At 66.3% G+C, this 56,759-nt stretch carries 54 protein-coding genes, 1 tRNA gene and 1 pseudogene (2 of these 56 running past the window's edge); 34 read left to right on the forward strand and 22 right to left on the reverse strand.

Translation table 11 applies throughout. The features are described 5' to 3' along the window. The 3 genes in view from PGN27_RS22455 to PGN27_RS22465 are tightly spaced (at most 55 nt apart) and all read right to left on the reverse strand, a layout consistent with a single transcriptional unit that may run on beyond the window. On the reverse strand, window positions 1-524 hold the 5' portion of the coding sequence (locus tag PGN27_RS22455) for an SDR family oxidoreductase (protein WP_335328090.1). Its footprint begins 226 nt before the window's first position; the window shows 524 of its 750 coding nt (coding positions 1-524); it begins with the start codon at window positions 522-524; its stop codon lies off the left edge, out of view. A 55-nt stretch (window positions 525-579) separates the two neighbouring features. Next, window positions 580-951: a nuclear transport factor 2 family protein gene (locus PGN27_RS22460; protein WP_335328091.1), complete on the reverse strand. Its 372-nt coding sequence runs from the start codon at window positions 949-951 to the stop codon at window positions 580-582. Between the two features lie 33 nt (window positions 952-984). After that, window positions 985-1,491 carry a MarR family winged helix-turn-helix transcriptional regulator gene (locus tag PGN27_RS22465; RefSeq protein ID WP_335328092.1) on the reverse strand — a complete coding sequence of 169 codons (507 nt, stop codon included), beginning with the start codon at window positions 1,489-1,491 and terminating at the stop codon, window positions 985-987. Between the two features lie 103 nt (window positions 1,492-1,594). Between PGN27_RS22465 and PGN27_RS22470 the strand changes: the two genes are divergently transcribed. Together PGN27_RS22470 and PGN27_RS22475 are read left to right on the forward strand one after the other, a co-directional pair. Further along, window positions 1,595-2,500, forward strand: coding sequence for a metal-dependent hydrolase (locus PGN27_RS22470; RefSeq protein WP_335328093.1), 906 nt, complete (start codon window positions 1,595-1,597; stop codon window positions 2,498-2,500). After that, window positions 2,497-3,612, forward strand: coding sequence for a PDR/VanB family oxidoreductase (locus PGN27_RS22475; RefSeq protein WP_335328094.1), 1,116 nt, complete (start codon window positions 2,497-2,499; stop codon window positions 3,610-3,612). Before PGN27_RS22470 ends, PGN27_RS22475 begins: the two co-directional genes overlap by 4 nt. On the opposite strand, the gene PGN27_RS22480 is transcribed toward PGN27_RS22475, so the two are convergent. Beyond that, window positions 3,613-3,864 carry a hypothetical protein gene (locus tag PGN27_RS22480; RefSeq protein ID WP_335328095.1) on the reverse strand — a complete coding sequence of 84 codons (252 nt, stop codon included), beginning with the start codon at window positions 3,862-3,864 and terminating at the stop codon, window positions 3,613-3,615. 186 nt (window positions 3,865-4,050) lie between these two features. Between PGN27_RS22480 and PGN27_RS22485 the strand changes: the two genes are divergently transcribed. From PGN27_RS22485 to PGN27_RS22515, 7 genes are all read left to right on the forward strand, one after another. Continuing rightward, on the forward strand, window positions 4,051-4,686 hold the full coding sequence (locus tag PGN27_RS22485; protein ID WP_036463102.1) for a TetR/AcrR family transcriptional regulator: 636 nt from the start codon (window positions 4,051-4,053) through the stop codon (window positions 4,684-4,686). Window positions 4,687-4,938: 252 nt separating this feature from the next. Next, a complete protein-coding gene (locus PGN27_RS22490; RefSeq protein WP_335328096.1) occupies window positions 4,939-5,223 on the forward strand; it encodes a WXG100 family type VII secretion target in 285 nt (94 codons plus the stop codon). Window positions 5,224-5,288: 65 nt separating this feature from the next. Further along, complete coding sequence (locus PGN27_RS22495) at window positions 5,289-6,596, forward strand: hypothetical protein (protein ID WP_335328097.1); 1,308 nt, start codon at window positions 5,289-5,291, stop codon at window positions 6,594-6,596. Continuing rightward, a complete protein-coding gene (locus PGN27_RS22500) occupies window positions 6,584-7,366 on the forward strand; it encodes a hypothetical protein (RefSeq protein WP_335328098.1) in 783 nt (260 codons plus the stop codon). Before PGN27_RS22495 ends, PGN27_RS22500 begins: the two co-directional genes overlap by 13 nt. Before the next feature lie 273 nt (window positions 7,367-7,639). Next, window positions 7,640-8,731: a fatty acid desaturase family protein gene (locus PGN27_RS22505; protein WP_335328099.1), complete on the forward strand. Its 1,092-nt coding sequence runs from the start codon at window positions 7,640-7,642 to the stop codon at window positions 8,729-8,731. 585 nt (window positions 8,732-9,316) lie between these two features. Further along, the gene (locus PGN27_RS22510; protein ID WP_335328100.1) at window positions 9,317-10,078 is read left to right on the forward strand and encodes a hypothetical protein; all 762 of its coding nucleotides are present in this window, start codon (window positions 9,317-9,319) and stop codon (window positions 10,076-10,078) included. Window positions 10,079-10,135: 57 nt separating this feature from the next. Then, window positions 10,136-10,330, forward strand: coding sequence for a hypothetical protein (locus PGN27_RS22515; RefSeq protein ID WP_335328101.1), 195 nt, complete (start codon window positions 10,136-10,138; stop codon window positions 10,328-10,330). 368 nt (window positions 10,331-10,698) lie between these two features. On the opposite strand, the pseudogene PGN27_RS22520 reads toward PGN27_RS22515, so the two are convergent. The 3 genes and pseudogenes from PGN27_RS22520 to PGN27_RS22530 form a co-directional block, all read right to left on the reverse strand. After that, window positions 10,699-11,880: pseudogene (locus PGN27_RS22520) on the reverse strand (IS3 family transposase). Between the two features lie 217 nt (window positions 11,881-12,097). Continuing rightward, complete coding sequence (locus PGN27_RS22525) at window positions 12,098-12,670, reverse strand: hypothetical protein (protein ID WP_335328102.1); 573 nt, start codon at window positions 12,668-12,670, stop codon at window positions 12,098-12,100. Next, window positions 12,667-13,830, reverse strand: coding sequence for an AAA family ATPase (locus PGN27_RS22530; RefSeq protein ID WP_335328103.1), 1,164 nt, complete (start codon window positions 13,828-13,830; stop codon window positions 12,667-12,669). Before PGN27_RS22530 ends, PGN27_RS22525 begins: the two co-directional genes overlap by 4 nt. Before the next feature lie 1,413 nt (window positions 13,831-15,243). On the opposite strand from PGN27_RS22530, the gene PGN27_RS22535 reads away from it, so the two are divergent. Genes PGN27_RS22535 through PGN27_RS22555 form a run of 5 tightly spaced genes read left to right on the forward strand, consistent with a single transcriptional unit; the run spans window position 15,244 to window position 21,438 of the window. Further along, window positions 15,244-16,206: a DUF7159 family protein gene (locus PGN27_RS22535; protein WP_335328104.1), complete on the forward strand. Its 963-nt coding sequence runs from the start codon at window positions 15,244-15,246 to the stop codon at window positions 16,204-16,206. Window positions 16,207-16,245: 39 nt separating this feature from the next. Then, window positions 16,246-16,857 (forward strand): hypothetical protein, encoded by a 612-nt coding sequence (locus PGN27_RS22540; protein ID WP_335328105.1) that lies wholly within the window; start codon window positions 16,246-16,248, stop codon window positions 16,855-16,857. Further along, a complete protein-coding gene (locus tag PGN27_RS22545) occupies window positions 16,857-19,958 on the forward strand; it encodes a helicase HerA domain-containing protein (protein WP_335328106.1) in 3,102 nt (1,033 codons plus the stop codon). The genes PGN27_RS22540 and PGN27_RS22545 overlap by 1 nt, the downstream gene beginning before the upstream one ends. Window positions 19,959-19,965: 7 nt before the next feature. Continuing rightward, on the forward strand, window positions 19,966-20,463 hold the full coding sequence (locus PGN27_RS22550; protein ID WP_335328107.1) for an O-acetyl-ADP-ribose deacetylase: 498 nt from the start codon (window positions 19,966-19,968) through the stop codon (window positions 20,461-20,463). A 30-nt stretch (window positions 20,464-20,493) separates the two neighbouring features. Further along, window positions 20,494-21,438: a mechanosensitive ion channel family protein gene (locus PGN27_RS22555; protein ID WP_335328108.1), complete on the forward strand. Its 945-nt coding sequence runs from the start codon at window positions 20,494-20,496 to the stop codon at window positions 21,436-21,438. On the opposite strand, the gene PGN27_RS22560 is transcribed toward PGN27_RS22555, so the two are convergent. Genes PGN27_RS22560 through PGN27_RS22570 form a run of 3 tightly spaced genes read right to left on the reverse strand, consistent with a single transcriptional unit; the run spans window position 21,439 to window position 23,678 of the window. Then, on the reverse strand, window positions 21,439-21,813 hold the full coding sequence (locus PGN27_RS22560) for a type II toxin-antitoxin system death-on-curing family toxin (protein ID WP_335328109.1): 375 nt from the start codon (window positions 21,811-21,813) through the stop codon (window positions 21,439-21,441). After that, a complete protein-coding gene (locus PGN27_RS22565) occupies window positions 21,810-22,016 on the reverse strand; it encodes a CopG family transcriptional regulator (RefSeq protein ID WP_335328110.1) in 207 nt (68 codons plus the stop codon). The genes PGN27_RS22560 and PGN27_RS22565 overlap by 4 nt, the downstream gene beginning before the upstream one ends. 42 nt (window positions 22,017-22,058) lie before the next feature. Then, window positions 22,059-23,678, reverse strand: coding sequence for a peptide chain release factor 3 (locus PGN27_RS22570; protein ID WP_030135895.1), 1,620 nt, complete (start codon window positions 23,676-23,678; stop codon window positions 22,059-22,061). A gap of 157 nt (window positions 23,679-23,835) precedes the next feature. Between PGN27_RS22570 and PGN27_RS22575 the strand changes: the two genes are divergently transcribed. Beyond that, window positions 23,836-24,519 carry a YceI family protein gene (locus tag PGN27_RS22575; protein WP_335328112.1) on the forward strand — a complete coding sequence of 228 codons (684 nt, stop codon included), beginning with the start codon at window positions 23,836-23,838 and terminating at the stop codon, window positions 24,517-24,519. A gap of 18 nt (window positions 24,520-24,537) precedes the next feature. On the opposite strand, the gene PGN27_RS22580 is transcribed toward PGN27_RS22575, so the two are convergent. Beyond that, a complete protein-coding gene (locus PGN27_RS22580) occupies window positions 24,538-26,304 on the reverse strand; it encodes a sulfatase-like hydrolase/transferase (protein WP_335328113.1) in 1,767 nt (588 codons plus the stop codon). A 106-nt stretch (window positions 26,305-26,410) separates the two neighbouring features. Between PGN27_RS22580 and PGN27_RS22585 the strand changes: the two genes are divergently transcribed. Further along, window positions 26,411-26,689, forward strand: coding sequence for a hypothetical protein (locus PGN27_RS22585; RefSeq protein ID WP_335328114.1), 279 nt, complete (start codon window positions 26,411-26,413; stop codon window positions 26,687-26,689). A gap of 78 nt (window positions 26,690-26,767) precedes the next feature. Continuing rightward, entirely contained in the window at window positions 26,768-27,763 is a 996-nt protein-coding gene (locus PGN27_RS22590; protein ID WP_335328115.1) for an LmeA family phospholipid-binding protein, read from the forward strand. A 2-nt stretch (window positions 27,764-27,765) separates the two neighbouring features. Here the strand turns inward: PGN27_RS22590 and PGN27_RS22595 are convergent, their stop codons facing one another. Further along, a complete protein-coding gene (locus tag PGN27_RS22595; protein WP_335328116.1) occupies window positions 27,766-28,587 on the reverse strand; it encodes a type IV toxin-antitoxin system AbiEi family antitoxin in 822 nt (273 codons plus the stop codon). 283 nt (window positions 28,588-28,870) lie between these two features. On the opposite strand from PGN27_RS22595, the gene PGN27_RS22600 reads away from it, so the two are divergent. Together PGN27_RS22600 and PGN27_RS22605 are read left to right on the forward strand one after the other, a co-directional pair. Next, window positions 28,871-30,631, forward strand: a complete 1,761-nt coding sequence (locus PGN27_RS22600; protein ID WP_335328117.1) for an N-acyl-D-amino-acid deacylase family protein — start codon at window positions 28,871-28,873, stop codon at window positions 30,629-30,631. Further along, a complete protein-coding gene (locus tag PGN27_RS22605; protein ID WP_335328118.1) occupies window positions 30,631-31,179 on the forward strand; it encodes a chorismate mutase in 549 nt (182 codons plus the stop codon). Before PGN27_RS22600 ends, PGN27_RS22605 begins: the two co-directional genes overlap by 1 nt. A 3-nt stretch (window positions 31,180-31,182) precedes the next feature. On the opposite strand, the gene PGN27_RS22610 is transcribed toward PGN27_RS22605, so the two are convergent. Further along, window positions 31,183-32,721, reverse strand: a complete 1,539-nt coding sequence (locus tag PGN27_RS22610; RefSeq protein WP_335328119.1) for a PTS transporter subunit EIIC — start codon at window positions 32,719-32,721, stop codon at window positions 31,183-31,185. A gap of 82 nt (window positions 32,722-32,803) precedes the next feature. Between PGN27_RS22610 and PGN27_RS22615 the strand changes: the two genes are divergently transcribed. Genes PGN27_RS22615 through PGN27_RS22630 form a run of 4 tightly spaced genes read left to right on the forward strand, consistent with a single transcriptional unit; the run spans window position 32,804 to window position 35,608 of the window. Beyond that, window positions 32,804-33,265, forward strand: a complete 462-nt coding sequence (locus PGN27_RS22615) for a PTS sugar transporter subunit IIA (RefSeq protein ID WP_335328120.1) — start codon at window positions 32,804-32,806, stop codon at window positions 33,263-33,265. Further along, window positions 33,265-34,050 carry a glucosamine-6-phosphate deaminase gene (gene nagB, locus PGN27_RS22620; protein WP_335328121.1) on the forward strand — a complete coding sequence of 262 codons (786 nt, stop codon included), beginning with the start codon at window positions 33,265-33,267 and terminating at the stop codon, window positions 34,048-34,050. Before PGN27_RS22615 ends, nagB begins: the two co-directional genes overlap by 1 nt. Next, complete coding sequence (nagA, locus tag PGN27_RS22625) at window positions 34,051-35,205, forward strand: N-acetylglucosamine-6-phosphate deacetylase (protein ID WP_335328122.1); 1,155 nt, start codon at window positions 34,051-34,053, stop codon at window positions 35,203-35,205. Between the two features lie 7 nt (window positions 35,206-35,212). Next, window positions 35,213-35,608, forward strand: a complete 396-nt coding sequence (locus tag PGN27_RS22630) for a DUF2237 family protein (RefSeq protein ID WP_019514492.1) — start codon at window positions 35,213-35,215, stop codon at window positions 35,606-35,608. Here PGN27_RS22630 and PGN27_RS22635 read toward each other — a convergent pair. Continuing rightward, the gene (locus tag PGN27_RS22635) at window positions 35,605-37,275 is read right to left on the reverse strand and encodes a patatin-like phospholipase family protein (RefSeq protein WP_418888634.1); all 1,671 of its coding nucleotides are present in this window, start codon (window positions 37,273-37,275) and stop codon (window positions 35,605-35,607) included. The genes PGN27_RS22630 and PGN27_RS22635 overlap by 4 nt on opposite strands. A 179-nt stretch (window positions 37,276-37,454) precedes the next feature. Here PGN27_RS22635 and PGN27_RS22640 point away from each other — a divergent pair, with 179 nt between their 5' ends. Further along, entirely contained in the window at window positions 37,455-38,084 is a 630-nt protein-coding gene (locus PGN27_RS22640; RefSeq protein WP_335328123.1) for a GNAT family N-acetyltransferase, read from the forward strand. A 16-nt stretch (window positions 38,085-38,100) separates the two neighbouring features. On the opposite strand, the gene mbtN is transcribed toward PGN27_RS22640, so the two are convergent. The 5 genes from mbtN to PGN27_RS22665 all read right to left on the reverse strand — a co-directional run bounded on the left by mbtN (window position 38,101) and on the right by PGN27_RS22665 (window position 42,084). Next, complete coding sequence (gene mbtN, locus PGN27_RS22645; RefSeq protein WP_335328124.1) at window positions 38,101-39,285, reverse strand: mycobactin biosynthesis acyl-ACP dehydrogenase MbtN; 1,185 nt, start codon at window positions 39,283-39,285, stop codon at window positions 38,101-38,103. Continuing rightward, the gene (gene mbtM / locus PGN27_RS22650) at window positions 39,282-40,856 is read right to left on the reverse strand and encodes a long-chain-fatty acid--ACP ligase MbtM (RefSeq protein WP_335328827.1); all 1,575 of its coding nucleotides are present in this window, start codon (window positions 40,854-40,856) and stop codon (window positions 39,282-39,284) included. The genes mbtN and mbtM overlap by 4 nt, the downstream gene beginning before the upstream one ends. Before the next feature lie 17 nt (window positions 40,857-40,873). Then, window positions 40,874-41,143: an acyl carrier protein gene (locus PGN27_RS22655; protein ID WP_335328125.1), complete on the reverse strand. Its 270-nt coding sequence runs from the start codon at window positions 41,141-41,143 to the stop codon at window positions 40,874-40,876. Between the two features lie 87 nt (window positions 41,144-41,230). Further along, entirely contained in the window at window positions 41,231-41,596 is a 366-nt protein-coding gene (crcB, locus tag PGN27_RS22660) for a fluoride efflux transporter CrcB (protein ID WP_335328126.1), read from the reverse strand. Beyond that, window positions 41,593-42,084: a fluoride efflux transporter FluC gene (locus tag PGN27_RS22665; protein WP_335328127.1), complete on the reverse strand. Its 492-nt coding sequence runs from the start codon at window positions 42,082-42,084 to the stop codon at window positions 41,593-41,595. Before PGN27_RS22665 ends, crcB begins: the two co-directional genes overlap by 4 nt. A 222-nt stretch (window positions 42,085-42,306) precedes the next feature. Here PGN27_RS22665 and PGN27_RS22670 point away from each other — a divergent pair, with 222 nt between their 5' ends. After that, complete coding sequence (locus PGN27_RS22670) at window positions 42,307-45,564, forward strand: ATP-binding protein (RefSeq protein ID WP_335328128.1); 3,258 nt, start codon at window positions 42,307-42,309, stop codon at window positions 45,562-45,564. A gap of 81 nt (window positions 45,565-45,645) precedes the next feature. Here the strand turns inward: PGN27_RS22670 and PGN27_RS22675 are convergent, their stop codons facing one another. Then, on the reverse strand, window positions 45,646-46,317 hold the full coding sequence (locus tag PGN27_RS22675; RefSeq protein WP_335328129.1) for a hemerythrin domain-containing protein: 672 nt from the start codon (window positions 46,315-46,317) through the stop codon (window positions 45,646-45,648). A gap of 95 nt (window positions 46,318-46,412) precedes the next feature. On the opposite strand from PGN27_RS22675, the gene pgm reads away from it, so the two are divergent. The 3 genes from pgm to PGN27_RS22690 all read left to right on the forward strand — a co-directional run bounded on the left by pgm (window position 46,413) and on the right by PGN27_RS22690 (window position 49,441). After that, the gene (gene pgm / locus PGN27_RS22680) at window positions 46,413-48,047 is read left to right on the forward strand and encodes a phosphoglucomutase (alpha-D-glucose-1,6-bisphosphate-dependent) (protein WP_335328130.1); all 1,635 of its coding nucleotides are present in this window, start codon (window positions 46,413-46,415) and stop codon (window positions 48,045-48,047) included. Beyond that, complete coding sequence (locus PGN27_RS22685) at window positions 48,044-49,312, forward strand: MFS transporter (protein ID WP_335328131.1); 1,269 nt, start codon at window positions 48,044-48,046, stop codon at window positions 49,310-49,312. The genes pgm and PGN27_RS22685 overlap by 4 nt, the downstream gene beginning before the upstream one ends. A gap of 56 nt (window positions 49,313-49,368) precedes the next feature. Then, window positions 49,369-49,441: transfer RNA gene (locus PGN27_RS22690), tRNA-Ala, on the forward strand. A gap of 118 nt (window positions 49,442-49,559) precedes the next feature. Here PGN27_RS22690 and PGN27_RS22695 read toward each other — a convergent pair. Then, a complete protein-coding gene (locus PGN27_RS22695; RefSeq protein WP_335328132.1) occupies window positions 49,560-50,213 on the reverse strand; it encodes a TetR/AcrR family transcriptional regulator in 654 nt (217 codons plus the stop codon). Between the two features lie 203 nt (window positions 50,214-50,416). On the opposite strand from PGN27_RS22695, the gene PGN27_RS22700 reads away from it, so the two are divergent. From PGN27_RS22700 to PGN27_RS22715, 4 genes are read left to right on the forward strand one after another with little or no spacing between them, the layout of a single operon-like run. Further along, window positions 50,417-50,839, forward strand: a complete 423-nt coding sequence (locus PGN27_RS22700; RefSeq protein ID WP_030135870.1) for an MmpS family transport accessory protein — start codon at window positions 50,417-50,419, stop codon at window positions 50,837-50,839. Then, entirely contained in the window at window positions 50,836-53,739 is a 2,904-nt protein-coding gene (locus tag PGN27_RS22705) for an MMPL/RND family transporter (protein WP_335328133.1), read from the forward strand. Before PGN27_RS22700 ends, PGN27_RS22705 begins: the two co-directional genes overlap by 4 nt. Further along, window positions 53,736-54,074: a DUF732 domain-containing protein gene (locus PGN27_RS22710; protein WP_335328134.1), complete on the forward strand. Its 339-nt coding sequence runs from the start codon at window positions 53,736-53,738 to the stop codon at window positions 54,072-54,074. The genes PGN27_RS22705 and PGN27_RS22710 overlap by 4 nt, the downstream gene beginning before the upstream one ends. 38 nt (window positions 54,075-54,112) lie before the next feature. Further along, window positions 54,113-54,547 carry a DUF5078 domain-containing protein gene (locus tag PGN27_RS22715; RefSeq protein WP_418888664.1) on the forward strand — a complete coding sequence of 145 codons (435 nt, stop codon included), beginning with the start codon at window positions 54,113-54,115 and terminating at the stop codon, window positions 54,545-54,547. A gap of 54 nt (window positions 54,548-54,601) precedes the next feature. Here PGN27_RS22715 and PGN27_RS22720 read toward each other — a convergent pair whose 3' ends face one another. Next, on the reverse strand, window positions 54,602-55,243 hold the full coding sequence (locus PGN27_RS22720; protein WP_335328136.1) for a TetR/AcrR family transcriptional regulator: 642 nt from the start codon (window positions 55,241-55,243) through the stop codon (window positions 54,602-54,604). Window positions 55,244-55,313: 70 nt separating this feature from the next. On the opposite strand from PGN27_RS22720, the gene PGN27_RS22725 reads away from it, so the two are divergent. Both PGN27_RS22725 and panD read left to right on the forward strand, forming a co-directional pair. After that, window positions 55,314-56,528: an oxygenase MpaB family protein gene (locus tag PGN27_RS22725; RefSeq protein WP_335328137.1), complete on the forward strand. Its 1,215-nt coding sequence runs from the start codon at window positions 55,314-55,316 to the stop codon at window positions 56,526-56,528. 211 nt (window positions 56,529-56,739) lie between these two features. Beyond that, window positions 56,740-56,759: the 5' end (the start) of an aspartate 1-decarboxylase gene (panD, locus tag PGN27_RS22730; protein ID WP_335328138.1), read on the forward strand. It continues 388 nt past the right edge of the window; 20 of the gene's 408 nt are visible here — the first part of the coding sequence; its start codon is at window positions 56,740-56,742; the stop codon falls past the right edge of the window.

The following is a 56,759-nucleotide window of genomic DNA, read 5'->3' on the forward strand; positions in this document are numbered from 1 at the left end:
ACCCGGATGTTGCGGTCGGCCAGTTCGGCGGCCCAGGTGCGTCCCAGTGAGCGGATGGCCGCCTTGGACGCCGCGTAGAGGCCGAAGCTGGGGGTTGCTTCGGTGGCGGCCGTCGATCCGGTCAGGATGACCGATGCGCCGTCGTTGAGCAGAGGCAGCATCTTTTGGACGGTGAACACCGTGCCGGCGACGTTGCGATCGAAGTTGTCGCGGTAGTGCTGTTCGGTCACCTCGGCCAGCGTCGCGAAGTCACCACCACCGGCGTTGGCGTAGAGCACGTCCAGCCCATGGCCGGCCGCGGTGATGGCATCGGCGAGAACGTCGAGGTCGGCGATGTTGCTGATATCGCCCTGCACCGCGTGGGCGCGTGGGCCGATGGCGGCGACGGCCTCGTCGAGACGGGTGCGGTCGCGTCCGGTGATGAACACTTCGGCGCCCTCGGCGGCGAATCGCTTGGCGCCGGCCAGGCCGATGCCGGAGGTGCCGCCGGTCACCAGGGCTGTCTTGCCGTCGAGCTGTCCCATGATCGTTCCTTTCGTCGAAGTGCTACGACGACTGGAACGTTAAGTGATGTATCACCTATTCCGCGGGTGGTCCTGTCAACACCGTCCACAGGTCGGTGATGCGCTCGTCGGCGATCAGGGCGACGTCGAATCCGGTCATCACGGCGACATCGTCCTCATCGCGGCGCACCTCCCAGGCCAGGAAGCCGAAGCCGCGGGTCTGTCGGACCGGACCGGCCGCGGCGAAGTGCATACCGGCCAGACCCGCTTGCAATTGGGCCGCTTTGTCATTCAGGGCATCGTGGCCGGTGACCACACCCTCGTCATCGGTCCAGCGGACTTCGTCGGCGTAGGTGGCGGCGATGGCGTCGGTGCGCGCCTGTGGGTCACGCTGGTTGAAGACGGCGAGCAGGTTCGCCTGCATCAGGTCGCTGACGGTATCGCTCATCGGGGCCTCCTCATTGGGTGATCAATCACCATCTTATTGCGGTGATGGGGGCAGCGAGCTGTTCAGATTGAGATTGACGTGGATATGTTCCAAAGCGGTGGTGAACGGCGCCAGCAGGGGAGCGGGCAGCGCATCGAAGAACAATTGGCGCACCAGGTCGACATGCGCGGGTGCGGCCGCCTCGATGGCCGCGCGGCCTTGGGCGGTCAGCACCACGTTCGTGGTGCGGGCATCTTCGGCGCCGGTTTCGCGGCGGGTCAATCCGCGTTGCTCCATCCGCCGCAACTGATGAGACACCCGGCTGCGCTCCCAGCCGATATGGGCGGCCAGATCGCCCACCCGCATGCCGTCCTCGGCGCCGCTGAGAGCCACCAGCACGTGGTAGTCCGACAGCGACAGCCCGGAGTCGGCCTGCAGCTGCCGGTTCATCTCGTAGTCCATCCGCAGCTGGACGCGCATGAAGGCGACCCAGGCGCGCTGCTGTTCCGGGGTCAGCCATGCCGGACGGCCGTTTCGTGAGGTGTCCCGCTTCGTCGCCACGCCGCAGAGTATGCCGCCCCAGGTCACGGCTCGGGAGTATCCGGTACGCGCAGCGTTTGCTCGCTGATGTTTCAGTTACAAGATCAACGGGCAGCATGGTGTGATGCCTGAAATCCGCGCCAACCTGAGCGCGGCCGATGCGTTTGCCCCGGATGAGATCGCGTTGCGTCCGCGAAATGTCCAGTTCGATTGGTCGACGCCTCCGCTGCACTGGATACCCGGCGATCCGTACGCCTCGCACTCGGCCACCGCCCTCAACCTGCTGTTGCCGGTCGCCGAGCGCTGGTTCAGCAAACTGTTGGCCGATGCGCTGGAGTATGTCCGCGATGATCACCTGCGTGAGGAGATCATCGGCTTCATTGGGCAGGAGGCCGTGCACGCCAAGACCCACGACGAGGTGCTCGTCGAATATCTGCGCCGGCACGGGATCGATCCCGAACCATTCCTGGTCCAGCTGGAGTGGGTGGTCTCGCAGTACGACCAGCGGTTGGCGCGCGCCAGTGCGGCCGATCGGCGCAAGGCGATCGCCTCGGGCACGCACGCCCTGAGCGCGGCCGAACACTTCACCGGTGTGCTCGGGTCGTGGGCGCTGAACAACAACTGGGATGAGCTCGATGTCGATCCGATCCTGTCGGATCTCTACCGCTGGCACGGTGCCGAAGAGGTCGAGCACCGCCATGTGTCCTACAACGTGGCCAAGTACTTCGGTATGGACTACATCGCCCAGGCCGCGGCCGGACTGATGGTCAGTGCGGCGCTGCCGATCGTATTGTTGCGCGGTCTGAAGTTCATCGTCCGTGCCGACCCGTCGCTGCCGAATCTCGGCTATGCACGCATCATCTGGAAGCTGCGTAAGTCGGCGAAGTCCGGGGCCGTCCCCGGTCTCGGTTTCTGGGTCCGTTCGGGTTTGACCTTGCTCAAGCGCGAATACAACCCGGCCGATGAGGGCAGCACGGCGCAAGCCGTGGCGTATCTGGCCAGTTCCCCGGCAGCGCGCGCCTTTTCATGAGTCGAGTGTCGCGGTTGCTGCGACCGTACAGCGGTGAGCCGCCGCCCGGGTTGTATCGATCGACCTCGGACTGGCTGATCCGCATCGCCGGTGCAGCGGTACCGCACTTCCTCTCGGTGGTCATGCGGCTGACCGCCGATGAGGATCTGCCCGAGCTGCCCGCGGCGGTGAACCGCCGGACCATGCGGGTGCTCGCGCGCGATATCGTCGCCCGCGACCCCGAGGTGGTGGCGTTGACGTTGGCTGCCGCCGACGGTGAGCCGTTGCGGGGGTGGCATGCCGGCGCGCATATCGACGTGTACCTGCCGTCGGGACGGACGAGGCAATACTCGCTGTGCGGCGACCCTGACAAGGTGGACGAATACCGGATCGCGGTGCGGCACAACGCCGACGGTCTCGGAGGATCGGTCGAGATACATCAGCTGGCGGTGGGGCAGGAGCTCGAGGTCAGCGTACCGCGCAACGCCTTCCTGATGCCGCTGCCCGGCTCCGGATCGCGTGCCGCGCGACTGCGCTTCATTGCCGGCGGCATCGGCATCACCCCGATCCTGCCGATGGTCCGGTTGGCCGAGCAGCAGGGGGTGCCGTGGACGCTGCGCTACACCGGGCGGTCGCTGGACAGTCTGCCGTTCCTCGATGAGCTGGCAGCCTTCGGCGACAAGGTGACCGTGCGCACCGATGATGCCGGATTGCCCACCGCAGCTGATCTTCTCGACGGCGTGGACGGGTCCACCGCCGTCTACGCCTGCGGGCCGCCTCCGATGATGGAGATGGTCGGGCTCGCGTTGCCGATCGGCACCGAACTGCATGTCGAACGATTCTCCCCGCTACCTGTGGTGGACGGGGCGCCCTTCGAGCTGGCGCTGTGCAGCGGCGAAATCGTTGCGGTGCCGGCGAACCAGAGCACGCTGGCGGCGCTGCGGCAGAGCCGGCCGGATGTCAGTTACTCGTGCCAGCAAGGTTTCTGCGGGACCTGTGTGCAGCGGGTGACGTCCGGCGAGGTGGAGCACCGCGACGTTGTTCTCACCGACGCTCAGCGGGCGGCCGGCGATATGCTGGTCTGTGTGTCGCGGGCACGGTTTCCTGGCGAGCGGCTGACGCTGGACCTGTAGTTACGGCGTCAGTTCCGTGCCCGCGGTCAGCAGCACCAGCAGGAGATCGCGGGCGTCAGCGTTATCCGGCTCGTCGAAGAGCCGATCGCAGGCCTTCTGCACCATTCGCTGCCAATTGTCATGGGCCACAACGCGGTGATGGTCGACGATACCGAGAGTCGTGCGAAGCTGATCGAACGCCTCCGCATTGTGCGGATCGCGGTACAGGAGATCGCATATCGACTGGATCTGCTCCCGCAGAGCGGAATTCATGTCCAACTCTGGATTAGATTTGCCGAGACGCGCCCGGCGCGAGCAATTGCCTGCTGATGAACCATGTCTTCGGATACGTCCGAATCGCCCCCGCGATGAACCATATGTGCATATTGCAGTACCCCACGCTGATATTGCAAGGCTGGACACTTGTATGGTTTAGCCGCATTGCTGTATTGTCAGCCGGTGGCAGGCACCGTCTTCCTTCGTCCGTCCGCCCCGGTCGAGCCATCCACCCGGGAGCGCATCATTGGTGCTGCCGTGAAATCCTTTGCCCAGCATGGTGTTTCGCATACACCGCTTCGGACTGTCGCCGATTCGGCGGGTGTGAGCGTCGGGCTGGTCCAGCACTATTTCGGCAACAAGGCGGGCTTGATCTCGGCGGTGGACGAACATGTCCTGCGGATTTTCGGTGAGGTTCTCGAGGCCGATCCGCTGCCAGAGCCGCCCGGTGAGCAATCCGAGGCGCTGCGCGGACGGTTTGCGGAGCTTTTTCACAAGTATCCCGACGTCACCGACTACGTCGCGCACGCGCTGAGCCAGGGCGACGAGATCGGCAATGTCATCTTCGACGGGCTGCTGCAGATCAGCATTGCGCAGGGTGAGGGATTCTCCGCCCAGGGTCTCGTCCGGCCCGACCTCGACTCCATCTGGGGTGCCATCAACCCGCTGATCCTGCGGGTCGGCGCCATGATCCTGCGCAACCACATCGAGCGGCACATCCCGGCACCGTTCTATACGCCCGAGCAGCTGCTGCGCTGGGACACCGCGGTCGCCTCGCTGATTCGCCGGGGACAGTTCATTCCGGGCGCGTCGGACTAGATGCGGCCGGGCCGGTCAGCGTTCGAGGGGTACGCACGGGCCGGCATTCGGCGCGATCCGCGGAGCACTCGGGGGATGTGCTTCGCGGATCGTGGTCGGGGGTGATGCACCGCCGTAATTCTCTCGGTAGGCCTGTGCCGGGTGGATTCGGCGTTCCGACGTTCTATACACGCGCTATGTGGAACTGGCGTCGGTGCAGCTCGCACAGTGTCGCATAATGAATGACGGCGACAAATGAGTTGAGGGGGCTCGATGTTTGTTGATCCGCAAGTTTTGCGTGCCTTTGCCGCGCAGGTTGACGGCGTAGCCACGACCATCACAGAAGCGGCAGTTGGCAAGGCGATGACGGCGGCCGCCGACGGGTTGCCGGGGTCGACAACCCAATGGGCGGCAAGGGGTGTCGGGGAACATTTCAGCCAGCTCGCGGACACGCTAGCTCAGAACGTGACCAAGATGGGTACGGCCGTGCGAGGCGCCGGTGATACCTACGAAGTGGCCGACGACGTCTTGGCGGGTACCTTCGACGGGTTGTTCTGACTGTGCTGCCATCGCGAACAACACTGCGCGGATGGAACCCTGATTCTCTGGCGACGACCGCATCAATGATCCGCGCAAAAGCACAAGCCGTCGCAGCGGCAGTAACAGGCATCGATGCAGAATGCGGCCGCATGCCGGCCACAAAAGATTGGTCCGGGCGGTCCCACGACGCAGCGAAGGCGATGTTCGCACGTGCTGAACGGGACGCCAACAGAATCTCGGGGTATGCCGCCGACGTGGCTGCGGCGTTGAGCAGCGGAGCTGAGTCGCTTGGTGCATCACGGCGGACTTTGTTGGACAAAGCCGATGAGATTGATGCCGGACCACTGAACGTCACCGATCAATGGGTCGTTCTGGTCGACGCGGCTTACATGTCCGCCGAACAGCTCGCCAAGCTTCAGGCGTTGGCGCTAGATGAGCAGTCAAGGGTTAACGCGTTGCTGACAGCTGTAGGCGATGCAGATGACAGGACCGCCGACGCAGTCGTCGCTGCGGGTGCCCAATTCGGATTCAGTGAGTCGCGACCTCCCGCCGATCTCGGTCGGCTCATGCTGCCCACTGCTCAGAGACCAGCTGACGAGGTCCCTGACCCCCGCAACCCGATGGGCATGATCACGCAGGAGGCAATCCGGGCGGCTGATGAGCAACAAAACGTGAGAGCGGTCGTCGAATCGGTCAACAAGCATGGTGAGGAGGTGACTACGGTAATCAAGCAGGATGGCAGTAAAGCCGTCACCACGCGCAAGGACCCGCACGAATGGCCGAGTAAGTACAACTTCATCGAGCTTGAAGAGTTCGACAAGAACGGTGACTTTGTCGCGCGTACTAGTTCTTGGCACGATCTGTCCAGTGACTGTGACTACACGTCGATAACCTATGCGGGCGGAGCAAATTGGACCATGTCCATGGATCCGACCGGTCATCGCACAGCTGGATTTACAACTGCAGATGGCCGGCATAACGCCGTGCCGGTGGATTTGATTGACAAGCTCTCGATGACGACCGGCGGAGCCATGTCCGGCCTCGAAAAGCACATTGCTCGCGGTGGTTCCCTGCCCATGCTCACGACCGAGTCGATCGAGAATATGGGAAAGACGATGAAGTTCGGCGGCCCCGCGTTGAGTGCTGCTACCACTGTTTTCGACATGGCGATGGCCGACTCTGATAAGGACAGGTGCGTGGCGCTGGTGGCGGGCGCGGTGGGCGGTGGTGGGGGATGGGGCGGAGCGGAAGTCGGTGCAGCGTTGGGCGCGGTCACAGGACCCGGGGCATTCATTGCGGTACCGTCCCTTGCCTTTGTGTTCGGCGTGGGTGGCGCGTTTGGCGGAGCGGAATTGGGAAAGGTAATCGGGGAGGTCGTGTGTCCGTATTGAACCTTCCGGAACCGGCTAATTGGGCTGAGGCCGGCAAGATGAAAATGTGGGTGAAGATCTTCAGCGCCGCCGTACTTTTGTACCTATTCCTTCGTGCTGTGTTGGCTGCCACACGCGGAAACTATCTGACGTCAGTCTTGATAACTGGATTCGCCGCACTTCCAATTCTGACGATCGCAGCGCTGTTTCTGGTCCGCAAGGGCCGCGTGACAGTTTCCACCAGGAGCGACGTGACCGGTTTTACCGTGCTTGCCGACAAAAGGTTTGCGGCGTTACTGATTACAGGACTCGCGGTCCTCGCGCCGTCAGCCGCAGCCTTGGCTTTCCTGATCCCCAGAGGCGCAATTGACATCCCTATGTCGAGAGGGATGCAGGTTTTCTCGCCTGTGGTGTTGATGGCAGGTGCGATGTTTGCTGTTGGGGGTTTGGTGGCCATAGCGCGACGCGGCGGGCTGGGTTACCTCAAGTTCACGCCGGCGATGATCGAGTATGCCGACGCTGTCAAAATACGACGCTACGAGTGGGACGACATCGTTGACATCAAAGACCACGCAGACGCGAAAAACGGTGCATCGGCGGGAAGGTCGGTCGTGTTGTGCTTGCGCGATGGCAGCGAGCAAGTGATCGGCGGTCTGAACGTTTACGTGCCGACTGGGGTGGCGCTCTATTGGTTGTTTCGTCACTATTGGAAGCATCCCGATGATCGACTCGAACTCGTTGACGCTCGTTCGGCCGAGCGTCTCCGGAATGGATGCTTTGCATTGGACTGAGTTCCATAGCTCGCGTCGACGCGTGTCTTCTAGGGCCACCACGAGCGCTAGGACGAGCCGGCGGTCGGGGCAGTCGAGATCGGCCCGCTGCAGTTCGCCCGTGGTGACACGGAGAACCTCTTCAGCTGATCTTCCGCAGGTCAGGGGCAAAGTTTGCTGAGGTGGCGGATGTCGATTACCTCCCGTTCAGGCTGACGCCCTAAACTGCCGTCTGACCCTGACAAGTGGCCCGGTATGTGCCGCTCACGCCGCACTCACCCGAGGACACCTTCCATGGCGATCGCCGACGTGCCTGCCTACCTGCATCTGACAAGTGCGGATGTCGAGGAGATCGCCTTCGAACTCGACGTCATCCGCCGCGATATCGAGGACTCGCTCGGGGCCAAAGACGCCGCCTACATCCGGCGCGTGATCCACTTCCAACGGGCACTCGATGTCGCCGCGCGGCTGGTGATCGCCTGTAGCAAGTCCAAGACCGGCTGGGTGCTCGGTACGGGCGCGTTGGCGTATGCGAAGTCCATCGAGAACATGGAGCTCGGCCACAACATCTCCCATGGCCAGTGGGACTGGATGAACGACCCCGAGATCCACTCCAACACCTGGGAGTGGGACATGGTCGGGGCGTCGGCGCAGTGGCGGTATTCGCACAACTACCGGCACCACGTGTACAGCAATGTGCTAGGCATGGACGAGGACATCGGCTACCGGCTGCTGCGGGTGACCGAGGATCAGCCGTGGCGGTTGTGGTACTTGGCGACGCCGGTGCGAAACTTTGTGCTGGCGGCCATGTTCGAGTGGGGCATCGCTCTGCACGGCCTGCATTCGGAGAAACTGCGCGACGACCCCGCGGTGATGGCGGGGGAGAGGCGCAAGTTCTTCGGCAAGGTCGCCCGGCAGTTGGGCAAGGACTACGTGTTCGTGCCGGCACTGAGCGGGCGGCGGTGGCGTCGGACGTTCGCGGCCAACTTCACCGCGAACACCATCCGTAACCTGTGGGTCTACGTCAACATCATCTGCGGGCATATCCCTGATGGCGCCGAGACATTCGATCCCGCCGTGGTCAAGGACGAAACCCAGGGCGAGTGGTACCTGCGGCAGCTACTCGGGACCGCGAACTTCAAAGCCGGTCGCGTGCTGGCGATCTCGGGCGGGCATCTGTGTTATCAGATCGAGCATCACCTGTTCCCTGATCTGCCGAGTGTCCGGCTGCCTGAGGTGAGTGAGCGGGTGCGGCTGCTGTGTGAGAAGTACGACCTGCCGTACAACTCGGCGTCGTTGCCGCGGCAGCTGTTCCGGACGCAGCGGATCATTCACGGGTTGGCGGTGCCGGACTGGGTGATGCGGCTGGGGCGGCGTCGCGCGTGACCGGCGCGGAAGCGAGTAGGTCGCTGGCCGCCTGGTAGCGAGAAACGAGCAACAGCGCGGTCGGCGCTACGAATCGTCAGTGCACTACGACCGTTACGATCACCTGTATCGGCCGGCCAATCGAGCGTCAGCCCGGTGCGCGAAAGTAGGCGGCGACCCGGGAATTGTGAACCGCAGCTTGCCTCTGGCAGCGTTGCAGGGTGCGTACGAGTTCGCTCCATAGGCGCACCACTTCGGGAGGGGTTCGGTATAGGTCGCCCGCATGTATACGGATCTATACGAACAAGCCGGCAAGAAATGTCGACTTGATTCGACCATGCCACCCAAGTGCTACTGCGGTAGCTGGCGGTAGCTACCGTCGTCTGAAGGCGTTGTAGTTATCCGCAGCCCCGGCCCCGGCGGACCGTTTTGTGGCGCCGGTCTGTCGGGGCGCGGGAGTAGCTTCCGCCGCATGAACGAAGGACGGAAACGGCGACAGGCCAAGCAGGCCCGCCGGAACGCGCGGCGGCGGGCTGTGCACCCGATAACGGAACCGAACGAGATCAACCGTGTGCGGAACTCATCGAATGCTACGCATCCGCGAACATGCTGCTCGTTGTGGGCAACTTGATCGAAGTGCTTCTACCACCAGAGTTTTCGTACCTGGCGATCCTCAGTAAAGAGCGCTTCGATCCGGTGCAACTTATCGACGGGTCCGCCGTGGCGCGGCCACCGGACTACACCGCAGTGGTCGCGTTGCTCGGCGAGATGGCGGTCGGGGACGAGCACTTCCAGCAATGGTGCCGCGACGAGGTCGCGGCGTGTACCGATGCGGTGCCGCGCTGGATCACCGATCTGCCGGAGCTGACGGTCGGTCGAGCGATCCGGTTGATCGATGCGTTCGGGGATCTTGATGAGGTCCTCTTCGAGGTGCGGTTGGCCGACGGTCGTGCGATCACCTGCGGGGTGCTGATCGATCATCTGGAGTACTCGACGGTCAAGGACGTCGCGATCTGGGACAAGCCGCTGAATGCGGTGCTTGTCCCACTGGAGTCCTGGGAATGGGTGAGCCACCCGATGGGTATGACGACGGCCGATGCGCGTGCCTGGATCGAGCAGGCGTTCGGCAAATGCATCGCCCGCCCGGTCAGGGGAAGGCGTCCGAGGTTCTCGGCCGTGGTCAAGTGGCTGGCTGCTCGACTACCCGAAGGCGGGCGGCAATACCAGGGCGGTGACGCCGATCAGAGCGCGGCGGACGTGGTTGAGGCGTTCTTTGCTTCTCTGGAAGGCCGGCGCTTCGGCTTTGACGAATTTGGTGAGGTGCTGGAGGGACTGATCAGCATGCGTAGCGGGGACCCGCAGCACTAGAGCGCGTTCCGGGTCATCTACGCAATAGGGGACCTGCCGAACGGCAGAAACGAACCAGTGGAGACGGTGCTTCGCCTGCCCGCCCTGCTGCGCGCCTTTGTCCCTTTTGCCCACGGACGCAGCGGCATTGGCGTGGAGCTGACAGCCCAGACGTTGGCGATGATCGACGAGGTGCAGAAGGGCCTCGAGGAACGGATTCGCGCCGGGTTGCAGGCGTATTGGGATGCGGCGGGGGATATGCAGGAGGAGTAGTCGAGGGAGTTTTCAGGCTGTCGGGCAGCGGCCTTCGTATCGGGTGCGTCGAGCATTGCGACGGTTCGAAGCCTGGCTGTTGTTTCACCGCAGCTGGGTGTAACGCCAACACGGTCGAGAAGTCGGCGTCGGCGCCGGTGTCGGCCGACGCGCGGACCTGCCTGCCTCGCTCACCCGCAGCGGTAAATTCCTCGTCTTCGAGGCTGTAGCCGAAGAACTTGAGATCTATTGTCGGCATGAGCTTTTCGACAACAGAGAGGACGGATCGCAATGGCCGGATTCCGGGCGCGCATAGTCGCCGGTGGTCAGCACAATGCTCCCGGGCCGGTGGGGTCTGCTGCACGGTCAGGTGACAGTTTTGACCTGCCCTACCTGTTGGGTTCCATTCGTGGTGGCTGACCGACGGCAGTGGGGGTGTCGTTGGTGAAGGATAGTTCGTACTCGATTTGAGTGCGGTATCCGAGCGAGGAATGCCGCCGCTGGCGGTTGTGGAAGGTCTCAAGGTAGTCAAGAGTCGCGTTGGTCAGCTCGACGCGAGTTTTCCACGTCTGGCGGTCGAGTAGTTCGATCTGCAATCGATGACCAGGAGCTTTCCATCATGGCGTTATCCAGTGCGTCGCCGACGGTCTTGGACGACGGGAACAGTCCGGCAGAGCGGATCTTCTCGCCGAAAAGCCAGGAGGTGAACTGGGTTCCGTGGTCGGCGTGAACGATTCCGCCGTCTGCCGGCCGGCGGATACGGATGGCCGTATACAACGCGTTGACCACCAACGTGGCATCGGCCTTCGAGTCCACCGACCAGTCCACGATCCGGCGACTGAACGCATCGAGCACTGCGCAGAGTACAGCCATCCTTCACGAGCACAATACTGCGTGATGTCATTGATTCACAGTACATTTGGTGACAGTCGATGAACTTCTCGATTGACCAGATCATCGGCAGTGACGACCCCACGTAGCCGTTTCATTCGTACTGGCCCGGGTAGGAGGTAGGTGCCGGCCAGTCTCATCAGGACCGACACGGTGCGCGGGCACACTTACTATGCCGAGGGTCAGTTCGGCATGGACACGGCGATAGCTGTAGGTGCTCCGGGCGGCGACGTGGATCTCGCGGATCAGTCCGGTCAGCCATTGGCGGCGCAACTGGGTGGCTATGGTCGGTTTTCGTTTGTGCTTGTAGTAGTTCTGGCGTGCGATGCCAAGCGTTTTGCAGCAGCGATCTACAGGTGCTCCAGTATCGATGAGTCGGTCGATCACCGGGTAGATCCTTTTGGGCGGGCTTGTCCTCCCCGAGGAACGTGGCGGCCTGGCGCACGATGGTCAGCTCGGTTTCCAGCTCCCGGATTCGTCGCCGCGCCGAGCGGAACTCTGTTGATTCGCTCGTCGGGGCACCCTCACGCATCCTGCGGTCGATGACGTGCTGTTGGATCCATTTCGAGAGCGTGACCGGAATCATGCCGAGGTCGTCAGCGGTTTTGTTTCTGCGGCTTGCCGGCGCGCACGAGCGCGATCGCGCGGGCACGGAACTGGGCCGGATAGGGGCGGGGCATGGTGGTCAGCCTTTCGTACAGGCCGTCACTTAGTCACCCAATCTGGAACCCGAACGGTAGGGCAGTCCAAACTGTCCCCTGATCGTGCAGCAGCCCTGATGGCCATAGTCGCTTGTCCAGTGCGCACCTCTCCTTCGCGATCGACGCGTGCACGGCTCGTTGCGCTCTTATTTGAGGTCCGAGAGCCTGCAGTAGCGGGCACACGTGCAACGCCCTGTTATGGTAGAGCCTGTATTTGGCGGATGGCACGAGCCAAAGAGCCGCTCGTCGCTGCAGCCTCGTCCACGTTCCACTTTTCTGCAGCGAATTCGTTGATTCGCTTCACATAGAGCGGGCCAGTCTCTCCAGAGGGCCGCACCATATCCGCCCGAATGACGCGCGAACGAGAACTTGAACACAGACGTAGGACCTCTTGCTTGGCATGCGCCACAGTTTCCGGGTTGATTGGAATTCTTGACACTCTGACCCCAAAATAATCTGCAAAAGCTGCGCGATCCGCCAAAAGCCACGCCTCGGTCATTGAATGGGCGATACGTAGGGCAAACCTGGGGCTCCATGCTTTAATGTCTGCGCTGAGGACTTCTCGAAGCTCAATCGGGCATTTTCCGTCCGAATCTCGAAAGACAACCCAGTTTGACCGACGGGCAGCCTGGTTGTAATTAGAGATCCTCGGATCGAGCCGAGTTTTTCCGCCTGTGACAACAACTTTGTCAACTGTCCTGCCTGCTGAACGCACTACGGCTTTTGCCGCTTCCCGATCTGATTCACCTTCCACCACGACATTGATCACTTGCGCTTGCCTCTGCCCACCGCGATCAAACCGGAAAGGTCCTGTGGTGAAACCAGGCTGTCCACAATTTGGGACTTTGGCAGATCGGCTTCAAGCTCGTCAGCCACCTGGTCAATCTGCGAAAGCAAAGTTGCAGTCGTCCCGTCACTCGTTACCTGAAGGACGAGCACTTCGCTCGGTGCAACCCCCTCGTCGTCAAGCAGCTCAGGTGCGTGTGTGGACAGCAATACTTGCATCTCGCGGTCTCGCTGCGCCGTCGAAAATACGGTTGGCAGCATTCTGACGAGGGCGGCGTTGAGTGATAGTTCTGGTTCTTCTAGAAGCAGTACCCCTCCGTTAGCTGGAGCGCTCACTAGCGTCCATAGCAACCCAATGAGTCGAAGAGTCCCATCAGAAAAATCGGCCTCGCTCTGGCGTGCGGGTGTAGCCCGCCAGTTGCGGTAGCCGGCGACGAGATGCGGCTGGCCTGCCGGGTCCACTTCCAACTTCAGAGTCTCAAACTCCGGCACCGCTGATCGCAGTGCATTCTGCATTCTTTTAAGCCAAGCATCACGATTTCGCGGCGTAGCGGAGTTTATCTGCGCGATGAAATTTGCGCCGAAAGGATCATCCGCCGCGCCACTGATCCGGCCGGGTTCCCGGATTAGTTGTGGAACGAGGTGGAAGTACCTCACCTTCGTGAAGTACTCAGCGAGTGCTCGAAATTTTTGGTTCGCTGAGATCTGTTCTAGGTGCGTTTGTGTAAGCCGTTCTGAATCGGACCTGTCATCCTTGTCTGGACGGCTAATTAACTTTTTTCCATTCTTTTCCACAATTTCGACATCAACGATTGGTCGATTGAGTCCGCCGGATTCTCCTCTAATAGACAGGTAGTAGCGCCAGGTGTCGACCTCATCCTTGAGCTCTAATTCAATAATTAGTCGTCCGCTCTGATGATTTCTTGCGAAGAGGCTTCGTACCTTCGAAAGTCCGCCGCGTTTGATAAACGCGGCAGCAAGCCCTCCACCTGGCGAAGCAACGTCACCTAAGAACCTGAAGAGATCGAGTATGTTCGACTTTCCAGATGCGTTCGGGCCGACGATGAATAGGCGATCATCGATTGGAAAGTCGAGCGTCTTGAAGTTTCTCCAGTTGCTTGCTTTCACGTGTGTGATCTGCATGAAGACTCCTCGATATTGCGACTTTGGTAAACAATCAAATCGGAACGATGTAGATTCTTCGAACGTCATCTCAGCGTGCGCAGAGTCAGCCTGATGCCGGATTGGACCGGGCCGGGCCTGACACACGCACTAGCTGTAGGTTCGAACACTGCATGGAAGGCATTCTACGGCTACTTGGTAGCCGTCGCGCATTGCCAAAACTGCGACTCGTCTATTATCGACGTCGCACCGAAGAGCACACAACCGAAGAGCACACAAGAGATCATTCTGGGTACTAATTGGGCGATCCTCGACCGCGATGATGACATCGCCGGACGCAAGGGGGCAGCCGCATTGGAAGGTTGGGCGTCGATCACTAATGCGTGCCCGCCGTCCACCCGCGCATCTAAACCGTCGCCAGTTCGGCGGAGTCGACTCGGCGAGCTCGGCCCGGATCCGGTAGATCGTCGCAGCGTAACCTGGCTAGCAGCTGGGGTCCATCGGCTTCAGGGATCCACTGCTTCTACCCCGACTGCCAGTCCTGCGCCAGGACTGGAGCGACTCGATAGTGTCTCACCCACCCGGGGACAATGACCATATGCAGCAAACAATCACACCGTCTGCACGTATTCGAACCCGCCGACTAGAAGGACGGAATCATCACGAACCTGGAGGTCCGGTCGCAGTAGCGGCCGTGGCGCTACGCGTTTCGGCGCCGTGCCGGCCCGGAGACTGAGCGCCCCTCGTGCCCGGCGCCGGTCCGACAACCGTGCTGACGGTACTGGCGTACCTCGATCAAGAAGACGGTTCCGGCCGGGTCGCGCTCGATCTGGCGGTGCACCGATGATGAGGTCGAGCAAATGATCTTGGCTCTGAACGAGACGCCGGTGCACGGCCGCCGACCTCACCGGTGAGGCCATCCGGTGAGGTAGATCTGGTCGTGGCAGCTGTGGCAATTGCCTCGGAAAACTCACCAGGCTGCGTGCCTGAGCCACTGTCGAAACCCGAACCGGTTCTCGATGCGGTACGACGCGCAGGACTGGCCTGCCGTCCCCTGCCGGCGCTGCGCCGGCCGGATGCGGTCCGGCGGTCACATGAGCTTCGTGACGTACCAGTTCGCACAGCACCGTGACTGCCCGGAAAGTAGTGGGCAGCGCACGCACACGATCGGCGACGGCATGCGCTTGAACCCGGACGACTGAGGTCCCTGGAAGTGCATGGGGGCTGCTGCCCGACAGGCGATACCTGGCAGTGCGTTCACTGTGACATAAATGGTCGTAACTGCGAACCACCGGGCGGCCCTCGCCGACGTACATGCCCATGTCGGCGAACGGGCACCCGCGCAGCGCCCTTCGCCCCGTCCACCACGCCGAGCCACCACACCTTCACTTAGGTAACCTCATGATCACAGAACCAGATCAGGGGGATAACGACGTGAGCCTCGTACTGGGTCTTTCGGTCACCTCGAAAGACGTCCACGGCGAGCTGGTCGACGGCGTCACCGGCCAAGGCCAACACCTGGACCGCCGCGTCCTCGACGTCGACGAGATCGAGGACTACCTGGCCGAACTGCCCGCCGACGCCGACCTGCACGCCGTCGGCCTCACCTGGTCACACGACGCCGAGGACGAGGCCGTCAAAGTCCGCGAGGCGCTCGACACCTACAGCGGGGGAGCGCCGATCGTCCCGGTCCGCGACGTCGACGCCGCGCAGGCGCTGGCCCGTGGGATCGCCGACCTCACCGGGCACGATTTCCTGGTCGTCTGCGTCGTCGAACCCGACAGCTCCGTCGTCGCCACCGTCGACGGATTCGACATGCACGTCGAAAGCGTCGACCACGCCGATGCCGCCACCCTCACCGACCGCGTCCTCGCGGTGGTGCGCGCCGCCAAGCCCAGCCCAGAAGCCGTCTACGTGCTGGGCTCCGCCGACACCGACGACCTGGTCGCCGCCCTGCGCGCGGACGCCGACCGCCCCGTCATCACCGCCACCGAGGCCGACTTCGCCCTGACCCGCGGCGCAGCGCTGGCCTCCGCACACATCGCCGCCATCCCCGACGAACCCGAACAGGCACCGCGCAACATCACCGTCGCCGCGCTCACCGCCACCCTGATCGCCGCGATCATCGTGTTCGTCGTCTCCGTATCCCTCACCCTCGCTTGGCCTTCCACATCGGACCCTGCCCCGGAACCCGATCCGACACCGCAGTCGGCCCAGAGCGTGGCACCCTTCGCGCCGCCGAAGGCGCCCAGGCCGCTGGAGCGCGCGAAACTGCTCAACGTGCCGCCGCCCGTCCAAGCGCCACCGCCGCCGCCTGCGCCCGCCCCGGTCCCGGCGCCCCGGATCCGGGACAACCCGGTGCTCGACCGCGTCCCGTTCATCGACCGCATCCGCTAGCGCGGACGCCTCCGCGCCCATGCCGCTACGTTGTAACGCGTGAGTGCCACGCCCACCGACCTGACCGGGACCGAACGCGCCGTGCTGCTCGTCCTGATGGCGCAGGCGCGCCCGGTGCCCAACGCCGACCTGCTGGCCTACGGCCCCAAGCTGGACAAACGCAGCCGGGACAAGCTGAACGAGCTGGGCCTCATCGAATCCGAGCGCAGCGACGGCCGCTACGTCCACGAGCTCACCGACCGCGGCTGGCGGCTCTGCCGCGACATCATCACCGCTGGCGCGCCACCGCGCTCCACCGGCCCCGCCAAGACCCTCTACACCGTGCTGGCCGGACTCGACCGCTACCTGGACGCCGCCGACCTGAGCCTGGCCGAGCTGTTCTGGCCCAAGCAAGCGCCGAGCGCCGCCGACCGGATCACGCAGGCCTACACCGAGCTGGCCGACAGAACCGGCGCCTGGGTCGGCTTGAGAACCCTGCGCCAACAACTCTCCGACGTCGCCGACCTGGACGACACCCTGAGCGAGCTGTACCGCACCGGCGCCATCAGCCTGATCCCCGAAGAAAACCAGAAGGTCCTCACCGACGAGGACCGTGCCGCCGCCATCACCATCGGCGGACAGGCCAAACACCTGATCGCGATTGAGGTTTGATGCAGGACGCACACCGCGAAGCACTCGCCGCACTTCGGCTCACCTGGGCGCCCACCAGCGATGACCTGTGGCGCCCGCAGGCCCCCACCCACGTCAGCGGACTCAACGAACGCGCCGTCGACGATGTCATGGAGGCCTTCGCCGACGCGCAGCGCGATCCCGAATCCGCGCCGCTCGGGGTCACCATCCGCGGCCAGGCCGGCTCCGGCAAAACCCACCTGCTCGGTCAGATCCGCGAACGCGTCCAGGCCGGTGGCGGCTACTTCTTCGTCGTCGAACTGCTCGACGCCGCCAGCTTCTGGGAATCGGTGCGCGCCGGGGTGCTGGAAAGTTTCGGTCGCCGGGGCGCTAATCGCGAGACCCAGCTCAAAGACCTGCTGTGGGAACTGTCCTCCATCGCGCACGTCTCGCGTGCCGACCGGCGCGCCATCATCGGTGACGAGGACCTGGACCGCGAAACCCTGGACGCCTTCGTCAACGATCTGGCCAAGGCCCGCCGCGACGTCCGCGACTGCCACCAGACCCTGCGCGCGCTGGTTCTGTTGTCCGCCAACGATCTTGTCGCCCGCGATATCGGCGACTCCTACCTGCAGGGCAGCGACGAGGTCGGCTCCGACGACCGCTTGCACTGGCGGCTGCGCGGCACCGCGCCCTCGGCCCAGCACTGCGTGCGCGATATCGCCCGGTTGACCGCCCTGGCCGGACCGTCGGTGCTGGCGCTGGACCAGATCGACACCCTGCTCGCGCAGTCCTCCACGCGCACCGACGAGGCCAGGGGAGCGGGCGACGGTGTGCTGGAACAGGTTGCGCACGGCCTGATGTCGGTGCGCCAGACCATGCGGCGCACCGTGCCCGTGGTGGCCTGCCTGCCCTCGGCATGGGAGAGCATCCGCGATCGCGCCACCGCCAGCGTGTCCGACCGGTTCCGCGTCACCGCACCGTTGTCGCCGCTGCCGAGCGCCGATATCGGCCGCGCCATCCTGGAACGCCGCTTCGAGGCCGCCTACCTGACCGTCGGCTTCACCCCGCCCTACCCGAGCTGGCCCATCAAACCCTCGGCCTTCGACGACGCCGCCGGCTACACCCCGCGCCAGCTGCTGATCCGCGCCGACGCGCACGTGCGGGACTGCCTGCGCCGCAAGGAAGTCATCGAGCTGGCCCACCTGTCCGACGAGCTGGACCCAGAAGAGCAGCCCGACAACGACACTGCCGACACCTCACCCATCGACCGGCTGTTCGCCCAATACCGGTCCCGGGCCGTCCCGGCTGCCGCACTCGACGCCGACGGGGAGGACACCGCCGTCCCCGCGCTGCTCGGTGCGGCGCTGACCGCATGGATCGTCGAGCACGGCGACGACCAATCCTATGTCTGTGACCCGCCGCCCGGCTCGCACGTCGTGCTGCACGCCCGACTGCGCCAGACCCTGGACGCCGCCACCGATGACGAACGGCACTGGGCCTTCCGCGCAATCGGCGCCACCAACGCCGTCGCCGCCCAGAACCGGATCAAGAAGACGCTCAGCGCAACGGGTTTGAACGCCCACACCGACCGGCGCAACCTGTTCTTCCTGCGCAACATGCCGTGGCCGTCCGGGCCGAAGACCGAGGCTCTGATCAAGGACTTCGAAAAGCAGGGTGGCCGCACCCTGGCCCTGTCCGATGACGATATCCGCACCATGACCGCGCTGCGTGACCTCATCGATGATGATGTGGCCGGCCTGACCACCTGGCTGCGCGCCCGCCGTCCCGCGCACGGCATCACCGTGCTGCGCGAGGCGCTCGGTTTTGACGGTGACGACTCCGCCATCGTCATCGACGAACCGGCCCAGACCGTCGATGACGGGCCGGAATTCGTTGCCGCCGAGTCGAAGATGCCGCTGGGCATCGACGTGCGCACCGACTCCACCGTGGCGATCGACCTGGCCGCACTGCGCAAACACGTCGCCATCTTCGCCGGCTCGGGATCGGGTAAGACCGTGCTGATCCGGCGCCTCGTCGAAGAGGCCGCGCTGCGCGGGATCTCCTCGATCGTGTTGGACCCCAACAACGATCTGTCGCGCCTGGGCACCGCGTGGCCGCAGACACCGAGCGGCTGGCAGCGTGCCGACGACCCCCGCGCCACGGATTACCTGGACCACACCGAGGTCGTCATCTGGACCCCGCGCCGCAGCAGCGGCCGCCCGCTGGCCTTCCAGCCGCTACCCGATTTCGCCAGCGTGGTCGACGACCACGACGAATTCACCGAGGCCGTCGAATCCGCCGTCGCCGCGTTGGAACCGCGCGCCCAGATCAGCGGACAGACCGCCAAGGCCGCCCGCTCGCGCGCCGTGCTGCGAGAAGCGTTGCAGCACTATGGCCGTCAACCCGACCCGACGTTGCTCGGGTTCATCGGCATGCTGGCCGACCTGCCCGAGGATGTCAGCGAGCTCGCCGACGCGCCCAAGATGGCCGCCGAGATGGCGCAGAATTTGCGTGCCGCCACCGTCAACGACCCGCTGTTCGGCGGCGCCGGGACGGCGTTGGACCCGGGAGAGCTGCTGACCCCCGCCGCGGGCAAACGCGCGCGGGTCTCGGTGATCAGCATGATCGGCCTGCCCAGCGACGAACAGCGCCAGAGCTTCGTCAGCCAACTGCAGATGGCGCTGTTCGCGTGGATCAAACGCCACCCGGCCGCCGACAGGCCGCTCAGTGGCCTGCTGGTGATGGACGAGGCGCAGACCCTGGCGCCGGCTCGCGGGCTGACCGCCAGCACCCGCAGCACCCTGGCGCTGGCGTCACAGGCGCGCAAGTACGGCCTCGGGCTGATCTTCGCCACCCAGGCGCCCAAGGGCCTGCACAACCACATCCCCGGCAATGCGGCGACCCAGTTCTACGGCCTGCTCAACTCCCCGGTGCAGATCGCCACCGCCGAGGAGATGGCCCGCGCCAAGGGCGGACTGATCAGCGATATCAGCCGACTGCGGGCGGGCAACTTCTACGTCGCCACCGAGGGCAAGTCCTTCCACCGCGTCACCGCGCCCTGGTGCCTGTCCTACCACCCGGCCAGCCCGCCATCGGCCGACGAGGTGCTGGCCCTGTCACAGGCATCGTCACGGGCATAGTGGTCCCATGCCGACCATTACCGCCGTGCACGGAGACATCACCCAGCAGAGCGTGGACGCCATCGTCAACGCCGCCAACAACGCCATGCGCGGCGGCGGAGGAGTCGACGGTGCCATCCACCGCGCCGGCGGCCCCGAGGTGCTGCAGGACTGCATCCGTCGTTTTCCGGACGGTTTGGCCACCGGTGACGCCGGGTGGACCACCGCGGGTCGATTGCCGGCGCGCTGGGTGATCCACACCGTCGGACCCAATCACAGCGCAGGTCAGCGCGACCGTTCACTCCTGGTGTCCTGCTATGCACGCTGCCTGCAGGTCGCCGACGAACTCGACGCCCGCACAATCGCTTTCCCGCTGATCAGCGCCGGAGTCTACGGCTGGCCCAAGGGGGATGCCATCAAGGCCGCCATCGAGACCATCACCTCGACCGAGACGAATATCACCGAAGCGCGCATCATCGCGTTTGACGAGCGGACATTCGACGCCGTGACCGCAGAACTTGATTGACCCCCAGCCCCTCTGGGTACGGTCGAAACCATGGATGTGGTCAACCTTGCCTTCGAATGGACGGATACCAACAAGCACTGGCTGATCGAAGTTCCCATCCGCGTCGTGGTGTACATGCTGGTCGCGTTGATCGCGCGTTTCGTGCTGCATCGCATGATCGACCGCGCCACCACCGGCCGCAATCCCAAGATCATCGACGATGCCGAACCCAAGCGGGCCGGTCGGCTGCGGAATCTGCGCGAGCGCGGCAACGCGGCCAGCGCCGCCAAGGCTGCCGCCCGCCGTCAGCAGCGCGCCCAGACCATCGGTTCGGTGCTGAAGTCGACGGTGTCGATCGTGCTGCTCGTCTGGGTGGTGCTCAGCGTGCTGAACGTCTTCGGGGTCAACATCGCACCGTTCATCGCCTCGGCCGGTGTGGTCGGACTGGCCATCGGCTTCGGCGCGCAGAACCTGGTCCGCGACTTCGTCACCGGCGTCTTCATGCTCCTCGAAGACCAGTACGGCGTCGGGGACACCGTGGACCTGGGTGAGGCCAGCGGTGAGGTCGAAAGCGTGGGCCTGCGCATCACCACCGTCCGCGATATCGACGGCACCCTCTGGTACGTGCGCAATGGCGAGATCGCCCGGGTGGGGAACATGAGTCAGGATTACGCCGTCGCACGCATCGAGGTGCCGGTGGCGCTGAACGCCGACCTGCAACACGCCGAACGGGTGGCCCTCGATGCCGCCCGCGAGGCCGTCAAGGACGACGTCATCGCGGCCAAGGTGCTCGGCGAGCCGGAAATGCTGGGCGTGCAGACGATGTCATCGGATCAGGTGACCCTGCGGCTCACCATCAAGACGAAGCCCAACGCGCAGTGGTCGGTTCAGCGTCGGCTGCGCCGCGAGATCTTGCGCGCCTACGACGAGAACGGTATCGACCTGCCCTACCCGCAACTGCGCACGCCGGTGTCGGTCAACGGCGAGGCCGAATAGTCAAGCGCACCACGCGCGGAGCATATCGGCAATGCGATCCAAGTCCGGCTCCGCGCCTGTCGCGACCTGAACGACGAAGTCGAAACGATCGTCCTCCGGCGCATGCACCCATCGCTCGTTGAGCGCCAGGAACGTCCGGCATGCGGTCCACGCCAGCCGCTTGTTGCCGTCGACCAGTGCGTGATTGCGCGCGATCGAGTGCATCAGCGCCGCGGCCTTGACGAAGAGATCGGGGTAGGCATCCTCGCCGAACACGGTCGCGCGGGGCCGGGACAGGGCGGATTCGAGCAGTCCATGGTCACGGATGACCACGTCTTTGTCGATGGCTCGGCGCGCGATCTCGATGAGGTCCTCGAGGTCCAGGTACTCGGTCACGCGTCTTTGAGTCGTTCGAGAACTCCGGCTTCCTCGACGAGCACCCGATTCAGGACCGAGTCGACCTTCGACTTGTGCGCGTGCCGTGCGATGTATTCGTCGATGGCCGCCAACGCGACGGCCTGCATCGATCGCCCCTCGGCGGCGGCCTGCCGACGCAGCGCCTCGGTTTGCTCCTCGCTGGTACGAAGTGTCATGCCCATGTCCGCATGATACCGAAGTGATACCGCCTATGACGTGCGGATTCACCCGTCGGCAGCGGCCACCAGCGAGCGCAGCGTGATCGTCGGGTTGTCCCGCAAGAAGCCCTCCAGCCGCCACGGTGTGGAGAACAGGACCAGCATGACGCCGTCGGACCGGGTCAGCACCTCGGCCGAGACCTGCTTGTTCATGAACTCCGCGTCCTCGGGATCCACGATGCGTGCCACCTGGTAGGGCAGCGACTCCAAGGTGATGGCGGCGCCGATCTCGGTTTCCATGCGGTGCGCGGCCACCTCGAACTGCATGGGGCCGACGGCGGCGAACACCGGCGCCTGCTCACCGCGCTTGTCCGAGCGCAGGACCTGCACCACACCCTCTTGATCGAGCTGCTCGATACCCTTGCGGAACTGCTTGTGCTTGCTGGGATCCTTGCCGCGCACCACCGAGAAGTACTCGGGGGAGAAGCTCGGGATCGGCGGGAACGTCACCGGCAGATCGCGATACAGCGTGTCACCCGGCCGGAGTGCGGCCGCGTTGGCCAGCCCGATCACATCGCCGGGCCAGGCATCGTCCAACGTGGAACGTTCCCGGCCGAACACCGACTGCGCGTACTTGGTGACGAACGGTTTGCCGGTACCGGCGTGGGTCAGCACATCACCGCGCTCGAAGGTGCCCGAGCACACCCGGGCGTAGGCGATCCGGTCGCGGTGGGAGGAGTCCATTCCGGCCTGCACCTTGAACACGAACGCGCTGAACGGCGCGTCCACCGGGCGCGGGTTCCCCTCGACGTCGACGATCGGGCCCGGCGGGGGCGCAAGGTCGACCAGCACGTCGAGCAGCTGGTTGACCCCGAAGTTCAGCGCCGCCGAGGTGAACAGCACCGGGGAGGACTCGCCGGACAGGAACGTGTCACGGTCATAATCCGAGCCGTCCATCGACAGCAGCTCGGATTCCTCGACCGCCGTGTCCCAGTCACCCTCGGCCGCGGCGTACGCCTGGTCGGCCGGGATGTGTTCCTCCGGGGCGGCGGTCGCGCCGCCGGCGGTGCGGGTGAAGCGGATGTAATGGCCCTTGCGGCGGTCCATCACGCCCTTGAAGTCGCCGGCAATGCCGACCGGCCAGGTCAGCGGGGTGGTGCGCAACCCGATGCGTTCGTGGATCTCGTCCATCAGCTCCAGCGCGTGCCGGCCCGGGCGGTCCCACTTGTTGATCACGGTGATGATCGGGATACCGCGGTGCTTACACACCTGGAACAACTTCAGGGTCTGCGGCTCAAGGCCTTTGGCGGCATCGATCAGCATGACCGCGGCATCGACGGCGGTGAGCACCCGGTAGGTGTCCTCGGAGAAATCGGCGTGCCCGGGGGTGTCGAGCAGGTTGATGACGCAGTCGCGGTAGGGGAACTGCAGTGCGGTCGAGGTGATCGAGATGCCGCGGGCCTTCTCCATCTCCATCCAGTCCGAGACGGTGGACTTGCGACCGGCCTTGCCGTGGATGGCGCCGGCCTCGTTGATCACCCTGGCGTGCAGGGCGAGCGCCTCGGTCAGCGTCGACTTACCGGCGTCGGGGTGGCTGATCACCGCGAAGGTGCGCCGACGGGCGGCCTCCTGGCTGATCCGGGCGGCGGATTTGGTGTCGGCGGTGGTCACGGCGTTCTCGGTCATCTCGGGATCGATGATATTTGCCCAGGTCGGTAAACCGATAATCGTAGGCCTGCGCCTTGCGTGTTCCTCTCGGCCGCCGACGTCCTCGACCTATTGCGGCGCTGTGAATTAGATCAAGATCGCCCCGCTGGCTCGCCACCTTTGTCACCATGACCCGGTGAAGAAAAGGGTCGCGGCGGTCGTCGCGGGGGTGCTGGTGGTCCTGCTGGTCGCGGTGGTCGCGGCCACGCCGTGGGCCTACAAGAACTACGTCCAGGGCCCGCCCGAGCCGGAGTTGGCATTCGCCGCCGGGGCTCAGCCGGGTGCCGGCGCGTTAGACGGCACCTGGACCGTGCAGCCCGGATCTCAGGTCGGTTACCGGGTGCAGCAGCAATTGCTCTGGGAGACAGTCGATGTCAGCGGACGCAGTGACACGGTCACCGGCACCGTCCAGATCGAGGACTCCCACGTGCGGTCGTTGAGGTTCACCGTCGACGTGGCAGGCCTGGAAACGGGAAGCCCCGGTCGCGATGAGAAGTTCCGCAGCGCGGACGCGCTGGAGACCGACACGTTCCCCACCGCCGAGCTGGTCGGCAACGTCCCGACCGACGTGTCCGCGATACCGGCCGACGGCAGCTCGGCCCGAGTGGAGGTTCCGGTTCAGCTGACCATTAAGGGGGTCACCCGCCCGGAGACCGCGCAGGTCGATGTGCGGCGCAACGGCGACCGGGTAGAGGCGGTGGGCACGGTCCCGGTGCGGCTGCCCGACTTCAACGTCACACCGCCGAAACCGTTCGCCTCGTTACTCGAGGTGCAATCGACGGCCGTCATCGAGTTCCTGGTGTACCTGGCCAAGGCGTAGCTGTACTGAAAACGTGGGTCAGCCGAACAGCCGCGTCCACCAGCGTTTCGACTCCTGCGTGCCGCGCCGCCGGACATAGGGCCACGGATTGTTGCGTTCGGGCACCGCTTCGGCGCGCACCTGCTTGAGCCGGGTGCGCAGTGCCGCGCGCACCCCGTCGAGCGACGGGTCGTCCCAGCGATTGACGGCCTCACCCGGATCTCCGGTCAGGTCGTAGAGCTCCCACTGATCGTCGAGGACATCGCTGCGATAGCGCTGCGCTCCTCGACCGGTGTAGGCGAGCTGGCGCACACCGGGCTCGGTCCAGGTTCCCGGGTCGTCGAATGTTCGCACCAGCTTCCACAACCGGCCGTCGACCCGGGCCACCAGCCCCTCGAAGTTGCCTGCCACGTCGACGGGCACCCGGATGCGCAGCGGTGCAGGCGGATTGACATCGCGACCCAACTGGCGGGCCAGGCCTGAGGCGCCCGAATCGCCTTCGAGCACATTGTCGCGGGTCAGCAGGTACACCGCCCGGTCCTCGTCGGCGGGCGCCCCGTCGACCACCGGCATCAGATCCCGGCCGGGCAGCGGATGTACCTCGCTGAAGGTGCGGGCGAGCTCGGCGGCCACCGACGCGACGTCCACCCCGGCGGCACCGAGCAGAGTCGGCACCAAATCCACATGTGAGGTGGGCACCGCCACGGTGCGCGCCGCGGTGGCACCGGCACCGGTGCGGGCTATCACGAACGGGACCCGGGTCGCCTCGTCGTAGAGGTTGAACCATTTCTGGTGCAATCCGCCGTGCGCGCCCAACAGCTCGCCATGATCGGAGGTGCGCACCAGGACTGCCTCGGCCGAGCCCTCGGTGACGGCTCGGCGAACCCGGTCCAGCGGACCGTCCACCTCGGCGTGCAGCCGGTAGTACAGGTCGCGGTACTGCTGGGCCTTGGTGCGGTAGGTGCGCCGCACGGCACGCGAGGGTCCGTACCCGGAGAAGTAGGCATCGCGGAACGCGGCCTGGGCGGCGGGTTTGGCCGACAGGTCCTCCGACGCGGTGGGGGCCGCCGGTACGTGCGGCGGGTCCGCCTGCGATGCCGCCAGCGGGTTGCGCCGTGACCAGGCCGGGAACAACACGATGTCATGCGGATTGACGAAGCTGGCCACCAACAGGAAGGGCGTCAACGCCGCGGGATCACCGGCCCGCCGACGCGCGTAGCGATCTTCGAGCCACGCCACGATCCGGTCGGCGACCAGCGGGTCGCGCCGAAAACCGCTGTTGGCCATGGCCGCTCCGTGCGGTTCGGGACCCACCCAGCCCGAGAAGCCGTACGGGTCCAATGGGTCGGCGTCCAGGTAGGCCCGCACGGCGGCCTCGTCGATGGCGCCATCGTCATCGTTGGTCGCCAGGATCCTGCCCGTGGCCGGGTCGGTCAGATCGACATGGGAGATATGCCATTTGCCGTCGTAGTGGGTGTCATAGCCGGCCGCCCGGAACCAGTTGCCCAGGGTCGGGACCTCGCCGCGACGCAGCCAGCGCAACCGCGAGTCGTCGTAGCGCTTGCCTAGCCCGTCGGTCTGGGTGACACCGTGCAGGTCGGGGTAGTGCCCGGTGAACAGCGTCGGACGGCTGGGCACGCACGCCAGCGAACCGGTGTAGTGCCTGGTGAAGCTGACACCGTTCTCGTCGAACCAGCGCCGACCGGGCAGCACCCGCCGTCGCCAGTCCAGGACATCGGCCGCCTCGTACGGCGGGATCGCGCGTTCCTCGTCGGTCATCAGGATGACGATGTCGGGCCGGTTCATGACGTCATCCAACACCCCAATTCTTGGGATCGGTAGCGAAAACGCATCGATGTACTTGTGCCATGACGACGCCGGACGAGGCGGCGCCCCACGAAAGGAAGAACCGATGAACGTGATCCCCGCCCAGCTCCATGAGCTCACCAAGCGGGTCGAGCGCACCCCCGCGCTGGCCATCGCCATCTTCGCGGGTCTGAGCGTGCTGTGGTCGGTGTACCGGTTGCTGTGGCTGGTGTACGCCGGGTTCGCGCTGTCCAGCTTCGGGCTGTCGCCGATCTCGCTGATCATCTCGGCCGTGGTGTGGATCGCGGTGGGTGTGGCCACGGCGCTGGTCGCCTTCGCCTTCTGGACCAGGTACACCACCGCGGAGCAGAACCCGGCCGAGTAGGCCGTCGACCGACGCCGACGGGGAACCCAGGTTTCCCGCCGGCGGTGTATTGGCAGAGAGTCCTGGCAGAATCGTCAGATGCCGCCAGGACAGCTGCCGCCCGACCAGCCGCGCGACCCGGCGACGCGGCGTATCCCCAGGCCGGCGCGCCCGGGGGACCCGCACAGCCCCACTCAGCGCATCCCCAGGCCGGAGCCGCCCACGCAACGGATACCGCGACCCGAGCCGCCCACGCAGCAGCACCGGATAGCCGAACCCGCGACACGCAAGATCCCGGTCCCGCCACCGCCGCCGATCCCGCCACCACCCATCCAGAAGCTGCCGCCCGGACCACAGACGCCCGAACCGAAGCCCGCCCGCAACCGTCAGACCATCGTGCTGACCGCGGTCATCGTGATCGCCGCCCTGGTGGCCGTCCTGGCCGGCGCCGAACTCTTCGCCAGGTACCGCGCGGGCACCGTGCTGTCCAGCATCACCGACTGCCTGGTCGAGGACACCGCCGACGTCTCCTACTCGGTGACACCGCCCTTCCTATGGCAGTACCTGACCGATCACTACACCGACATCTCGGTGGTCACCACCGGTGACCGCGTCCAGGCCGCCAAGGGCATGACCGCCGACGTGACGCTCAGCGATATCGAGCTTGCGGATTCGACCAACTCCAAGGGCACCATCGGCAAGGTGACTGCCCACCTCTCCTGGACAGCCGAGGGCATCAAGCAGACGGTCGCCGAGAGCCTGCCGGTCGTCGGCAATCTGGTGACGGCGGTGCGGACCGACGCGAACGCGGGCACCCTGATCATGGAGGCCGCCGGGGGAACCACGATCACCGCCAAACCCGAAGTGCGCGACGGTAATCTGGAACTCACCGTGCAGGATGTCGCCGGAGCGTTCGACAAGGCCACGGTGCAGACCGCGCTGAGCGAGCTGACCACCAAGCTCAACGAGAACTACCCGCTGGGTATCAAGGCCGATTCGGTGAAGGTCACCAAGACCGGTGTCGACGGCACCTTCTCCAGTACCGATGCGACCATCCCGTCGGGCGAAAGCGACGCCTGCTTCGCCGACCTCTGACCTCAGCGCCGCACCGGCAGGTGCCTTCTCCTGGCCCGCATCGCCCGGCGGACCCGGGAGCTCACCGAGGTGAGGTTCTCGCCGGGCGCGATCGTCAGGTGGATCCAGCCCAGGCTCTGCAGGAAATCGGACCTGTCGCGGGGGTCGGCTCGTTCGCAGTCGATGCCGATCCGCAGTGTGCGCCATCCCATGCCGAGCACGGCCTCGTCGAAACCATCGGTGACGTGAATTCTGCTGTGCGGCGGCCGAAGCCCCGCATCGGAGAGCATCAGCCGGACCCGTGTCTCTTCCGGTGTCAGGGCGCCGGGATCGATCTCGGCGGCGGTCAGTAGGGCGGTTCTAATACCGCGAGCGCCTCGGTAGCGGTCCGCCAACTGCGCGATGTCCTCCCGGGTGGTGCCGGATGCCGCGCAGAACCGATCCAAAAGCGTGACCGCGGCATCCCGGGGATGGTGGCGTGCCACATCCAGCGCGGTACGCGCCGGCGTGGTGTGCGGGAGTCCGTTCCACATCCCGATCTCGTCGATCGCGATCCGGTCATTGTGGATGATCAGCCCGTCGGGGTGTTCGGTACGCCGGGCGATGAGTTCGATGGGGTCGGTCGTGACCTCCCATGGCGTGCTGTACATGACCGCGGCCGTGCGGCCCGCAAGGATTCCGGTTCGGCCGCTCCACAACCAGGCCGCGCGTGCGCGGACCTCCAGCGTCAGCTGAGTGCCCTTGGCGACATAGATGTTCGGCAGGATTGCGGTATATCGGGCCCGCAGGACACCACGCGTCATCATCCCACCGGCGAGCGCCTCGCTGCCCACGAACGGTTCCATGACGGGATGGTGCGCGCCGCCACCGACAAACCCGCGCTCGTGCACCTCCACGCTGTGGATAACCACGGTCCGGAGGGGATCGTCTGAAACTGCTCGGGCGAGATCTGCCTGAGGGTTGCGGTTGTGCCGTCACCACTCCGTACTCACGACCCTCACGCCGATCTCGTCCAAGCGTTGTGACGCATACCTGCCCCAGTCACCAGCAGTGAACACTTTTTCAAATCTGCCTGGTCCGCGCGGCCGGCGGTGCTACACACGATGCGGGGAACCGAAGGAGTGAGCTGTGTTCGATCTGTTGATCACCGGCGGAACAGTTGTCGACGGCACCGGTGCGGACCGATTCACCGCCGACGTGGCAGTCAAGGATGGACGCATCGTCGAGGTGCGTCGCCGTGGCCCAGGCGACCCGCCACTTGCCGCCGAAACGGCCGAAACCATCGAGGCCACCGGCAAGATCGTCGCGCCCGGCTTCGTCGACATCCACACCCACTACGACGGACAGGTCAGCTGGGACGATGTGCTCGAACCGTCGAGCAGCCACGGTGTGACGACCGTCGTCGCGGGCAACTGCGGGGTGGGTTTCGCTCCGGTGCGGCCCGGTCAGGAACAGTGGCTCATCGAACTCATGGAGGGTGTCGAGGATATTCCCGGCACCGCGCTCACCGAGGGCATCACCTGGGGCTGGGAGAGCTACGCGGAGTATCTCGATGTCATCGGACGACGCGAGCTCGCCGTGGACATGGGTAGCCAGATCGCGCACGGGACGGTGCGGGCCTATGCGATGGGTGAACGCGGCGCCCGTAACGAACCGGCGACACCCGAGGACATCGCGGCGATGAGCAGCATCGTCCGAGAGGCCATCGAGGCCGGGGCGCTGGGGTTTTCGTCATCGCGGACGCTGGCACACCGGGCCATGGACGGCGAACCGGTGCCGGGAACCTTCGCCGCCGAGGACGAACTGTTCGCCCTGGGCCGGGCCATCGCGGCCGGCGGCGGCGCGGTCTTCGAATTGGCGCCGCAGGGTGCCGCCGGTGAGGACATCGTCGCCCCGCGCAGGGAGCTGGAATGGATGCGCAGGCTGGGCGAGGAGATCGACTGTGCGCTGAGCTTCGCGCTCATCCAGGTCGACGCCGACCCACAGCTGTGGCGCGAGCAGCTCGACCTGTCTGCCGCCGCGCATCAGGCGGGCAGCCGGTTGTATCCCCAGGTCGCGGCCCGACCGTTCGGCATGCTACTGGGCTTTCCCGGTCACCATGCCTTCACCCATCGCCCCACCTACCGCGCGTTGAAGGCATCGTGCGGCCGCGAGGAGTTGGCGGCCCGGCTGGCCGAACCGGCTGTGCGACAAGCCATTCTGTCCGAAGAGGATCTGCCGATCGATCCGAACGTGCTGTTCGACGGGATGTTCGCCCTCGCCCAGTACTCCGGTGACCGGTTGTATTCGCTGGGCGAACCGCCCGACTACGAGCCCACCCGCGACAAGACGGTGGCCGCCATCGCCGCCGACCGCGGCCAGGATGTGCTGGCCGCCATGTACGACCTGATGCTGGAGGCCGATGCGTCGAACATGCTGATGCTGCCGATGTTCAACTACTCCGACGGCAATCACGACGCCATCCGGGAGATGATGACCCATCCCGCCGGGGTGCTGGGGCTCTCCGACGGTGGCGCCCACTGCAGCATGATCTGCGATGCGTCCTATCCGACCTTCCTGCTGACGCACTGGGCGCGCGATCGACACCGCGGCGAGAAGCTGCCGCTGGAGTACGTTGTTCGCAAACAGTCCCATGACACCGCGCAGCTGTTCGGGCTCACCGACCGCGGCGTGATCCAGACCGGAAAGAAGGCCGATATCAACGTGATCGACCTCGACGCACTGACGCTGCACGCACCGCGGATGGCCTTTGACCTGCCCGCCGGCGGGCACCGGCTGGTCCAGGGCGCGTCGGGCTATACCGCGACGATCGTCAACGGTGTGATCACCCGGCGCGACGGGGTGGACACCGGCAAGCGCCCCGGCCGGCTGCTGCGCGGGACCCGCTGATGCGCACACCCCTGATCGCCGCCGCGCTGGCCTTCGCGACGGTCGTCCCGGCCGCCGGTGCCGATGTGCTGAGCCCGCTGCTACCGCTGGTCGATGCCGCCGCGCAGCGGCTGCAGACCGCCGACCCCGTCGCTGCGTCCAAATACCTCACCGGCGGTGCGATCTCGGACCCACCGCGTGAACAGCAGGTCCTCGACGGTGTCGCTGCCGCCGCGCAGCAGCAGGGGACCGATCCCGGCTATGTGCGCGAGGTCTTCCGCGACCAGATCGACGCCTCGGTCTCGTTGCAGCACAGCCTGTTCGCGTACTGGAAGATCGACCCGGCCGCCGCGCCCGTCACCGCCCCCGACCTCGCGGACACCCGCGCGAAGATCGACACGCTGAACCAGACCATGGTCGCCGAGATCGGGCACCGATGGCAGGAACTGCACGATCCGTCGTGTCCGGCGGAACTGGCGGCTGCAGTCGATGAGGCCGCACGCAACCGCGGGCTGGACCCGGTGTTCCGGCGCGCGCTGGAGTACGCGACGCACGACTACTGCCGCTGATGTTCAGCGGGCGCTGTTGATGTCGTTCTTCAGCGCCTCGGCCTCGGTGCCGAACACGGCCTGCACGTTGTTACCGACCTCGATGACGCCGGCCGCGCCGAGACTCTTCAACCGGGCCTGATCAACCTTCGACGGATCGGCGACCTCCATCCGCAGGCGGGTGATGCAGGCGTCGACGTTGACCAGGTTGTCCCGGCCGCCGAATGCGGCGATCACCTGCTCGGCGCGCGATGCCTCAGTACCGGGATCGGAACCTGCTGCGACCGCGGTGGCGGACCCGGTGCCGGCACCGACATTGGCGGCCTCCTCGGCCACGAACTCCTCCTCGGGCTCGCGACCCGGTGTGCGCAGATTCCACCGGGTGATGGCGAAGCGGAACAACAGGTAGTACACGACGAAGAACACCAGGCCCATGCCCACCAGCAGCGGAATGTTCTTGGCCGCCGGGGCTCCGCCGTAGAGCAGGAGATCGATCAGGCCCGCGGAGAACGAGAAGCCCAGATGGATGTCCAGGGCATAGGCGATCGCCAGCGACAGACCGGTCAGTACCGCGTGGATGACGTACAGCGGGAACGCGACGAACATGAACGCGAACTCCAGCGGTTCGGTGACGCCGGTGAGAAACGCCGTCAGCGCCGCCGCGGACAGGATGCCGACGGCGACCTTGCGCTGCTTCTTGTCGGCGACGTGGATCATCGCCAGCGCCGCGGCTGGCAGACCGAACATCAGGATCGGGTAGAAGCCCGCCGTCAGGTGCCCGCCGGTGGGATCACCCGCGGCGAAGCGGGTGAGCTCACCGGTGACGACCCCGTTGGGGGTGTCGTAATCGCCGTAGAGGAACCAGATGTAGGAGTTCGGGATGTGGTGCAAACCCACCGGGATGAGCATCCGGTTGGCGAACCCGTAGACGAATGCACCGATGGCGCCGGATCCGCCGATGAACTGCCCCAGACTGGTCAACCCGCTGTCGAAAAGCGGATAGAAGTAACTCATCGCGAACGCCACGAAGAGGCTGGCCAGTGACACCACGATCGGAACGAACCGGCGGCCGCCGAAGAAGCCGAGATACGAGGGCAATTCGATGGTGTGGTACTTGTCGAACAGCCAGGCGGTCAGCAGGCCGATGACGATGCCGCCGAAGACGCTGTAATTGATCTGCGCCTGTTCACCGGCCTTGTCGAGCACACCGGCGAGGACGAACGGCGACATGGTCTCGAAGACCTTGTCCATCACCAGATAGCCGACCACGGCTGCCAACGCGGTCGACCCGTCGGCTTTTCTGGCGAAACCGATCGCGACACCGACAGCGAACAACAACGCCAGGTTGTCGAACAGCGCGCCGCCGGCCGCGCTCATGGCCTGGAAGAACGGCCCGACCACCGGCGCCTCGATGCGGCCCAGCAGATCCGGCTGGCCCAGCCGCAACAGGATGCCCGCCGCGGGGAGCACCGCGATCGGCAGCATCAGGCTCTTGCCGAGCCGCTGAAGTTGTGCGAACCCCGGGATGCGGGGACTGTGCTGTGGTTTGGTCGACCCACCCATTCGCGGCAGCTTAGCCCCAAAGGGCGCAACCCAAGACCGTGTTCGGCAACGCCCGCGGTGCGCCGCTCGTAGTGTTGCAGCCATGACGACAAACGTGCTGGCGCCGGTGGCGGGACGCGCCGTCGCCCTCGCCGATGTACCCGATCCGGTGTTCTCCCAAGGCATGGTCGGTGTCGGCGCCGCGATCGACCCGCCGCACGAGATCGTCGACGCCGTCGCGCCGGTGTCCGGCAAGCTGCTCAAGCTCATGCCGCACGCCTTCATCGTGCTGACGCCGGACAACGTGGGCGTGCTGGTACATCTTGGCCTGGACACCGTGGCGCTCAAGGGTGAGGGTTTCACCACGGTGCTGCAGGAGGGTGTTCAGGTCACCGCAGGCGAGGTCGTCATCACCTACGACATCCCGTCGGTGGTGGACAAGGGGCTCAACCCGATCGTGCCCGTGGTGATCATGGACGAGCGCGAACCCGGCAATATCGCGGTGACCCCGCCGCTGGGGGCCCACCTGACCGCCGGTGCTGGACTCTTCGTGGCGAACAGCTGATGGAGGTCGTCATCCTGCCCGACGCCGCCGCGATCGGCAGCGTCGCCGCGGACGCCATCGGTGCGCTGCTGGATCGCACACCCGATGCCGTGTTCGGGTTGGCCACCGGGTCCTCGCCGCTGTCCATCTATGACGAACTGGCCACCCGCCATGCCGCGGGCGGGCTGTCGTTCCAGCAGGTCCGCGGGTTCACCCTCGATGAATACGTCGGTCTACCCGCCGACCACCCCGAGCGCTACCGCAATGTCATCGACACCGTTTTCGTCGACCGGGTGGACTTCGCCGATGGTGCCGTGCAGGGGCCCGACGGCCTAGCCGAGGACATCCCGGCGGCCTGCGCGGCGTACGAGGCGGCCATCGCCGCCGCAGGGGGAGTGGACCTGCAGATCCTCGGGATCGGCACCGACGGGCACATCGGGTTCAACGAACCCGGCTCCTCACTGGCCTCGCGCACCCGGATCAAGACGCTGACCGAACAGACCCGCCGCGACAACGCCCGCTTCTTCGGCGACGATATCGACGCCGTGCCCACCCACTGCCTGACCCAGGGGCTGGGCACCATCCTCGAGGCCCGGCACATCGTGCTGGTGGCCATCGGGCGCAGCAAGGCCGAGGCCGTGCACCACCTGGTGGAGGGGGCGGTCAGCGCGATGTGGCCGGCCACCGTCCTGCAGCACCATCCGCACGTGACGGTGCTGCTCGACGATGGCGCAGCCCGCCGTCTGCAGCTCGCCGAGTACTACCGCGAGACCTATCGATCCAAGCCCGACTGGCAGGGCATCTGAGTGCTGCTGGTCGCCGATACCCTGCTGACGGGTGCGCAACTGCTGCGCCCGGGGTGGATCGACATCGCCGGGGAGACGGTGCGTGCCACGGGATCCGGTGCTCCGCCCGGCCCGCCCGACCGAGTGTTGGGTGCGGTCACCGTGGTGCCGGGATTCGTCGACACCCACGTCCATGGCGGGGCCGGCGCCAACTTCACCGCAGGCAGTACCGAGCAGACGGCCGCGGCGGTCGATCTGCACCGCAGGCACGGCAGCACCAGGATCGTCGCCTCGCTGGTCACCGCGGCACCCGATGAGCTGCTGCGCCAGGTCGGCGCGCTGGCCGGCGATGTGCGGGCCGGGTTGCTCGACGGTATCCACCTGGAAGGTCCGTGGCTTTCCGAGTTGCGTTGTGGTGCACACGAACCCGCTTTGATGCGTGATCCGGACCGCGACGAGGTGGCCCGCGTGCTCGACGCAGGCGCGGGCTGTATCCGGATGGTGACGCTGGCCCCGGAACGCCACGGAGCGCTCGCCGCGGTCGCTCAACTCCGGTCGGCGGGCGTCGTGGTCGCCGTGGGTCACACCGAGGCGACCTACGCGCAGACCCGCGCGGCCATCGACGCCGGCGCACGAGTCGGCACCCATCTGTTCAACGCGATGCGGCCCATCGACCGCCGGGAACCCGGCCCGATCATCGCGCTGCTGGAGGATGACCGGGTCACCGTCGAGGTCATCACCGACGGGGTGCACGTCGACCCGGCGATCTACCGGCACATCACGCGAAGCGCTGGGCCGCAACGGGTATCGCTGATCACCGATGCGATGGCCGCCACCGGGATGGCCGACGGCTGGTACGAGCTGGGTCCGCTGGGGGTGCAGGTGCGCGACGGGGTTGCCCGGGTCGCAGGCACCGAGACGATCGCCGGCAGCACGGCGACGATGGACCGGGTGTTCCGGTTCGCGGTGGCCCACAGCGGGTTGGCCCGCGATGCGGCGTTGTGCGCGGCGGTGGCCCAGGCCTCGGTGAATCCGGCCCGCGCACTTGGTCTGCCCGACGCGCGGCTGGTGGCCGGAGCGGCGGCGGATCTGGTGGTGCTCGACGCTGACCTCGCGGTGACCGGGGTGCTGCGCCGCGGTGGCTGGGTGCTCGACCCGGCGGGTGGGGATGCATGATGGGGGCATGCCCGAACACCCCGAATTGAATGTGCTGGGCGGCCCGCTGGAACCATGCGGCAGCGATCCGGTGACCGGTTTTTACCGCGACGGCTGTTGTTCCAGCGGTCCGGAGGACGCGGGAATGCACACCATTTGCGCCGTGGTGACCGCCGAATTCCTGGAACACCAGCGGTCCATCGGCAATGACCTGAGCACACCCATGCCGCAGTATCGCTTTCCCGGTCTGGTGCCCGGAGATCGCTGGTGCGTCACGGCGGTCAACTGGTTGCGCGCCTACCAGGACGGATTCGCCGCACCGGTGGTGATGGCGTGCACCCATGAGCGCACGCTGAGCATCGTGCCGATCGAGGTGCTCGCCGAGCATGCCGTCGATGTGCCGGACGATGCCAGCGATCTCTAGGTGAGGTAGCGGTCCCGCCAGCGTTCGAACCGGTTGCGCGGACGCTGGGCCTCCGACAGCACGGTGCTCATCGGCGTCGCGGTGTCCTTGGCGGCGCGCGAACGTTCCGGCTCGGGTACGTCCTCCCACCAGATCGGCTGCAGCAGTGCGGAAGTGATGGGAATGGCCTTGTCCACCCGCTTGTGCCCCCACCCGCAGGCCCGGTCGATCGAGGCCGTCGACGGCGCCAGGTTCAGCGGCGACAGGGTCGGGGCGAACCGGACGATGTGATCGGAGTACGGCAGGTTGCGCACCATCTGCAGCTGGATCGCCTGCGCGATCGGCGCGAGCCACAGGTGCCGCGGATCCCATTGCGGATGGAAACTGTCGAAGGCGAGATAACAGGCATTGCGGGTGCCGAGCCGACCGTCGCGGATGCGTTTCCATGCCAACTCCACCGGCACATTGCTTGCGGTGCCACCGTCGACGATCGCGCCGACGTCATGGGCGGCCAACATCTCGTCGAGGATCGGCACCATCGCCGGATCCCGCGTTTCATGGTGCAGCACACCGGGGATGGCCGAGGAGAACGATGCGGCATCGACGACGTTGAGTTCGCGGGTCAGCGCGTCACCGCCCACCACGATCGCCTTGACCACTCGGGAGTCGATGAACGCGGCCGCCTGCCACATCCGGGCCGCCACCTCCGGGCCCATGCCGATGGGCAGGAACGGCAGTGTGCGCATCCGCAATACCGCGAGCTCTTGATGGCGGAACTTGGCGGGCAGCGCCGCGAACGGCTGCCTGCGCACCCCGGCCACCACCGCCTCGTAGGGGATGCCCAGATCGGACATCCGCATCTGCTCGCCGTCCTCGCGGGTGAACAACCCGTGCGCGAACTCGTCGAAACGCAGGGCGAACATGCCGGTGAGGCCGTGCCGCCTGCGCAGTTCCTCGGAGCCGAGGATGGCGCGGTAGGACACCGTTTTGGCCCAGGCCACGTACTCGTCGATCGGCACGGGTAGCGACCTGGCCATCACCGCACCGATGATCGACCCGATCGACGAACCGATCATGTAATCGGGGACCTGACCGGCCTCCAGTAGCCGCCGCATCCCGCCGATGTAGACGAAACCCGCGCCGCCACCGCCGCCGAGGACCGTCACCAACTTCTTGTGCCCGATCTCGGCGTCGAGTTCGCGTTGGGAGAACCGGGCGCCGTGGCGTTCGGTGAGCCCGCTGCGCTGCTCGTCCTGGTCATCGGACAGGGCGTCGAGAATGTGGCGGGCATCGGTCAGCGCGCGGGTGGCGTCTCGGTCCTCGCGCAGTGGACCGTGCAGGGTGTTGGCCACCCTGGCGCGCCAGTTCGCCAGCTCGGCGGCCACCGAGACATCCCCGCGCCCCCGGGTGCCGCCCGGGCCCGCCGCGCCGGGCTCGAAATCGGACAATTTCGCGAAGTTCAGCAGGTAGCGCAACCGGCGCAGCTGCTCATCGCTCAGGATCCCGGGGGTGGCCAGGTGCAGCCGCACCAGCCGGTTCTCCATCTTCTGCAACACCAGCGCCGGGTCATCGGTGGGCAGATCGGCGTCCTGGGCCTCGACGTTCTCCAGTTCCTCGGCCGAGTCGGCGATGGCCTCAGCGACGGGAGCCGGTTCCGGGCCACGCCGGTCGAGGAACGGTATCTGCACCACGTGACTCTAGGCCGAACCGTCGCGTGAACCGACGTAGGCGAGCAGGGCCGCGTCGCGATCCTCCCACCTGCGCAGCTCTTCGACGTGGTCACGGATCACATCCCTACCATCCCAGGTCGTCGCCAAGCCATGTAGCCGACCCCGGATCGGCGCTGTTGGGTAGGCTCGTGCGTCAAATGATCGAGACTGACGAGCCGCTGCCGATTCTGCCGCGCGAGCTGACCGACATCCCCGAGGACGTCCGCCTGGTCGGACCTCCGCTGACGCCCACCGTCGCACCGCCTTACGGCGTGCGTCTTGTCGATCCCGACGCCGACGCCGAGTTGATCTCGCGGTGGATGAACCTGCCGCATCTGGCCGAGGCCTGGGAATACGCCTGGCCACCGGAGCGCTGGCGGGGCTACCTCAAGGCCCAGCTGGCCGGCACATTCTCCCGTCCGTTTCTGGCCAGCCGCAAGGGTGAGGACATCGGCTACGTCGAGATATACCGGGCGGCAAAGGATTCCATCGCCACCCGGTACGCGGCCGACCCCCACGACCTCGGGGTGCACGCAGCGATCGCCGACACCCGACTGGTCAACCGCGGTATCGCGCCGTTGATCCTGCCCAAGCTGATGGCCGATATCTTCGCTCAGGAACCGCAGTGCCGACGGGTGATGTTCGACCCCGACCATCGCAATACCGGAGCCCGTCGACTGGTCGAGTACGTGGGCAGCACGTTCCTCGGTGAACACCAGATGTCGAACCGCAAGATGGCCCTGTACGTGTTCCCCCGCACGCTGGCAGATATCCCGGAACTGCGCTGACCGCTGTGCTTTTCGGTCAGCCGGCCGAGGCGTTCATCATCTCGGTGTAGCCGTCGTGATCCGGTTTCATCGCGGCGGCCACCAGTTCCCAGAGCACCTCGTCGGTTCCGCCGCCGACACGAGCCAGCTTCATATCGCGCCACCACCGACCCAGCGGTGTCTCGTCGACCAGGTATCCGGTGCCGCCGAAGATGTGCATGCATTCGGAGACCACCTCTTCGCCGAGGCGGGCCGCGCACACCTTCATCGCGGCCGCGGTGCGCAGGTCCAGCTTGCCGCCGGCGGCGATACCGTTCAACGCGTGCCGCAGCATGTCGACCCGGGCCTGCAGGTCGGCCACCCGCATCCGCAGTGCCTGATGCTCGTAGAGGGTGTGCCCGAACTGACGACGACTCATCATGCGCGCCAGCGTGATTCCCAGCAGGCGTTGGCAACTGCCGGCGATCTGCCCGGCCACCGACATGCGTTCATGCGCCAGACCCCAGGAGATGGCGGCCAGTCCGGTGCCCGCGCGGGCGATCAGCGCATCGGCGGGCACCCAGGTGTCGATGTGCACCGCGGCGGTGTCCAGCGGCCCGGCGCCGACTTTCTTGTACGGCCGCTGGACCTGGACTCCCGGATCGCGTAGCGGGACCGCGATCACCACGACATTGCCGTGCCTGCTGTCGGGATCGTTGTCGACATTGCGCGCCACCGTCATGACGTAATCGGCGATGGGGGACAGCGAGACGAACTTCTTGATACCGGTCACCTGGAAGCCATCTCCCACAGATCGCACGGTCGTGCCGACGATCTGCAGGTCCGAGCCGCCCGATTCCTCGGAGGCGCCGACGCACAGCACCACCTCACCGCGGATGGCCCGTTCGCAGATCGACTTCAGGTGCGGAGTGCGGCCGAATCGCCGCAGCAGTGCGATGGCCGAATCGTGCAGGCTGACCCCGACCGCGATGCCGGCGGACCCCAGCTTGCCGAGCTGCAATGCCAGCGCGATCACCTTGGCCACGTCGGGCTGCTGGTCGGTTCCCCACTTGGCCTCGAAAACACCTTCGTGGCCCAGATATTCGATGAGCTCCCTGGGAAAGGTGTCGGTGCGCTCGGCCTCGGCGGTCCAGTGTCGGACCCGATCGTCGAACACCCTGTCCAGCAGGCTTTCGAACTCGGCCAGCGTCGTGGCCGCCGGTGAATCGTCGACCATGGTCATTGTCCGGCACCTTCCAGATTGCGTTTGACCTCCAGCCGCCGCAACTTGCCCGAGGATGTTCGCGGCAGCGATCCCGGCGCCAGGAAGACGATATCGGCGGGCACGACCCCACATTCGGAGGCGATGAGTGACACCATGGCGGTGCGGGCCGCCGGTTCGTCGGCACCCTTGAACTCCGCGGCGATCACCAGACCCGACCTGGTGGCCGGGCCGTCGGTACCGACGGCGACCACCGCACCGGCCCGCACACCGTCCACTCGCGCGGCGACGTTCTCGATCTCGGTCGGGAAGATGTTGCGTCCGGCGACGGTGATGATCTCCTTGGCGCGTCCGCAGACCACCAGACCGTCATCGAGCAGGTAGCCGATATCACCGGTCGGGAACCAGCTTCGATTGTCCACCGGCGATTCGCCGAGGTAGCCGCGCATCATCGAGGTACCGCGGATCTGCACCTCGCCGACCTCACGGTCGGCGACACCGCCCGAATACTGATCGCCGGCCACGATCCTGATCTCCATGCCCGGGATGGCGGGCCCCAGCACGGCGTGGGTGCGCCGGTATCCGCCGTCGTCGGTGACGACCTGGATCTCGTCGACCCGTAACCCCTGCCCGGGGGCCGGAACGGCCACCGCGCAATTGGATTCGGCCAGACCGTAGGACGGGGCCAGCACACCGGGCGCGAGCCCGAACCGGGACATCTCCTCGGCGAAACGCCGGCTGCCGTCACAGTCGACGGCCTCCCCGCCGTTGAGCGCGAATCGCAACGCCGAGAAATCCGCGTCGCTGACCAGACCGGAGTACTTGCCGATGATGTTGTAGGCCATGTTCGGTGCGGCCGTCAGGGTGGCTCGGGACTCGGTGATCCACTTCAGCCAGCCGAAGGGTTGGGCGGAGAACGCCGTGGTGGGCGCCTGCCACAGCTCGGCGCCGGCCAGCGCCGTGGCCAGTACGAAGGACAGCCCCATATCGTGATAGAGCGGCAACCAGGAATGGCCGCAGTCGGTTTCGGTGACCTCGACCCTGGTGACCAGTGCCTGCAGGTTCGCCAGCACCGCGGCGGGGGACAGTGCCGCGGTCCGCGGTGTGCCGGTCGATCCGGCGGTGCCCTGCAACACCGCGATATCGGCGTCGCCGACGGCGCCGTGATGGGTGTATGAGCGTTGCGTGTGCGCGACGGCACCGACATCGTGCACGGTGATGTGGCTGTCGGCAGCACTGAGCTCGCGCAGCGGTGCACCGTGGCTGAAGACCGTCCGCACGCCGATCCCGGCGAATCGGTCCAAAGTGGCCCGCGCCCAACGTTTCGGGTCAGCTCCGCGCACCGGACCGGGCAGGATCGACACCGCGGCACCGGCCAGGAATGCCCCCGGGATAGCCGAGATGAACTCGACGGTGGGATCGCCGACCAGGCCGACGGCGGGTGCCTCGTCGGCACAGATGCGGGCGGCGACGTTCTCGGCGCGCGCGTGGATCTCACCCCACGGGTGGCGGTTCCAGGTTCCGGTGGCGGTGTCCAGCACGGCAAGCGCACGGTCGGTCGATGCCATCGACTCGCATAGCGCCTGCGCCAGGACCGACGGCGCAGCGCTCACGGGTTGGCCTGCGCCGAAGGGATTTTCGCCAGGACGACCTTCTCCAGGTCACCGAGGGTCTCACAGTTGAGCAGGTCCTCTTCGTCGAGTGCCGCGCCGAGGCGATCCTCGATCGCGACCATGCCGACCGCGAACGCCACCGAGTCCATGCCCACGTCGTCGACCAGTCGGGAGTCCCGGCTCAGCCGGCTGACGTCGATGTTGAGGTCCTCCCGCAGGATTGCCAGGAGCTGGGGATCCACTGCGTCGGACTGTGAGATTTCCATGACGGGCGACCCTACACCTGAGATTTTACTCAGGGTAGGCTTACCTGATGTGCTGTCTGTCGCGGAGGTGTGCTGGTCGCGATCTCTTCACAGCGCCGCCACGGCCATTCCCGCCGCTGCGGCGGCGACGGTGATCACCAGCGTGCCGATGGCGTTGACGGCACCTGCCCGGTATTTGCGGCGCTGCATGAGGCGGATCGTCTCGACGCTGGCGGTGCTGAAGGTGGTGTAGCCGCCGCAGAATCCCACCCCGACGATCAGCTGCAGTTCCCGGGGAACCCCGTGGAACAGCACAAGGCCGACGATGAATCCGAGCAAGAGCGATCCCGTGACATTGATGAGCACGGTGGCCCAGGGGAATTCTGTGCTCCGCCGCTGCCGGACTGCCCCGTCGACGACAAACCGCGATACCGCCCCGAGGCTGCCCGCGCATGCCACCCAGAACACCATCATCGGTCCGCCTCCTCGCCACGGCGGGGTATTCGAGTGCCTACCGCGATCCCGATCACCGTCGCCAGCCCGCCGACGAGCACCGTGCCCACCGCATAGGACCCGGCCGCCCACCACTCACTGCGACGCAGCAGCTCATCGGTGTCCACGGCCAGGGTGCTGTACGTGGTGAACGAGCCCAGCACGCCGGTGCCCACGCCCAGGCGCAGTCGCTGACGCCAACCGGTGTCGGGCCCCAGTCGGCTGAGACCTTCCAGCAACACACCCAGCAGGAACGCCCCCATCACATTGATGGCGAATGTCGTGACCGGCCATTGACCTGCAACCTGGGGAAACGCCACCTCGAGGCCGTAGCGTGCCGGGGCGCCCAGCAAGCCGCCCAGTGCCACCGCGGCGATCGCCGACGGCCGCACGTGCAAGGGGCTCGGGGCGGGCTCGACGGCATCGGGGTCGACCGATGAAGCGGTAATCGGATCGTGGTGATCGGCCATGGGCATGCTCCTTCCTGGTGGAAAGGAGCCATCAGCCTCCATGCGAGGCGGTTCAGACACCTGTCACCGGGCGCCTCGGCGGAGATCCATCGCCGCGGTCGAGGGTATCGGAGTCATCTCCGGACTGCGAGTGGCAATGTGCGGCGGCCGGTTTTCGTCGCACGGTGAACACCATTGACAAAGTATGTGGCGTGATCGCCCGACCGATAAGGTCGGCACACCATGACAGCGCAGGTTCCTTTCCCGGTGCGGGTCAGCGTCATGGGGCCGTTGCGGGCATGGGTCGATGGAACGCCGGCGGATCTGGGCGGCCCGAAACAACGGTCGGTACTGCTGCGGCTGGTGTTGGCCTACGGCGAGGTGGTCTCGGTCGACCGGCTGATCGAGGATCTCTGGGCGGGAGAGCCACCGCCGAAGGCCTTGGCCGCGTTGCAGGCCTATATCTCGCACCTGCGCCGGGTGCTCGAACCCGGCCGGGAACGCCGGGCGCCGGCGCAGGTGATCGTCAGTGCCGCGCCCGGCTACTGCCTGCGGTTGCCCGACGGCGCCGTCGATGTCTGGGCGCTGGAGGCGGGTTTCGCGGCCGCCGAACGATCGCCCGCGCCGCCCGAGGAGCAGGCCGAGCGTCTACAGGATCTGGTGCTGGCCTGGACCGGCGATCCCTATGCCGAGGTGTGTGATGCTCTGTGGGCCGCGCCCGAGGTCGCCCGCCTGGCCGAGGTGCGGTTGGCGATGCTCGAGGCGCACGCCGCCGCCCAAGCGGCACTGGACAATCACGCCGCCGTGGTGCGCGCGCTCGAACCCGTCGTGCGCGAGCATCCGGCCCGGGAGGCGGCGGCCTGCCTGCTGGCCTCGGCGCACTATCGCAGTGGTCGTCAGGTGGCCGCCCTGGATGTCTTGCGCCGCACGACCGGCTACCTCGTCGACGAACTGGGCCTGGAACCGGCCCGGGCGGTGCGGGACCTGGAACGCGACATTCTGCGTCAGGCTGTCCATCTCGACCCGATCGAGCTGGAACCGGTCGCGGTGGCACCCCAGCATGAGGTTCGGACCAGCACTGCGCTGCGCGGTCGCACCGTGGAGCTGGCCGAGCTCGCCGGCGCCGCGACCGCCGCGGCGGAAGGTCTGAAGGTGGTGTGGATCGGCGGGGAGGCCGGGGCGGGCAAGACGACGTTGGTCGATGCGGCGGCCAACCGGCTTCGCGAGTCCGGCTGGGTGGTGGCTGCCGGGCGCAGCCCCGAGGTCGACGGTGCCCCGCCGGGCTGGGCGTGGACCGAGGTGCTGCGGACTTTCGCGGCGTCGTTGACCACCGAGCAGGCCGACGCGCTGGCGCCGCTGCTGCACACCGGTGGGCCGGTCGAGATCGGCGCGTTCTGGACCGCGCACGCGCTGGCCGATGTGCTGGAGCAGGCGGCCGCACGGGCGCCGCTGTTGGTGGTGCTCGACGACCTGCACCGCACCGACGGTCTGACCCTGGAGCTGTTGCGGCTGACTGCCGACCGGCTGGCCACCCACCCGGTGCTGGTCGTCGGCACCTATCGACCATCCGAAGCCGGTGCCGAACTCGGCCAGGCCAGGGCAGCCCTTGCCAACCACACGGCGGCCCACCTGCTGCTCGACGGTCTCGACGATGCGGCGCTGATGCAGCTGGCGACCGACTGCGGTCTGGTGGCGGTGACGCCTGAGACGCTGCGACTGGTGCGCGAGCGCACCGGTGGTAACCCACTGTTCGCGCGGGAGCTCGTCCGGTTGATGGTCGCCGAGGGTGTCGATGCCGCGCACGGGGCAGTGCCGGCCGGCGTCGGTGATGTGGTGCGCCGCAGGCTGACCCGGTTGCCACCACAGACCGCCACCGCGTTGCGTCAGGCCGCGGTGCTGGGGCGCGAGGTCGATATCACCCTGCTCGGCGAACTTGCTCGCAGCGATGACGATGCGCTGCTCGACGCGCTGGAGCCCGCCGTCCTGGCCGGTCTGGTGGAAGAATCGGCGCCGGACCGGATCCGGTTTGCGCACAATCTTATTCGCGACACCCTGTACGACGATATGTCGGTGCTGCGGCGGTCCCGGTTGCACGCCGCGGCGCTGCAGATGTTGCGCGGGCGCAGAGCAGATGCCGCGTCACTGGCATATCATGCCGTCGCCGCGGCTACCGCCGAAACAGCCATGGAGGCAGCGGATTTCGCGATGGGCGCGGCGGCCGAGGCAGATGCCGTCGGGGCCCCGGCCGAGGCCGCCAGGCGATGGCGCAGCGCGGTGCAGATGTTCGAACTCGCCGGTGCCGACCAGGCGACCGCGATAGCGGCGCGCTGCGGGCTGATCGCCGCACTCGCCCAGGCCGGCGATGCGCTCGGTTCCCGCGAGGAACTGCACCGCACCATGGCGGACCTCGGTCATGATGACGGGATGGCCGTGCGGGCGCTGACCGCGTCGACCAGTCCGCTGGTCTGGCGGGTGCGGGTCGGGGACCAGCTCGACCCCGTCATCGTCGACCCGCTGCGCCGGGTGCTCGAACGCGAGCGGCTCACTCCGATTCGAATCCGCTTGCTGCTGACCCTGTTCACCGAACTCGAGGGTGTCGAGCACGACGCCGCGCTGGCCGCCAGCACCGAGGCGCTGGAGCTGGTGCGCGGGCTCGATGACCGGTGGCTGCTGCTGGCGGTGCTCAACGTCCGGGCGTTCGCCTGCCTGGGACCCGATCTCGCTGATGAGCGGGAAAGCGTTCTCGCCGAGATGCTTTCGGTGGCCGAGGAGCTCGACGCCGTGGACTACCAGGCGGTCGCGCACTGGTTCGCCTTCCTGGACGCCTCCGGGCGATCGGATCTGGCGCGCGCCGCCGCACACGTCGACCAGGCCGTCGCGCGGGCGGGAACCGGACAGCTCGGCTTCCTGCTCGGCGTCCTCGACGCCTTCGGCGCCCAGTTGGCGGTGCTGGCCGGGCACACCGACGAGGGAGAGCGCGGTTATGTCGCGGTCTCGGCGAAACTGGCCGAGTACGGCGTCGCCAATGGGGCCCATATCGGGATCGTCGGGCGCGTCAGCGCGAACCTGGTCCGCGGCAGCCTCGCGCCGATGGCCGACGAACTGGTGGCGGTGCATCGCCACGTGTCCAGGATGATCGCCGACGGCGCCGTGATCGCCCTGCACCAGGCGGGCCGACCGGAGGAGGCAGCCCAGATCTGGACCGAGCGGATACCCAACGAGCGCTCGTTCTATTTCGTGGCGATGGCGACGCTGCGCGCGCACGCCGCGGTCGCAGTCGGTGACCTCGATGTCGCGGTGCGCACCGCCGAGGAGCTGCGGCCCTACTCGGGCCGGTTCGCCGGGCTGGACAACGGCACGCTGCTGACCGGCCCGGTCGACGATGCGCTGGCCGTCGTCGCCGAGGCCACCGGTGACCACCAGCGCGCAGCGGACCACCGGCGGGCCGCTGCCGAACTGATCGATCGACTCCGCGCGGCGGCCCAGGCCCTGCTCGACTGAGGCCCAGCCCCCCGCCGAGAGTGACGTATTGGCACCGAATTGCCTGAGCGGAGCTGCCATTGCGTCACTCTCGGCATCGGCTCAGCCGAAGACGGTGCGCTCGAAGCGGTTATGCCGCCAGGTCAAGAAACGCAGCAACAGCATCAGCGGGGCGGGCAGCTCCGCGGCGATGGTGGCGCGTTCGGCATCGGTGGCGACCGCCAACACCCGCGGCCCCTCGAAGGACAACCGGCCGGTCTTGCGGGCCGCGGTCTCCACGGCCTGCCAATCCGCCACCGAGACATGCCTGCGGATCACCGGGAACAGCTCGCGCTCCTCATCGGCGATATGGGCGTGCAGCAACCGGTGCAGATCGGCCAGCCCGGCGGCCAACGGCCGGGCCAGCTCGGCGTCCCCGGAACGGGCGAACGCCGTTGCGGCCGCGCGCAGCCGATCCAGCCGAGGATCGAGGGTGGCGTGATCATCGGTGAGCTCGGTCAGGTCGACCAGACCGGCCGCCGAGGATTCGATGATCGGCCACAGCACATCGTCTTCCATGGTGTGGTGGTGATGGATCGACTCGCACATCAACGCGATGTAGCGGGTGATGGCACGGGCCCGGGTGGCGCTGTACGGGGTCCGGCGCTGGGCGATGGCGGTGGTCAGCTCGGCGAGCCGACCGATATCTGTGACCATGGCGCGGTGGGCGAGCAGGATGCCGCTGAGGTCGGGCTCGACGGTGCTGAGTTGGGCTTTTTGTTCGGAGCTGTTCATGGTGATCACCTTGTCGGTGTCCACTTGCGGAGAACTTGTGGCGGGCTTGCGAGGACGGCGAGACACACGCCCCGCGGGTAGGCAAGGATGGACCCATGGTGGCCAATCCGCGAGCCGGGCAGCCGGCACAGCCAGAAGATCTCGTCGACCTGCCGCATCTGGTCACCGCGTATTACACCGTGGCACCCGATCCCGATGATGTCGCCCAACAGGTGGTGTTCGGCACCTCTGGGCACCGCGGTTCGGCACTCGACGGGGCGTTCAACGAACCGCACATCCTGGCGACCACGCAGGCCATCGTCGAGTACCGCGCCGCGCAGGGCACCACCGGGCCACTGTTCATCGGCCGCGACACCCATGCACTCAGCGAGCCGGCCTGGGTATCGGCACTGGAGGTGCTGGCCGGCAACGAGGTGGTCGCCATGATCGACGCCGCCGATCGCTACACCCCGACCCCGGCGGTCAGCCACGCCATCCTGACGTTCAACCGCGGCAGAGATGCCGATCTGGCCGACGGGATCGTCGTCACGCCGTCGCACAACCCGCCCCGCGACGGCGGTTTCAAGTACAACCCGCCCAGCGGCGGGCCCGCCGACAGCGATGCCACCTCGGTGATCGCCAAGCGCGCCAACGAGATCCTGCGCGGCGGTCTCAAGGATGTGCGGCGTGTCCCGCTGGCGCGCGCCTTGCAGACCGCGCAGCGGCACGACTACCTGAACGCCTACGTCGCGGATCTGCCCAATGTGGTGAACCTGCACGCGATCCGCGCCGAGGGTGTGCGCATCGGGGCCGATCCGCTGGGCGGGGCCAGCGTCGACTATTGGGCGGCGATCGCCGAGACCCACCGGCTGGACCTGACGGTGGTCAACCCGTTGGTCGACGCGACGTGGCGGTTCATGACGCTGGACACCGACGGCAAGATCCGGATGGACTGCAGTTCACCGAACGCCATGGCCTCGCTAATCGCCAACCGGGACAGCTATCAGATCGCCACCGGTAACGACGCCGACTCCGACCGGCACGGCATAGTCACCCCCGACGGTGGTCTGCTCAACCCGAACCACTACCTGGCCGTGGCCATCGACTACCTCTACACCCACCGGACCGGTTGGTCTCCGGACACTGCCGTCGGCAAGACCGCGGTGAGTAGTTCGATCATCGACCGGGTGGTCGGCGGGCTGGGCCGCATCCTGGTCGAGGTGCCGGTCGGATTCAAATGGTTCGTCGACGGATTGGTCACCGGCACAATCGGTTTCGGCGGTGAGGAGAGCGCCGGTGCATCCTTCCTGCGCACCGACGGGACGACGTGGACCACCGACAAGGACGGCATCATCCTGGCGCTGCTGGCATCGGAGATCCTGGCGGTCACCGGGTCGACACCGTCGCAGCGCTACGCCGAACTCGCCGAGCGTTACGGTGCGCCGACCTACGCCCGCATCGACGCCCCCGCCGACCGGGAGCAGAAGGCGCGGCTGGCCAAGCTGTCGGCCGATCAGGTCACCGCGACCGAACTCGCCGGCGAGCCCATCACCGCCAAACTCACCGCGGCGCCGGGCAACGGGGCGGCCCTCGGCGGGTTGAAGGTGACCACCGAGAACGCGTGGTTCGCCGCGCGGCCGTCGGGCACCGAGGACGTCTACAAGATCTACGCCGAGTCGTTCAAAGGCCCCGAGCACCTGGCGGAGGTGCAGGAGGCCGCCAAGTCGGTGGTCAATACAGTCATCGGGTGAGCTCTCGAACGGAGCACGACTGTCAGACCGGACCCAAGCCGCGGCTTCCGCGCGAGGTCTGGGTACTGGCCGCCGCGAACTTCGTGGTCGCCCTCGGCTACGGGGTGGTCGCCCCGGTTCTGCCGCAGTACGCCCGGCACTTCGGTGTCAGCATCGCCGCGGCCACCTTCGTCATCACCGCGTTCGCGATCATGCGGTTGGCCGGCGCGCCGCCCGCGGGATTCCTGGTGCAGCGGCTGGGGGAGCGACGCGTCTACATCGGCGGGTTGATCATCGTCGCGCTGTCCACCGGCGCCTGCGCGCTGGCCGACACCTACTGGCAGTTGCTGCTGTTCCGGTCCCTCGGCGGGGTCGGCTCGGCGATGTTCACGGTGTCCTCGCTGGGGCTGATGATCAGGATCTCGCCCCCCGACGCCCGCGGACGGGTATCCGGGCTCTTCTCATCGGGGTTCATGATCGGGTCGGTCGGCGGCCCGATCCTCGGTGCGCTGACCGCCGGCCTGGGGCTATCGGCGCCGTTCCTGATCTACGGTGCCGCACTGCTGGTGGCCGCGGCGGTCGTGTTCGTCAGCCTGCGTAACTCGGCGGTGATCGCCTCCTCCGATGGCGACGACGACCCGCCGGTGCCGTTTCGCACGGTGTTCGCCCACCGGGCCTACAAGGCGGCGCTGCTGTCCAATTTCGCGACCGGTTGGGCCTCCTTCGGGCTGCGGGTGGCCCTGGTCCCGCTGTTCGTCGTGGAGGTGTTGGGCGGCAGCCCGGGAGTGGCCGGGCTGGCGCTCACCGCGTTCGCGGTGGGCAACATCTCCGTCGTCATCCCCAGCGGGTATCTCTCGGACCGGCTGGGGCGGCGCACGCTGCTGATCGTCGGGCTGACCCTGGCGGCGTTGTCCACCGGGGCGGTCGGGTTCACCACCTCGCTGCCGGTGTTCCTGGTGGCCGCCTATATCGCGGGTGCGGCAACGGGCATCTTCGTCTCGCCGCAGCAGGCGGCCGTCGCCGATGTGGTGGGCAGCCGGGCGCGGGGCGGGACCGCGGTGGCGACGTTCCAGATGATGGCCGATGTCGGGTCGATCGGCGGCTCGCTGCTGGTCGGGTTGATCGCCCAGTACCTGTCGTTTTCGTGGGCTTTCGTCATCAGCGGGGTGATCATGCTGCTGGCCGCGCTGGCCTGGGTTTTCGCTCCCGAGACCCACCGGCGGCCGCCCGCCGGGCACACCCCGGCCCGTCCTTTGGGCCCGGAGGCCGGCGGAGAGGTGCCCTGACCAGCCGTTTTGAACCTCTGCGGGGCTGTGGTGTACGTTTCTACAGCACAACAAACGGGGCTATGGCGCAGTTGGTAGCGCACCACACTGGCAGTGTGGGGGTCAGGGGTTCGAATCCCCTTAGCTCCACGTTCGAGAAGGTCCCAGGCATCGCGCCTGGGGCCTTTTCTCATAAGACGCCGAGTGTGAATCCTTTGCGGCGAACGGGGCCGATCACCGACGACGATTCACATTCGACGTCCGAGCCTCAGCCCGCCGGATCCCAACCGTGCATCGCCTCGTGCATCTGTTCCTCGTTGAGCGGTTCCACGCCGAGGGGTTTGATATCGGGCCGGTTGCGCATGCCCTCCAGCAGTAGGGCGACATAGCGCCGCCACAGATCGGGCTCGACATCGCCCGCCCACTCGCTCACGGTGCCGGCGAGCAGCCCGATGATCGGCGTGTCGGGGTGCTGGATATCGGGTCGCAGGTAGCCGTCGCGGCGGGCGCGTTCCACGAGCTGGTAGACCCGCGGCACCAGTTCCTCGCGTGCGCAATCGACGCGGTCACCGCCGTAGGCCCGGCTGTAGATCATCTGCCGCAGGCCGCGGTCGGTGGCCGCGAGCTCACACTGCCGCTCGACGAACCAGACGAACCCCTCCCACGAATTCTCGTATCGCAGCGCCTTTTCGGCCAATTCGACGACCTCGGCGATACCGTCCTCGAAGATCGCCTCGACGAGTTCCTCTTTGGTCGCGAAGCGGCGGTACACCGTCCCGACACCGACGCCGGCGTGGTGGGCGACATCGTTGAGGGTGGCCTCCATGCCCTTGATCGCGAACAGCTCGCGCGCGGCCGTCAGCACACGCTGCCTGTTGCGCTCGGCGTCCTTGCGCAGGCCGCGGCATGGTTTGTCAATCACGTGGCCCACTTTAGTGATGAGGCTTACCGTTGGCTAGAAACGGATTGACTCTATCCGCTTTAGAAGCTTAGATTCTCTCAGGATCGCTCGCCGCCCATCGTTGCGCGGTGCCACCCGATGGAAAGGCTTGTATCAGTCGTGGGGATTTCAGGATCGGTGAACGCGTTGCGCAGCAGCGGTTCCGGCACGCCTCGAGTCGGCCGGTGAACGTCGTCAAGCGGGTCTGGCTGCCCGTCCTGATCGTCGGCGCGATCGTCATCGGTGGTCTGACCGTCTCGCAACTGCGCTCGGTGTTCGGTTCTGACGGCGCCATCGTCACCCCGATCGACGCCGATACCGCCGAGAACTTCAACCCGAAGGTCGTGAAATACGAGATCTTCGGCACCGGTTCCTACGCCAAGATCAACTACGCCGATCTGGACGGGAAGCCCCAGCGCACAGGCGAAGTCAGCCTGCCATGGACCCTGACCCTGGAAACGACGCTGCCCTCGGTGATGCCCAACATCATGGCCCAGGGCGACGGTTCCTCCATCAGCTGCCGCGTCACCGTCGACGACGAGGTCAAAGACGAAAGGACGGCTGAAGGTATGAACGCCGCCACCTACTGCCTGGTGAAGGCCGCATGAGCACCGCCCTGGACGATGCACCGACCGGCCCCATCCCGCCGACCCGCCATGCCGCCGCCAGCCGGCCGAAGTTGCCGCGCTTCATCCGCGCCTTCGCCGTGCCGATCGTGCTCATCTGGATCGCCATCGTCGCGATCCTGAACACCGTCGTCCCGCAGCTCGAAGAGGTCGGCAAGCTCCGCGCGGTCTCGATGAGCCCGAACGACGCGCCCGCGCTGATCGCCACCAAGCATGTTGGCGAGAAGTTCCAGGAGTACGACACCTCCAGCTCGGTGATGATCGTGCTCGAAGGCGACCAGCCCCTCGGCGCCGATGCACACGCCTTCTACGACGAAATCGTCCGAAAGCTCAACGCCGACACCAAACACGTCCAGCACGTGCAGGACTTCTGGGGTGACAGCCTGACCGCGGCCGGTGCGCAGAGCATCGACGGCAAGGCCGCCTACGTGCAGGTCTACATCGCCGGTGACCAGGGCGAGGCGCTGGCCAACGAGTCGGTGCAGACGGTGCGTGACCTCGTCGACAGCACCGAGGCGCCACCCGGTGTAGCCGCCTATGTCACCGGTCCCGCCGCGCTGACCACCGATCAGAACATCGTCGGTGACGCCAGCATGAAAACCATCGAGAGCGTGACGATCGGCATCATCATCGTGATGCTGTTGATCATCTACCGGTCGGTCGTCACGACGGTGGTGATCATGTCGATGGTGTTCGTCGGCTTGCTGTCCGCGCGCGGAATCGTCTCATTCCTCGGCTTTTACGAGGTGTTCGGCCTGACGACGTTCGCCACCAGCATGGTGGTGACATTGGCCATCGCCGCGGCCACCGACTACGCGATCTTCCTGATCGGTCGATATCAGGAGGCGCGCCGGTCGGGACTGGACCGTGAAGACGCCTACTACGACATGTTCCACGGCACGGCGCATGTCGTGCTGGCCTCGGGTATGACGATCGCCGGCGCCACCTTGTGCCTGCACTTCACCCGGCTGCCCTACTTCCAGAGCATGGGCTTCCCGCTGGCCGTCGGTATGACGATCGTGGTGGCCGCCGCGCTGACGATGGGGCCCGCGCTGATCTCGATCGTGACGCGGTTCGGCAAGGTGCTGGAGCCCAAGGGCACTGCGCGGGCCCGGGGTTGGCGCAAGCTCGGCACCGCCACGGTGCGCTGGCCCGGCGCGATCCTGGTCGGTGCGATGGTGCTGTGCCTGATCGGTCTGCTGACCCTGCCCGGCTACCACACCACCTACAACGACCGGATCTATCTGCCCGACACCGTGCCCGCCAACGTCGGCTACGCCGCCGCGGACCGGCACTTCTCGGACGCCAAGATGAACCCCGATCTGGTGATGGTGGAGGCCGACCACGATCTGCGTAACCCGGCGGACTTTCTGGTGATCGACAAGATCGCCAAGGCGTTGATCAAGGTGCACGGTATCGCCTCGGTCACCACCATCACCCGGCCCGACGGCAAGCCGATCAAGCATTCGACGCTGGCCTACACCGTGTCCCAGAGCGGCAACGGCCAGCTCATGAACAACGACTTCCAGCAGACGGTGCTGGACAATACGTTGCAGCAGGCCAACGACCTGCAGGTGAGCATCGACTCGATGGAAACCATGTACAGCGTCACGCTGCAACTCGCCGAGGTGACCCGGCGGATGGCGGACAAGATGTCCGACACCTCGGACAATCTCAACGAGGTGCGTGATCACCTGGCGGACTTCGACGATCAGTTCCGGCCGCTGCGCAACTACTTCTACTGGGAACCGCACTGCTTCAACATCCCGCTGTGCTGGTCGATGCGGTCGGTGTTCGACAGCCTGGACGGCATCAGCACCATGAGTGACGATTTCACCGAAATCGTCCCCGATCTGCAGGAGATGGCTCGGCTCACGCCACAGATGGCTGCGGTACTGCCGGCACAGATCCAGACGCTGAAGAACCAGAAGCAGATCATGCTGAACCAGTACCAGGCGCAGCGCATGCAGCAGGACCAGAACATGGCCAACCTGGAGGACAACACCGCGATGGGGGAGGCCTTCGACGCCGCCCGCAACGATGACACGTTCTACCTGCCGCCCGAGGCCTTCCAGACCGCGGACTTCCAGCGCGGTATGAAGCTGATGATGTCCCCGGACGGAAAGGCCGTGCGCTTCACGGTCTTCCATCAGGGTGATCCGCTCACCGAGGACGGAACCGAGCGCATCGACCCGATGCGGGTCGCCGTCGCCGATGCCATCAAGGGCACCCCGCTGGAGGGATCGACGATCTATGTCGGCGGCAGTGCCGCGATGTACAAGGACATGCAGCAGGGTGCCGACTACGACCTGCTGATCGCAGCGGTGGCCTCGCTGATCCTGATCTTCCTGATCATGGTGATCCTGACCCGAGCCGTCGCGGCGGCCGCGGTCATCGTGGGCACCGTCGTGCTCAGTCTCGGTTCGGCGTTCGGCCTCTCGGTTCTGGTGTGGCAACACATCGTCGGTATCCCGTTGGGCTGGATGGTGCTACCGATGTCGGTGATCGTGCTGCTGGCCGTCGGTGCGGACTACAACCTGCTGTTGGTCTCGCGCATGAAGGAAGAGGTGCACGCCGGTATCCACACCGGGATCATCCGATCCATGGCCGGGACGGGCTCGGTGGTCACCGCGGCGGGCTTCGTGTTCGCCTTCACCATGATCGGCATGCTGGTGTCCGACATGATCGTGATCGGCCAGGTAGGCAGCACGATCGGGTTGGGCCTGCTCTTCGACACCCTGATCGTGCGGTCGTTGATGACACCGTCGATCGCTGCGCTGATGGGTCGGTGGTTCTGGTGGCCGCTGCAGGTGCGGCCACGCCCGAAGCCGCAGCCGTGGCCGAAACCGTTGCAGCGCAGTCCGGAAGAGGTGCTCTCATGAGACGATTCGTGATCGCGGCGGCCGCAGCGCTGACGATGGTGTTGCCGATCGGCACCGCCACCGCGGTCGCCGACCGCGACACCGACTTCGCCAACGAACTGCACGGGTTCGGGATCTACGGTCAGCGGGACTTCAACGCCTGGATGGCCAAGATCACCTGTAAGCGACTCGACACCGGAGTCGACGCCACCGCAGCGGATTCCGCGCACTTCCTGGCGCAGAACCTGGCGCGGACGAACAGCACCGCACAGGTGTATCAATTCCTGGGAACCGCGCTGCGGATGTACTGCCCGGTGCACCTGGACAAGTTGACCGCGAATCAGGAGCAGTCATGAACGCACACACCCACAGCCGGCCCGTCCGCTCCACTTTCATGGTGGCCGTCGCCGCGTTGTCTGCCGCGCTGCTCGGCTCGCCGTCGGCCCAGGCCGACGCCACCGACGAGTACCCGATTCCGAGCAAGCAGATCGAAACCCAGTGCGATGCAGAGCAATATCTGGCCGCGGCGCGGGATACCAGCCCGATCTACTTCGAGCGGTACATGCTCGACAAGAGCAACCGACCGCTCGATGTGCAGCAGATGGCCGTCGACCGCATCCACTGGTTCTACTCACTGGACGCCGCGGGCCGCCGCCAGTACTCCGAGGACACCGCCACCAACATCTACTACGAGCAGGTGGCCACCCGCTGGGGTAACTGGGCCAAGGTGTTCTTCAACAACAAGGGCGTGGTGGCCAAGGCCACCGCGGTCTGCATGAACTACCCGCGCGGTGACATGTCCGTGTGGGCCTGGCCCGTCGCCCGCTGACCCGAACGGTTTCGGCGCGCTCGCGCTCGCACAGCGATCGTCAGCGCGCCGAAGTCACTGGGTAGGGGAGTGTGCGAGCCCGCGGAAGTAGGCCACGCACATATCGGCGGCGATCCCGGCCAACTCGGCGGGCGCCAACACCGGGTTGCGCAGCCAGTCCTCGATGAGTTGGTTGACCCCGCCCACGATGAACAGTGCCCCGCGCCGTAACTCGGTCGGTCCGGGTACCTCACCGTCGAGCACGTCGGGCGCACGCCGGGTCACCTCATCGGTGATGAGATCCAGGATCTTGCCGCGGTGTTCGGTGAGACCGGGCACGGTGCTGACGTCGCCCGTGGAGATCCGGTGCACATGTGGGTCGGCGGCGATGATCTCCAGGAACGCCGTGAGCGCCGAGCGCAGTTTGTCGGCCAGCGTGCCCGGATCGCCCACGCCCGCACTGATCATCGCGGCCAACAGCTGATCACGGACGTCATCGGCCACCGCAAAGATCAGCGCCTCGCGATTGTCGAACTGCTCGTAGAAGTATCGAGTGATCAGCCCGGCCTGGGCGCACACCCCGCGAACGGTGACTTCTGCCACACCCGACTCGCCCCAGAGTCGTCGACCCGCGGTGAGCAGACGTTGGCGGCGGTCGGCGCGGCGGTCGGCTGCGCTGATCCCGCCATAATCCCGCTCCACCTTCGCGCGGTTCATTGACAGCACCCTACCCGCGTCCTAAATTCGGACGACGCATGTAATCCAAAGTGGGCCGGAGGGGAACAAGATGAGCGTGCCGACGCGTCACCCGCAACGTCCGGGTCCGGTGCCCGGCGCCATCCGGCTGCTCGCCGGTCTGCTCGGACTGGGCGAACCCGACCACGACCAGTGGCGCAGGCTCGGTGAGCGGCTGACCATCGGTGACGAGGCCGCCGACCGGCTGGTGGAGTGGATGCTGCAGGCGGGCATGGCGCAGGCGCGACCGCTGTTCGAGCGCGCGGCGGCCGAGGGAATCGCCGAGGTCGCGGACGCGCCGGCGCCCCTGCGCGAGTTCTTCGAGCTCGTCGAGGCGGTGCCCGATTGGGTCGACTGGGATCTGATCCGGCGCGGTGAACGGGCGATGCGCCGCAGCGGTGCCGACGGGATGTACATCGCGCGTGACGTCTCGCTGCTCGGCGGATACCAGTTCTCCGGGTTCAACAAGACCCTGGTGCGCACCGGTGCACTGGAGAAGGGGTCGAACAAGCGATTCGCCGAGACGATGCAGTGGGCGATGGACGTCATCTCCGAGAACGGTATGGATCCCGGCGGTGTCGGCTACCGATCGACCCTGCGCGTTCGGCTGATCCATGCGATGGTGCGACGCCACGTGGCGGCACTGCCGGACTGGCGCGGCGCGGACTGGGGTCTGCCGATCAATCAGACCGATATGGCGGCCACGTTGGTCGGCGCCCTGATCGCGCCCTCTGCGGGCGGGATCGGTATGGGTCTGCTGCTCTCACCGGCGGACTATGCCGGAATCGCGCACCTGACCCGCTATGTCGGTTGGCTCATCGGGGTCGAAGACGAGTGGCTACCGCGCGATTACCGCGACGGCATCCGGGTGTTGTTCCACACGTTGACGGCGCTGGCCCAGCCCGACGAGTCCACTCAGGCCCTGGCCGTGCCGATGGCCCAGGATCCGATGGGGTGGCACTTCGAGAATCTCATCGGCATCCGCCGCAGGCTGGCCCGCGCGCAGCATCTGTCGGTGACGAGCGCCTTCCTCGGGCCGCGGGCGATGCGTGCGCTGGGGCTGCCGCGCTATGTGCTGCCCTGGTACCCGGCGTTGCGTCTCCCGGTCAATGTGCTGCGCAGTCTGCGGGTGCTGGCGCAACCCCAACTCGCCGACGCAGACGCCGCGCGGGGTGATCGAGAGCAGAAGGCACTGCTCCGCACGATGATCGGTGGCGCCAAGGCCCGGATCGGTGAATCCGCTGCGCACGTGGTGCAGGTCGCCTGAAGTCGGGCGTTACTGACGCGCGCGAATATTTCTCTGCCGCTGCGGCCCCCCGGGTGGTACCTACGGGTACCGGTTGCGGGGCGGTGATGCGGCTGCCGGCAACATGGGTGGGATGTAGCGTTGTGACCGATATAAGGGTAGGTTAACCTACGCTTGAACGCAGATCCGTAGGTCTGCGGGGAGTCGAACTCAATAAGTGATGGAGGGACTTGTGTTCCGAACCATGTTGGG

Origin of the sequence: Mycolicibacterium neoaurum (genome assembly GCF_036946495.1) — a bacterium.
Taxonomy (GTDB): Bacteria; Actinomycetota; Actinomycetes; order Mycobacteriales; family Mycobacteriaceae; genus Mycobacterium; species Mycobacterium neoaurum_B.

Excerpts from the sequence above, each read along its gene's own strand:
- PGN27_RS22480 (WP_335328095.1), bottom strand. The coding sequence starts at position 3,864 with ATGAATTCCGCTCTGCGGGAGCAGATCCAGTCGATATGCGATCTCCTG.
- PGN27_RS22550 (WP_335328107.1), top strand. The coding sequence starts at position 19,966 with ATGCCGACCATTACCGCCGTGCACGGAGACATCACCCAGCAGAGCGTG.
- crcB (WP_335328126.1), bottom strand. The coding sequence starts at position 41,596 with ATGATGGTGTTCTGGGTGGCATGCGCGGGCAGCCTCGGGGCGGTATCG.
- PGN27_RS22710 (WP_335328134.1), top strand. The coding sequence starts at position 53,736 with ATGAGACGATTCGTGATCGCGGCGGCCGCAGCGCTGACGATGGTGTTG.
- PGN27_RS22615 (WP_335328120.1), top strand. The coding sequence starts at position 32,804 with ATGACGACAAACGTGCTGGCGCCGGTGGCGGGACGCGCCGTCGCCCTC.
- PGN27_RS22665 (WP_335328127.1), bottom strand. The coding sequence starts at position 42,084 with ATGGCCGATCACCACGATCCGATTACCGCTTCATCGGTCGACCCCGAT.
- PGN27_RS22490 (WP_335328096.1), top strand. The coding sequence starts at position 4,939 with ATGTTTGTTGATCCGCAAGTTTTGCGTGCCTTTGCCGCGCAGGTTGAC.
- PGN27_RS22580 (WP_335328113.1), bottom strand. The coding sequence starts at position 26,304 with ATGAACCGGCCCGACATCGTCATCCTGATGACCGACGAGGAACGCGCG.
- PGN27_RS22590 (WP_335328115.1), top strand. The coding sequence starts at position 26,768 with ATGCCGCCAGGACAGCTGCCGCCCGACCAGCCGCGCGACCCGGCGACG.
- PGN27_RS22655 (WP_335328125.1), bottom strand. The coding sequence starts at position 41,143 with ATGGAAATCTCACAGTCCGACGCAGTGGATCCCCAGCTCCTGGCAATC.
- PGN27_RS22545 (WP_335328106.1), top strand. The coding sequence starts at position 16,857 with ATGCAGGACGCACACCGCGAAGCACTCGCCGCACTTCGGCTCACCTGG.
- PGN27_RS22605 (WP_335328118.1), top strand. The coding sequence starts at position 30,631 with ATGCGCACACCCCTGATCGCCGCCGCGCTGGCCTTCGCGACGGTCGTC.
- PGN27_RS22555 (WP_335328108.1), top strand. The coding sequence starts at position 20,494 with ATGGATGTGGTCAACCTTGCCTTCGAATGGACGGATACCAACAAGCAC.
- PGN27_RS22585 (WP_335328114.1), top strand. The coding sequence starts at position 26,411 with ATGAACGTGATCCCCGCCCAGCTCCATGAGCTCACCAAGCGGGTCGAG.
- PGN27_RS22725 (WP_335328137.1), top strand. The coding sequence starts at position 55,314 with ATGAGCGTGCCGACGCGTCACCCGCAACGTCCGGGTCCGGTGCCCGGC.
- PGN27_RS22670 (WP_335328128.1), top strand. The coding sequence starts at position 42,307 with ATGACAGCGCAGGTTCCTTTCCCGGTGCGGGTCAGCGTCATGGGGCCG.
- PGN27_RS22495 (WP_335328097.1), top strand. The coding sequence starts at position 5,289 with ATGATCCGCGCAAAAGCACAAGCCGTCGCAGCGGCAGTAACAGGCATC.
- PGN27_RS22510 (WP_335328100.1), top strand. The coding sequence starts at position 9,317 with ATGCTGCTCGTTGTGGGCAACTTGATCGAAGTGCTTCTACCACCAGAG.
- PGN27_RS22610 (WP_335328119.1), bottom strand. The coding sequence starts at position 32,721 with ATGGGTGGGTCGACCAAACCACAGCACAGTCCCCGCATCCCGGGGTTC.
- PGN27_RS22565 (WP_335328110.1), bottom strand. The coding sequence starts at position 22,016 with ATGGGCATGACACTTCGTACCAGCGAGGAGCAAACCGAGGCGCTGCGT.
- pgm (WP_335328130.1), top strand. The coding sequence starts at position 46,413 with ATGGTGGCCAATCCGCGAGCCGGGCAGCCGGCACAGCCAGAAGATCTC.
- PGN27_RS22720 (WP_335328136.1), bottom strand. The coding sequence starts at position 55,243 with ATGAACCGCGCGAAGGTGGAGCGGGATTATGGCGGGATCAGCGCAGCC.
- PGN27_RS22630 (WP_019514492.1), top strand. The coding sequence starts at position 35,213 with ATGCCCGAACACCCCGAATTGAATGTGCTGGGCGGCCCGCTGGAACCA.
- PGN27_RS22640 (WP_335328123.1), top strand. The coding sequence starts at position 37,455 with ATGATCGAGACTGACGAGCCGCTGCCGATTCTGCCGCGCGAGCTGACC.
- PGN27_RS22715 (WP_418888664.1), top strand. The coding sequence starts at position 54,113 with ATGGTGGCCGTCGCCGCGTTGTCTGCCGCGCTGCTCGGCTCGCCGTCG.
- PGN27_RS22570 (WP_030135895.1), bottom strand. The coding sequence starts at position 23,678 with ATGACCGAGAACGCCGTGACCACCGCCGACACCAAATCCGCCGCCCGG.
- PGN27_RS22460 (WP_335328091.1), bottom strand. The coding sequence starts at position 951 with ATGAGCGATACCGTCAGCGACCTGATGCAGGCGAACCTGCTCGCCGTC.
- PGN27_RS22475 (WP_335328094.1), top strand. The coding sequence starts at position 2,497 with ATGAGTCGAGTGTCGCGGTTGCTGCGACCGTACAGCGGTGAGCCGCCG.
- PGN27_RS22470 (WP_335328093.1), top strand. The coding sequence starts at position 1,595 with ATGCCTGAAATCCGCGCCAACCTGAGCGCGGCCGATGCGTTTGCCCCG.
- PGN27_RS22595 (WP_335328116.1), bottom strand. The coding sequence starts at position 28,587 with ATGGAACCGTTCGTGGGCAGCGAGGCGCTCGCCGGTGGGATGATGACG.
- PGN27_RS22675 (WP_335328129.1), bottom strand. The coding sequence starts at position 46,317 with ATGAACAGCTCCGAACAAAAAGCCCAACTCAGCACCGTCGAGCCCGAC.
- PGN27_RS22505 (WP_335328099.1), top strand. The coding sequence starts at position 7,640 with ATGGCGATCGCCGACGTGCCTGCCTACCTGCATCTGACAAGTGCGGAT.
- PGN27_RS22705 (WP_335328133.1), top strand. The coding sequence starts at position 50,836 with ATGAGCACCGCCCTGGACGATGCACCGACCGGCCCCATCCCGCCGACC.
- PGN27_RS22530 (WP_335328103.1), bottom strand. The coding sequence starts at position 13,830 with ATGCAGATCACACACGTGAAAGCAAGCAACTGGAGAAACTTCAAGACG.
- nagB (WP_335328121.1), top strand. The coding sequence starts at position 33,265 with ATGGAGGTCGTCATCCTGCCCGACGCCGCCGCGATCGGCAGCGTCGCC.
- mbtN (WP_335328124.1), bottom strand. The coding sequence starts at position 39,285 with ATGACCATGGTCGACGATTCACCGGCGGCCACGACGCTGGCCGAGTTC.